65 protein-coding genes (1 of these 65 only partly in view) are annotated in these 55,682 nt (G+C 37.3%); 59 read left to right on the top strand and 6 right to left on the bottom strand.

Annotated features, from left to right (window positions below; translation table 11 throughout):
- The first annotated feature begins 478 nt into the window (after nucleotides 1-478).
- The gene (locus P9E47_RS05180; protein WP_003331229.1) at nucleotides 479-1,009 is read left to right on the top strand and encodes a hypothetical protein; all 531 of its coding nucleotides are present in this window, start codon (nucleotides 479-481) and stop codon (nucleotides 1,007-1,009) included.
- On the top strand, nucleotides 927-1,259 hold the full coding sequence (locus P9E47_RS22910; RefSeq protein WP_081585674.1) for an RHS repeat domain-containing protein: 333 nt from the start codon (nucleotides 927-929) through the stop codon (nucleotides 1,257-1,259). The genes P9E47_RS05180 and P9E47_RS22910 overlap by 83 nt, the downstream gene beginning before the upstream one ends.
- On the opposite strand, the gene P9E47_RS05175 is transcribed toward P9E47_RS22910, so the two are convergent.
- The gene (locus tag P9E47_RS05175) at nucleotides 1,254-1,817 is read right to left on the bottom strand and encodes a Uma2 family endonuclease (RefSeq protein WP_003331226.1); all 564 of its coding nucleotides are present in this window, start codon (nucleotides 1,815-1,817) and stop codon (nucleotides 1,254-1,256) included. The two genes, P9E47_RS22910 and P9E47_RS05175, sit on opposite strands and share 6 nt — an antisense overlap.
- A gap of 179 nt (nucleotides 1,818-1,996) precedes the next feature.
- Between P9E47_RS05175 and rluB the strand changes: the two genes are divergently transcribed.
- The 11 genes from rluB (at nucleotide 1,997) to P9E47_RS05120 (ending at nucleotide 14,082) form a co-directional block, all read left to right on the top strand.
- Nucleotides 1,997-2,725, top strand: coding sequence for a 23S rRNA pseudouridine(2605) synthase RluB (gene rluB / locus P9E47_RS05170; RefSeq protein ID WP_003331225.1), 729 nt, complete (start codon nucleotides 1,997-1,999; stop codon nucleotides 2,723-2,725).
- A gap of 56 nt (nucleotides 2,726-2,781) precedes the next feature.
- Nucleotides 2,782-3,312, top strand: coding sequence for a thiol-disulfide oxidoreductase ResA (gene resA / locus P9E47_RS05165; RefSeq protein WP_039957283.1), 531 nt, complete (start codon nucleotides 2,782-2,784; stop codon nucleotides 3,310-3,312).
- A gap of 17 nt (nucleotides 3,313-3,329) precedes the next feature.
- Nucleotides 3,330-4,922 carry a cytochrome c biogenesis protein ResB gene (locus P9E47_RS05160; RefSeq protein ID WP_003331223.1) on the top strand — a complete coding sequence of 531 codons (1,593 nt, stop codon included), beginning with the start codon at nucleotides 3,330-3,332 and terminating at the stop codon, nucleotides 4,920-4,922.
- 13 nt (nucleotides 4,923-4,935) lie between these two features.
- On the top strand, nucleotides 4,936-6,120 hold the full coding sequence (gene ccsB / locus P9E47_RS05155) for a c-type cytochrome biogenesis protein CcsB (RefSeq protein ID WP_003331222.1): 1,185 nt from the start codon (nucleotides 4,936-4,938) through the stop codon (nucleotides 6,118-6,120).
- Between the two features lie 62 nt (nucleotides 6,121-6,182).
- Entirely contained in the window at nucleotides 6,183-6,902 is a 720-nt protein-coding gene (locus tag P9E47_RS05150) for a response regulator transcription factor (RefSeq protein WP_003331221.1), read from the top strand.
- Nucleotides 6,902-8,686, top strand: coding sequence for an ATP-binding protein (locus tag P9E47_RS05145; RefSeq protein ID WP_003331220.1), 1,785 nt, complete (start codon nucleotides 6,902-6,904; stop codon nucleotides 8,684-8,686). Before P9E47_RS05150 ends, P9E47_RS05145 begins: the two co-directional genes overlap by 1 nt.
- Before the next feature lie 88 nt (nucleotides 8,687-8,774).
- Nucleotides 8,775-9,752 carry an ABC transporter substrate-binding protein gene (locus tag P9E47_RS05140; RefSeq protein ID WP_003331219.1) on the top strand — a complete coding sequence of 326 codons (978 nt, stop codon included), beginning with the start codon at nucleotides 8,775-8,777 and terminating at the stop codon, nucleotides 9,750-9,752.
- Nucleotides 9,715-10,770 (top strand): FecCD family ABC transporter permease, encoded by a 1,056-nt coding sequence (locus P9E47_RS05135; RefSeq protein WP_039957281.1) that lies wholly within the window; start codon nucleotides 9,715-9,717, stop codon nucleotides 10,768-10,770. The genes P9E47_RS05140 and P9E47_RS05135 overlap by 38 nt, the downstream gene beginning before the upstream one ends.
- 9 nt (nucleotides 10,771-10,779) lie before the next feature.
- Nucleotides 10,780-12,252 (top strand): adenosylcobinamide amidohydrolase, encoded by a 1,473-nt coding sequence (locus P9E47_RS05130; protein ID WP_003331216.1) that lies wholly within the window; start codon nucleotides 10,780-10,782, stop codon nucleotides 12,250-12,252.
- 83 nt (nucleotides 12,253-12,335) lie between these two features.
- Entirely contained in the window at nucleotides 12,336-12,869 is a 534-nt protein-coding gene (sigX, locus tag P9E47_RS05125) for an RNA polymerase sigma factor SigX (protein WP_003331215.1), read from the top strand.
- The gene (locus P9E47_RS05120) at nucleotides 12,862-14,082 is read left to right on the top strand and encodes a hypothetical protein (protein ID WP_003331214.1); all 1,221 of its coding nucleotides are present in this window, start codon (nucleotides 12,862-12,864) and stop codon (nucleotides 14,080-14,082) included. The genes sigX and P9E47_RS05120 overlap by 8 nt, the downstream gene beginning before the upstream one ends.
- 91 nt (nucleotides 14,083-14,173) lie before the next feature.
- On the opposite strand, the gene P9E47_RS05115 is transcribed toward P9E47_RS05120, so the two are convergent.
- The gene (locus P9E47_RS05115) at nucleotides 14,174-14,422 is read right to left on the bottom strand and encodes a ferredoxin (protein WP_003331213.1); all 249 of its coding nucleotides are present in this window, start codon (nucleotides 14,420-14,422) and stop codon (nucleotides 14,174-14,176) included.
- Between the two features lie 394 nt (nucleotides 14,423-14,816).
- Between P9E47_RS05115 and P9E47_RS05110 the strand changes: the two genes are divergently transcribed.
- From P9E47_RS05110 to P9E47_RS05090, 6 genes are all read left to right on the top strand, one after another.
- Nucleotides 14,817-15,614, top strand: a complete 798-nt coding sequence (locus P9E47_RS05110) for an Rrf2 family transcriptional regulator (protein WP_326162732.1) — start codon at nucleotides 14,817-14,819, stop codon at nucleotides 15,612-15,614.
- A 12-nt stretch (nucleotides 15,615-15,626) separates the two neighbouring features.
- A complete protein-coding gene (locus P9E47_RS22905) occupies nucleotides 15,627-15,869 on the top strand; it encodes a helix-turn-helix domain-containing protein (protein WP_407697167.1) in 243 nt (80 codons plus the stop codon).
- Nucleotides 15,870-17,402: a RecQ family ATP-dependent DNA helicase gene (locus tag P9E47_RS05105; RefSeq protein WP_003331211.1), complete on the top strand. Its 1,533-nt coding sequence runs from the start codon at nucleotides 15,870-15,872 to the stop codon at nucleotides 17,400-17,402.
- Nucleotides 17,395-17,991 (top strand): CPBP family intramembrane glutamic endopeptidase, encoded by a 597-nt coding sequence (locus P9E47_RS05100; protein ID WP_003331209.1) that lies wholly within the window; start codon nucleotides 17,395-17,397, stop codon nucleotides 17,989-17,991. Before P9E47_RS05105 ends, P9E47_RS05100 begins: the two co-directional genes overlap by 8 nt.
- 4 nt (nucleotides 17,992-17,995) lie before the next feature.
- Nucleotides 17,996-18,649 (top strand): LysM peptidoglycan-binding domain-containing protein, encoded by a 654-nt coding sequence (locus P9E47_RS05095; protein ID WP_003331208.1) that lies wholly within the window; start codon nucleotides 17,996-17,998, stop codon nucleotides 18,647-18,649.
- A gap of 63 nt (nucleotides 18,650-18,712) precedes the next feature.
- Nucleotides 18,713-19,183, top strand: coding sequence for a DUF2663 family protein (locus P9E47_RS05090; protein ID WP_003331207.1), 471 nt, complete (start codon nucleotides 18,713-18,715; stop codon nucleotides 19,181-19,183).
- A gap of 40 nt (nucleotides 19,184-19,223) precedes the next feature.
- Here P9E47_RS05090 and P9E47_RS05085 read toward each other — a convergent pair whose 3' ends face one another.
- The 3 genes from P9E47_RS05085 to P9E47_RS05075 all read right to left on the bottom strand — a co-directional run bounded on the left by P9E47_RS05085 (nucleotide 19,224) and on the right by P9E47_RS05075 (nucleotide 20,510).
- The gene (locus tag P9E47_RS05085; protein WP_326162731.1) at nucleotides 19,224-19,793 is read right to left on the bottom strand and encodes a manganese catalase family protein; all 570 of its coding nucleotides are present in this window, start codon (nucleotides 19,791-19,793) and stop codon (nucleotides 19,224-19,226) included.
- 224 nt (nucleotides 19,794-20,017) lie between these two features.
- The gene (locus P9E47_RS05080) at nucleotides 20,018-20,281 is read right to left on the bottom strand and encodes a spore coat protein CotJB (protein WP_003331191.1); all 264 of its coding nucleotides are present in this window, start codon (nucleotides 20,279-20,281) and stop codon (nucleotides 20,018-20,020) included.
- A complete protein-coding gene (locus P9E47_RS05075) occupies nucleotides 20,274-20,510 on the bottom strand; it encodes a spore coat associated protein CotJA (RefSeq protein ID WP_035193044.1) in 237 nt (78 codons plus the stop codon). Before P9E47_RS05075 ends, P9E47_RS05080 begins: the two co-directional genes overlap by 8 nt.
- 124 nt (nucleotides 20,511-20,634) lie before the next feature.
- Here P9E47_RS05075 and P9E47_RS05070 point away from each other — a divergent pair, with 124 nt between their 5' ends.
- The 16 genes from P9E47_RS05070 to fni all read left to right on the top strand — a co-directional run bounded on the left by P9E47_RS05070 (nucleotide 20,635) and on the right by fni (nucleotide 34,977).
- On the top strand, nucleotides 20,635-20,997 hold the full coding sequence (locus tag P9E47_RS05070) for a hypothetical protein (protein WP_157382105.1): 363 nt from the start codon (nucleotides 20,635-20,637) through the stop codon (nucleotides 20,995-20,997).
- A gap of 66 nt (nucleotides 20,998-21,063) precedes the next feature.
- Nucleotides 21,064-21,987, top strand: coding sequence for a MerR family transcriptional regulator (locus tag P9E47_RS05065; RefSeq protein ID WP_003331187.1), 924 nt, complete (start codon nucleotides 21,064-21,066; stop codon nucleotides 21,985-21,987).
- Between the two features lie 113 nt (nucleotides 21,988-22,100).
- Entirely contained in the window at nucleotides 22,101-22,703 is a 603-nt protein-coding gene (locus P9E47_RS05060; RefSeq protein WP_003331186.1) for a genetic competence negative regulator, read from the top strand.
- Nucleotides 22,704-22,897: 194 nt separating this feature from the next.
- Nucleotides 22,898-23,812, top strand: coding sequence for a D-alanine--D-alanine ligase family protein (locus tag P9E47_RS05055; protein ID WP_003331185.1), 915 nt, complete (start codon nucleotides 22,898-22,900; stop codon nucleotides 23,810-23,812).
- Between the two features lie 65 nt (nucleotides 23,813-23,877).
- Nucleotides 23,878-25,149 carry a Glu/Leu/Phe/Val family dehydrogenase gene (locus P9E47_RS05050; protein ID WP_003331184.1) on the top strand — a complete coding sequence of 424 codons (1,272 nt, stop codon included), beginning with the start codon at nucleotides 23,878-23,880 and terminating at the stop codon, nucleotides 25,147-25,149.
- Nucleotides 25,150-25,264: 115 nt separating this feature from the next.
- Nucleotides 25,265-26,251, top strand: coding sequence for a YpdA family putative bacillithiol disulfide reductase (locus P9E47_RS05045; protein ID WP_326162730.1), 987 nt, complete (start codon nucleotides 25,265-25,267; stop codon nucleotides 26,249-26,251).
- Between the two features lie 12 nt (nucleotides 26,252-26,263).
- Nucleotides 26,264-27,229: an asparaginase gene (locus tag P9E47_RS05040; RefSeq protein ID WP_003331182.1), complete on the top strand. Its 966-nt coding sequence runs from the start codon at nucleotides 26,264-26,266 to the stop codon at nucleotides 27,227-27,229.
- 97 nt (nucleotides 27,230-27,326) lie between these two features.
- Nucleotides 27,327-28,022: a glutamic-type intramembrane protease PrsW gene (gene prsW, locus P9E47_RS05035; protein ID WP_003331181.1), complete on the top strand. Its 696-nt coding sequence runs from the start codon at nucleotides 27,327-27,329 to the stop codon at nucleotides 28,020-28,022.
- Nucleotides 28,023-28,134: 112 nt separating this feature from the next.
- Nucleotides 28,135-28,968: a spore cortex-lytic enzyme gene (gene sleB / locus P9E47_RS05030; protein ID WP_003331179.1), complete on the top strand. Its 834-nt coding sequence runs from the start codon at nucleotides 28,135-28,137 to the stop codon at nucleotides 28,966-28,968.
- Nucleotides 28,969-28,986: 18 nt separating this feature from the next.
- Nucleotides 28,987-30,336 carry a germination protein YpeB gene (ypeB, locus tag P9E47_RS05025; RefSeq protein WP_326162728.1) on the top strand — a complete coding sequence of 450 codons (1,350 nt, stop codon included), beginning with the start codon at nucleotides 28,987-28,989 and terminating at the stop codon, nucleotides 30,334-30,336.
- 86 nt (nucleotides 30,337-30,422) lie between these two features.
- Nucleotides 30,423-31,079 carry a flagellar brake protein gene (locus tag P9E47_RS05020; protein WP_326162727.1) on the top strand — a complete coding sequence of 219 codons (657 nt, stop codon included), beginning with the start codon at nucleotides 30,423-30,425 and terminating at the stop codon, nucleotides 31,077-31,079.
- Between the two features lie 55 nt (nucleotides 31,080-31,134).
- On the top strand, nucleotides 31,135-31,311 hold the full coding sequence (locus P9E47_RS05015; RefSeq protein WP_003331176.1) for a YpfB family protein: 177 nt from the start codon (nucleotides 31,135-31,137) through the stop codon (nucleotides 31,309-31,311).
- A gap of 93 nt (nucleotides 31,312-31,404) precedes the next feature.
- Nucleotides 31,405-32,073 carry a (d)CMP kinase gene (gene cmk, locus P9E47_RS05010; protein ID WP_326162726.1) on the top strand — a complete coding sequence of 223 codons (669 nt, stop codon included), beginning with the start codon at nucleotides 31,405-31,407 and terminating at the stop codon, nucleotides 32,071-32,073.
- Nucleotides 32,074-32,077: 4 nt separating this feature from the next.
- Nucleotides 32,078-32,677, top strand: coding sequence for a lysophospholipid acyltransferase family protein (locus P9E47_RS05005; protein WP_326162724.1), 600 nt, complete (start codon nucleotides 32,078-32,080; stop codon nucleotides 32,675-32,677).
- A 90-nt stretch (nucleotides 32,678-32,767) separates the two neighbouring features.
- The gene (gene rpsA / locus P9E47_RS05000; protein WP_326162723.1) at nucleotides 32,768-33,901 is read left to right on the top strand and encodes a 30S ribosomal protein S1; all 1,134 of its coding nucleotides are present in this window, start codon (nucleotides 32,768-32,770) and stop codon (nucleotides 33,899-33,901) included.
- A gap of 17 nt (nucleotides 33,902-33,918) precedes the next feature.
- Nucleotides 33,919-34,977, top strand: coding sequence for a type 2 isopentenyl-diphosphate Delta-isomerase (gene fni, locus P9E47_RS04995; protein WP_326162722.1), 1,059 nt, complete (start codon nucleotides 33,919-33,921; stop codon nucleotides 34,975-34,977).
- Between the two features lie 45 nt (nucleotides 34,978-35,022).
- Here fni and P9E47_RS04990 read toward each other — a convergent pair whose 3' ends face one another.
- Nucleotides 35,023-35,154 carry a YpzI family protein gene (locus P9E47_RS04990; RefSeq protein ID WP_003331171.1) on the bottom strand — a complete coding sequence of 44 codons (132 nt, stop codon included), beginning with the start codon at nucleotides 35,152-35,154 and terminating at the stop codon, nucleotides 35,023-35,025.
- 138 nt (nucleotides 35,155-35,292) lie between these two features.
- Between P9E47_RS04990 and P9E47_RS04985 the strand changes: the two genes are divergently transcribed.
- From P9E47_RS04985 to P9E47_RS04870, 24 genes are all read left to right on the top strand, one after another.
- Nucleotides 35,293-35,895, top strand: a complete 603-nt coding sequence (locus P9E47_RS04985; protein ID WP_326162721.1) for a YphA family membrane protein — start codon at nucleotides 35,293-35,295, stop codon at nucleotides 35,893-35,895.
- On the top strand, nucleotides 35,892-36,788 hold the full coding sequence (locus tag P9E47_RS04980) for a YIEGIA family protein (RefSeq protein ID WP_003331168.1): 897 nt from the start codon (nucleotides 35,892-35,894) through the stop codon (nucleotides 36,786-36,788). Before P9E47_RS04985 ends, P9E47_RS04980 begins: the two co-directional genes overlap by 4 nt.
- Nucleotides 36,785-36,970 (top strand): capping complex subunit for YIEGIA, encoded by a 186-nt coding sequence (locus P9E47_RS04975; protein ID WP_003331167.1) that lies wholly within the window; start codon nucleotides 36,785-36,787, stop codon nucleotides 36,968-36,970. The genes P9E47_RS04980 and P9E47_RS04975 overlap by 4 nt, the downstream gene beginning before the upstream one ends.
- Before the next feature lie 165 nt (nucleotides 36,971-37,135).
- Nucleotides 37,136-38,446 (top strand): ribosome biogenesis GTPase Der, encoded by a 1,311-nt coding sequence (gene der / locus P9E47_RS04970; RefSeq protein ID WP_003331166.1) that lies wholly within the window; start codon nucleotides 37,136-37,138, stop codon nucleotides 38,444-38,446.
- 25 nt (nucleotides 38,447-38,471) lie between these two features.
- The gene (locus P9E47_RS04965) at nucleotides 38,472-39,503 is read left to right on the top strand and encodes an NAD(P)H-dependent glycerol-3-phosphate dehydrogenase (RefSeq protein ID WP_326162720.1); all 1,032 of its coding nucleotides are present in this window, start codon (nucleotides 38,472-38,474) and stop codon (nucleotides 39,501-39,503) included.
- A 67-nt stretch (nucleotides 39,504-39,570) separates the two neighbouring features.
- Nucleotides 39,571-39,837 (top strand): stage VI sporulation protein F, encoded by a 267-nt coding sequence (locus P9E47_RS04960; protein ID WP_003331164.1) that lies wholly within the window; start codon nucleotides 39,571-39,573, stop codon nucleotides 39,835-39,837.
- 245 nt (nucleotides 39,838-40,082) lie between these two features.
- The gene (locus P9E47_RS04955) at nucleotides 40,083-40,283 is read left to right on the top strand and encodes a DUF2768 domain-containing protein (protein WP_003331163.1); all 201 of its coding nucleotides are present in this window, start codon (nucleotides 40,083-40,085) and stop codon (nucleotides 40,281-40,283) included.
- Nucleotides 40,284-40,295: 12 nt separating this feature from the next.
- On the top strand, nucleotides 40,296-41,024 hold the full coding sequence (locus tag P9E47_RS04950; protein ID WP_003331162.1) for a hypothetical protein: 729 nt from the start codon (nucleotides 40,296-40,298) through the stop codon (nucleotides 41,022-41,024).
- Between the two features lie 203 nt (nucleotides 41,025-41,227).
- The gene (gene spoIVA / locus P9E47_RS04945; RefSeq protein WP_003331161.1) at nucleotides 41,228-42,706 is read left to right on the top strand and encodes a stage IV sporulation protein A; all 1,479 of its coding nucleotides are present in this window, start codon (nucleotides 41,228-41,230) and stop codon (nucleotides 42,704-42,706) included.
- Between the two features lie 362 nt (nucleotides 42,707-43,068).
- A complete protein-coding gene (locus tag P9E47_RS04940) occupies nucleotides 43,069-43,341 on the top strand; it encodes an HU family DNA-binding protein (RefSeq protein WP_003331160.1) in 273 nt (90 codons plus the stop codon).
- Nucleotides 43,342-43,610: 269 nt separating this feature from the next.
- A complete protein-coding gene (folE, locus tag P9E47_RS04935) occupies nucleotides 43,611-44,174 on the top strand; it encodes a GTP cyclohydrolase I FolE (protein WP_003331159.1) in 564 nt (187 codons plus the stop codon).
- 88 nt (nucleotides 44,175-44,262) lie between these two features.
- Nucleotides 44,263-44,493 carry a trp RNA-binding attenuation protein MtrB gene (gene mtrB / locus P9E47_RS04930; protein ID WP_003331158.1) on the top strand — a complete coding sequence of 77 codons (231 nt, stop codon included), beginning with the start codon at nucleotides 44,263-44,265 and terminating at the stop codon, nucleotides 44,491-44,493.
- A gap of 47 nt (nucleotides 44,494-44,540) precedes the next feature.
- Nucleotides 44,541-45,356 (top strand): heptaprenyl diphosphate synthase component 1, encoded by an 816-nt coding sequence (locus tag P9E47_RS04925; RefSeq protein ID WP_326162719.1) that lies wholly within the window; start codon nucleotides 44,541-44,543, stop codon nucleotides 45,354-45,356.
- Nucleotides 45,357-45,359: 3 nt separating this feature from the next.
- On the top strand, nucleotides 45,360-46,073 hold the full coding sequence (locus tag P9E47_RS04920) for a demethylmenaquinone methyltransferase (protein WP_003331155.1): 714 nt from the start codon (nucleotides 45,360-45,362) through the stop codon (nucleotides 46,071-46,073).
- A 22-nt stretch (nucleotides 46,074-46,095) separates the two neighbouring features.
- Nucleotides 46,096-47,058 carry a heptaprenyl diphosphate synthase component II gene (hepT, locus tag P9E47_RS04915; RefSeq protein ID WP_003331154.1) on the top strand — a complete coding sequence of 321 codons (963 nt, stop codon included), beginning with the start codon at nucleotides 46,096-46,098 and terminating at the stop codon, nucleotides 47,056-47,058.
- A gap of 212 nt (nucleotides 47,059-47,270) precedes the next feature.
- Entirely contained in the window at nucleotides 47,271-47,717 is a 447-nt protein-coding gene (gene ndk / locus P9E47_RS04910) for a nucleoside-diphosphate kinase (RefSeq protein WP_003331153.1), read from the top strand.
- Between the two features lie 209 nt (nucleotides 47,718-47,926).
- A complete protein-coding gene (locus P9E47_RS04905; RefSeq protein WP_326162735.1) occupies nucleotides 47,927-48,697 on the top strand; it encodes a CheR family methyltransferase in 771 nt (256 codons plus the stop codon).
- A 110-nt stretch (nucleotides 48,698-48,807) separates the two neighbouring features.
- A complete protein-coding gene (gene aroC / locus P9E47_RS04900) occupies nucleotides 48,808-49,983 on the top strand; it encodes a chorismate synthase (RefSeq protein WP_003331151.1) in 1,176 nt (391 codons plus the stop codon).
- Nucleotide 49,984: 1 nt separating this feature from the next.
- A complete protein-coding gene (gene aroB / locus P9E47_RS04895) occupies nucleotides 49,985-51,070 on the top strand; it encodes a 3-dehydroquinate synthase (RefSeq protein WP_003331150.1) in 1,086 nt (361 codons plus the stop codon).
- Between the two features lies 1 nt (nucleotide 51,071).
- Nucleotides 51,072-51,440: a chorismate mutase gene (gene aroH, locus P9E47_RS04890; protein ID WP_003331149.1), complete on the top strand. Its 369-nt coding sequence runs from the start codon at nucleotides 51,072-51,074 to the stop codon at nucleotides 51,438-51,440.
- A gap of 374 nt (nucleotides 51,441-51,814) precedes the next feature.
- Nucleotides 51,815-53,335, top strand: a complete 1,521-nt coding sequence (trpE, locus tag P9E47_RS04885) for an anthranilate synthase component I (protein WP_326162717.1) — start codon at nucleotides 51,815-51,817, stop codon at nucleotides 53,333-53,335.
- Nucleotides 53,328-54,365, top strand: coding sequence for an anthranilate phosphoribosyltransferase (gene trpD / locus P9E47_RS04880; RefSeq protein ID WP_326162716.1), 1,038 nt, complete (start codon nucleotides 53,328-53,330; stop codon nucleotides 54,363-54,365). Before trpE ends, trpD begins: the two co-directional genes overlap by 8 nt.
- On the top strand, nucleotides 54,358-55,122 hold the full coding sequence (gene trpC / locus P9E47_RS04875; RefSeq protein ID WP_326162715.1) for an indole-3-glycerol phosphate synthase TrpC: 765 nt from the start codon (nucleotides 54,358-54,360) through the stop codon (nucleotides 55,120-55,122). The genes trpD and trpC overlap by 8 nt, the downstream gene beginning before the upstream one ends.
- A protein-coding gene (locus P9E47_RS04870) for a phosphoribosylanthranilate isomerase (protein ID WP_326162714.1) crosses the window boundary here: on the top strand, nucleotides 55,119-55,682 show its 5' portion. 102 nt of this gene lie beyond the right edge of the window; 564 of the gene's 666 nt are visible here — the first part of the coding sequence; its start codon is at nucleotides 55,119-55,121; its stop codon lies beyond the right edge, outside the window. The genes trpC and P9E47_RS04870 overlap by 4 nt, the downstream gene beginning before the upstream one ends.

Below are 55,682 nucleotides of genomic sequence, written 5' to 3'. Positions count from 1 at the left end.
TGGTTAATCAACACTCGTGATTTCTCTTTTTTTATTATAAGGAGAAGTATAGGAAAAACATTTCTTTGAGTTTGATTTTTTGGTCTTTTGGAAATTCCATAGTATTCCTTCTCTTTCATTTTTTCCAATCGAATTATATAACGGTGCTTTTAATTTTAACGAATATTATTTCTGCTATTTGGATAGGATTTTCGATTGTATATGCGAGGAAAAATAAAAGCCAAACCTGAGTTAGTTTCAAAAGGATGCTTTTTCAAATCATGCACAACTAAATGAAGTGACCCCTAAAAGTCAGACACAGTTATTTCATTAGGAAGCTTGGGTAAAATGAGTTCGGTATTGTACCGGACTCGTTTTTAATTTTTGATCAATTTATGCTAAAAATAACTCCAAATATCCAATCCGATATCAGCAAAGTTAAGCACATTCAAGTAACTTTTTTCGGATAGATCAAAACAGTTCAATATGATCTAACAAGTTGCCTAAGAAACGAACAAAAAATTTCAAGTGCTGGGGCGGTGTAACCACCATCTCCTACCAGTATGACCGGAATGGGAACCAAATTAGAGATGATCGCCATAAATATTACTACGATTCATCTAATCGGTTATCGTACGTAGAACAAGTAAATGCAGCAGTAGCAATCGCATCCTATTATTATGATTATAAGGGAAAACGGACAAAGAAAGTAGTGTATGGTAAGAAAACCGAACATTACTATTATGATGCCGGGCATTTAGCCTATATTGCCGATGAAAACAACCAAATCTTTTACAGTTTTATCCGGACTTACACAGGCGATTTAGTAACAATGACTGATTATATAAGTGGAGCAGCTGTCAATTATTATTATGTCCACAACGGTCATGGGGACATTATCGGGTTGAAGGATAAAACCGGAACCACGGTGGTAACCTACGAATATAATGCATTCGGCAATATCTTCACATCAACAGGGACAGCTAAAACTGGAAATGGAAAGACAGTTACGAGAAGAAAATCCATTTAGATATGCAAGCTATTTTTATGATGAGGAAACAAAGCTTTATTATTTGAGTATGCGGTGGTATGAACCACTAATAGGCCGATATCTTTCAAGAGATATTGTTCCTTCTACAAATTTATACTTGTATAGCGAAAATAATCATATAAACAGATATTTAAGATTGGTTCCGGTGACATTTAATTTAGTATCGGATAAAATAAAAAAAAGCTACCAATCGGAGCTAATTGCGAAAAATCGTAAAAAGTTTTTATGAAAACAATTTTTCTGCATTTACTTCAAATCCTGAGATGACTTCGGATGAAATCCTTCCTTTTTCTCTTACAATGTCTTTTTGCTGATACTGTCCTTGTTCATTTAGCAAGTATACTTGAATGGTATTTAGTAAAGGATTGACGATCCAGTATTCTTTTACACCATATTGCATGTAAATGTTCAACTTTGTGACCAAATCATGTGATTGATTGGAAGGGCTAATAATTTCAATAATCATAGCAGGAACACCTATATACTTTTGTTGCGTTAATCCACTTTTGTCACAAATAACACTTAAATCAGGTATAACAATCTTATTTCCTTCCACCCCTTCTTTCTTCAACTCAATATCAAAAGGAGCATGAAAGACTTCACATTCTTTTTCTTCTAACAAATTAAATAATTGAGCATGTAAACGACTCGAGATTCGCTGATGAATCGTTGATGGAGAGGGAGATGTGAATACAACACCGTCTATATACTCCAATAAAACATCGCTTTGCTCTCTCAACTCATAATATTCTCGGATCGTAACGAAATTTTCTTTAGGCAAGCTCATATAGAAAATCTCCTTCCTCTCAAAATTCCTGTTATTATTTCAATTCGATACACAACACTTTATTTCCTTTAATCATTTTGCCCGTTTAAGACGGTTTTCTATATTTTCGACAAAATTTTGTGCTACCGCTTGAGAATTGGGAATGATACAAGTAAGATGGAATCTGAGGTGAAAATACTATGGAACGTTTGCAGAAAGTGATTGCGCATGCTGGGATTGCATCCAGAAGAAAAGCAGAACAATTAATTACCGAAGGGAAGGTAAAAGTTAACGGTAAGATTGTGAAAGAACTGGGTGTTAAGGTATCCGCAAATGATAAAATCGAAGTCGAAGAAATTCCTATTCAAAGAGAGGTACCTGTCTATTATTTATTATATAAACCTAGAGAAGTGATCTCAGCAGTTACAGATGATAAAAATAGAAAAGTGGTCACTGAGTTCTTCCCTTTCGAAAAGAGAAGAATTTTTCCAATTGGAAGATTGGATTATCATACGTCAGGTTTGCTCCTTCTTACGAATGATGGCGAATTTGCTAATGTGTTAATGCACCCGAAATATAACATCGAAAAGGAATATGTTGCAAAAGTAAATGGCATCCCAACCCGTGAGGACTTAAGAAAATTAGAAAAGGGTGTGCAATTAGAAGAAGGGAAAACCGCACCTGCGAAAGCAAAGATGCTATCACTTGACAAAAAAAAGGGAACATCGATTGTTCAACTTATTATCCATGAAGGTAAAAACCGCCAAGTTCGAAGAATGTTCGAAGCAATAGGCTATAAAGTTCAGAAGCTGAAAAGGGAAAGGTATGGTTTTCTTGATTTACGAGGATTAAATCCTGGAGATTATCGTGAACTTACCCCACATGAGGTTAAACAGCTCCGCAACTTGGCTGTCACACAACATTCATAATATTAACACTATGGATAGATTGTTTAATGCTATAATAGGAAAAAATAAAATGGGGGATGTTTGGTTTGAAAAAGCAGCGGTTGGTAGTACGAACTATTATCCTGATTGTTTTAGTTGGGGCACTAGCGTATACGCTTTATACAAACTTTTTTACTGATAAACAATTGGTAGGAATAGGTGATCAGGCACCGAATTTTGTGCTAACAGATCTAAATGGAAACCAAGTTGAATTTGATAATTATCGTGGAAAAGGTGTTTTTCTAAATTTCTGGGGTACATGGTGTAAGCCATGCGAGAAAGAAATGCCTTACATAGAAAACCAATACCAAGTATATAAAGATCTTGGTGTTGGGGTATTAGCTATTGATGTTGGAGAACCCGAACTTTCAGTTAAAAACTTTGTTGAACGAAAAGGAATGACCTTCCCAGTAGCCATTGATGAAAAATTAGAGGTACTTGAAGCATATGGAGTCAATCCGCTGCCAACTACTTTTCTAGTAGACAAAGATGGTAAAATCGTCGATATCATTACTGGACAATTAACTGAAGAGTTAATTAAAAGTCATATGGAAAGAATCAAGCCATAAGTTGTTGGGGGAGTAAGATGAATAAAGTAAAATGTGAATGTGGACATGTCAACCCGCATGGAACCATTTTCTGTGAGGCTTGTGGTAAGTCGTTTGAAGAGGCGGATACCCAGGGCCTTTTAGATATGCGTTATGAGGGAAGTGCAAGACGCTCACAAACATATAAAAAAACTTTTATAGATAGTATTTGGAATTTTTTCTCTTCTGTTAAGGTTGGAGTTTGGTTAATTGTTATCACATTGCTTGCTTCTGCGCTAGGGACATTATTTCCGCAGGAGATGTACATACCCCAGAATATGTCTCCAAGTGATTTTTATAAGCAGGAATATGGGGTTTTAGGACAAATATATTTCGAGCTCGGCTTCAATAATTTATATGGTTCATGGTGGTATATGATCCTTGTTGCATCGATTGCAATTTCACTTGTGATCTGTTCTTTGGACCGCGTTGTGCCTTTATATAAAGCCCTTAAAAAACAAGGGGTTAAAAGAAATGAAAACTTTCTTAGAAGACAACGTTTGTTTGGAGAAGGAAATGTGGATGCACCTGAGTCAATTGATACTTGGGTAGAAGCGCTAAAAAAGAAGCGTTATAATGTCCGTGTAGAAAATGGAAATATCCTTGCTGAAAAAGGTCGGTTCTCACGCTGGGGCCCCTATGTGAATCATATTGGTTTGATTATCTTTCTAATCGGAGCCATGCTTCGCTTTTTCCCGGGCATGTATATTGATGATGCACTATGGCTCCGTGACGGGGAAACAAAAGTTATTCCGGGTACGGAAGGGAAGTATTATTTAGAAAATAAGCAATTCATAAAGGAAGTCTATGATGAGGAAGATAACTTTACCGTTGGCATGGGAATGCCTAAAAACTTCCAAGCAGATGTTGTCCTTTATGAACGTGTAGATAAAGTTGTTCCAGGAACCAAGCCTGAACTTAAAATGATTAAAGAACAGGAAGTTCGTGTAAATGAGCCATTAAAATTCGAAGGGTTTGCACTCTATCAAACAGACTATAAACTTGGTGAATTTTATGAAATGACCTTTAAACTTGTAGAAAAAAATACTAAGAAAGGCTTCGGCAACGTCGTTATTAATTTGGAAAATCCAGAAAAATCATATGACCTAGGGAATGGCTATAAAGTTGAAATTATGAGTTATTTTCCTAATTTTTATTTCGATGATGAAGGCAATCCGAATACTAAAAATAGACTACCAGATAATCCTGCCTTTATTTTCAAAATGTTCTCACCTGCCGTTCCAGACGGTGAAGTAAGTTTTGTTGGAATTCAATCCAATGCAGAACCATTTGGTGAGAATAAATATAGAATGGCGTTTCAGGATTTGAAAACAAGAAATGCAACCGGATTAACAGTTCGTCTTGACCGGACAATAGGTATTATTATTGCTGGCGGTATTCTTTTCATGCTTGGTGTCATCCAGGGGATGTATTGGAACCATCGACGCATTTGGATTCAAAAGAATGAAAAAGGCATAATGGTAGCGGCGCATACGAATAAAAATTGGTATGGACTAAAAAGAGAGATCGAAACGATGTTTAAAGGGACCGTTTTACCGATCCCAAACGATCAGCAGGAAAACGTGAAATAAGGGGGCGAGTTATTTGGTGGAAATAAGCAGTAATTTATTATATGTTGCATTTATTTTATATTTGCTTGCAACGATATTTTTTGCAGCATCGATCCGTGATAAACATTCAAAAGCAAATACGAATAAGTGGGCGAAGTTGGGAATCATTGTTACAATTATCGGATTTATAGCGCAAATGGGCTATTTTATTACAAGGTGGATTGCTTCAGGACATGCGCCGGTTAGTAATTTATTCGAATACACAACATTCTTCGGAATGATGCTCGTATTCGCTTTTATAATCATTTATTTTATGTATAAAAATACGTTAATTGGGGCTTTTACAATGCCGGTCGCATTATTAGTAATAGCCTATGCAGCGATGTTTTCAAGAGAGGTTTCACCGTTAATTCCGGCCTTACAAAGTCATTGGCTATACATCCACGTTACAACGGCAGCTTTAGGTGAGGCGATACTCGCGATAAGCTTTGCGGCGGGATTAATTTATTTGATTCATGTTGTTGACCAAACAAAGTCAAGTAAGAGAACATTTTGGCTGGAGTTTATTTTATATGGGATTATCAGTGTTATTGGTTTTGTTATCGTATCCTCTACTTTTAAAGCAATGGATTATGAAACAACTTTCAAATGGGTTAATGAAACACAGAAAGAGGCAGAAATTGTTTATAATATGCCAGCAATTGCGGGTCCGATGGATGGAGAAAAGCTGACAGAGGGGTTTGGCCCAGTATTTGAGACTCCATCTTGGATGAATGGTGCCAATGCGCCAAAGAAGTTTAATACGTTAATTTGGTCATTATTTTCAGGTTTAATTTTATATGGGTTGATTCGCTTACTATTGCGAAAGCGGATTGCAGCAGCCATTCAACCAGTATTAAAAAATGTAAATCTTGATTTAGTAGATGAGATCAGTTATCGCTCCGTTACAATCGGTTTCCCTGTTTTCTCGTTGGGGGCGCTGATATTTGCCATGATTTGGGCTCAGGTTGCCTGGACAAGATTCTGGGGCTGGGATCCAAAGGAAGTATGGGCTCTCATAACATGGTTGTTTTATGCAGCATTTTTACATTTGCGTCTATCAAAAGGTTGGCATGGTGAAAAATCGGCTTGGTTAGCTGTAGTTGGCTTTGCGATCATCATGTTTAACCTAGTTGCGGTGAATCTAGTTATTGCTGGTTTACATTCTTATGCAGGTTAGACAAAAAGTGGTAGAAAAATCCTGAATTATGTCATAATAAAATAATTAGGGGGAAGATTCGAATGGAAAACAGTCAAGCAAAGATATTAGTAGTGGATGACGAAGAAAGAATTCGCCGATTACTCAGGATGTATTTAGAGAGAGAAGATTACATGATTGAGGAAGCTGAAAATGGAGAAGAAGCCCTTAAAAAAGCTACTTCAGAAGACTTTGATCTGATTTTGCTTGATCTTATGATGCCTGGGATTGATGGTATTGAGGTCTGTAAACAATTACGTGAAAAAAAGGCTACCCCGATTATTATGTTAACAGCAAAAGGAGAAGAAGCCAATCGTGTCCAAGGATTTGAGGTTGGCACAGATGATTATATTGTTAAGCCGTTTAGCCCGCGCGAAGTGGTATTGCGTGTTAAAGCATTGTTAAGAAGATCGTCAACGACAGTATTTTTACAAACTGAACCGACAACAAAGGATGTTATTGTGTATCCATTCTTAACGATTGATAATGATGCACACCGAGTCACGGCAGAAGGCAAGGATGTAAGTTTAACTCCTAAGGAGTATGAGTTATTGTATTTCCTGGCAAAAGCCCCAGATAAAGTTTTTGACCGTGAGCAATTGTTAAAAGAAGTATGGCATTATGAATTTTTTGGTGATTTACGAACAGTTGACACCCATGTGAAGCGGTTAAGAGAAAAGCTTAATAAGGTTTCTAGTAACGCTGCTAGAATGATTGTCACAGTTTGGGGTGTAGGTTATAAATTCGAGGTTGTGTCTGAGTAATGCTATGGTTCTGGAGAAGTGTAGTTGGTAAACTTTGGTTTACGATCCTTTTACTTGTATCAGCGGTATTATTACTTTTAACAATTCTATTATTACAATTCTTTGAAACTTTCCATGTAACTGAAGCTGAGAAGGAGCTTACTCAATTAGCTGCAAAGGTATCGAAAATAATGGAAACCTATGGTGATGATGAATTAGCCTTTTCCATCGCCTGGGAAGTCATTGATCCGGCATCAAAAGTGATGATTATTGACTGGAAAGGGGATCATTGGTATTCCCCAAATGATGATAAGCTGGCTGATTTACCAATCGAATTTATTTATAATGATAAAGAGTTGTCAGAGGTGCTGACAAAGAGAAAGACAGTAAGTAAATTAGCCTATCCGCCTAAAATCATTAATAAAGAAGATGAAATTTATAACGAAATTTTAATAGTAGGTGTTCCAATGAGCCGTGTGGAAGGTAAACACGGCGGTGTTTTTATCTATCAATCCTTAGACGTTGTCAGTCAAACATCTAAAGAGACAACTAAGATTATTATTGTCAGTGCCGGCATCGCGATTATTTTAACGACCATTTTTGCCTTCTTTCTTTCATCAAGGGTTACAGCTCCACTAAGAATTATGAGAGAAGCTGCTTTTGAAATGGCCAAAGGAAAATTTAATGCGAAAGTCCCAATCTTGACCCATGATGAGATTGGAGAGCTGGCGCTAGCCTTTAATCGAATGGGCAGACAACTAGAGTACCATATTGAGGCGCTTAATCAAGAAAAGGAACAATTAACTAGTATTATAAGCAGTATGGCTGATGGTGTGATAACGATGAACCGGAAAGGTAATATTATCATATCAAATCCACCGGCCAAAAAATTACTGCAGGCCTTCTACTTTGAAAATAATATGCAAAATGAGGCTGAGCAGCCTTTGCCTAGTCAAATGAAAGGTATTTTGGAAAAAGTTATTTTAACTGAAAAACAACAAATTGCTGAAATTTCGATACAAGGCAGAAGTTGGGTTGTGCTCATGACACCTTTATATGACCAAGAGGCTATTCGTGGGACAGTGGCCGTTCTCCGTGATATGACAGAAGAGCGAAAGCTTGATAAATCGCGAAAAGATTTCATTGCCAATGTATCACATGAACTGCGTACCCCGATTTCAATGCTTCAAGGGTACAGTGAGGCTATCATTGATGATATTGCAGGAACGGAAGAAGAAAAAAGAGAAATGGCACAGATTATTTATGATGAATCATTAAGGATGGGTCGATTAGTTAATGAACTTCTTGACCTTGCCCGAATGGAATCTGGGCATCTTGACCTCAACCTAGAGCATATTCCGGTTTCGGCTTATTTTAATAGAATTATTAGGAAATTTTCTGGTGTTTCAATTGAGCATGGGGTAAAACTGGATTTACAGTTAAGTGACACGGATGACACGATGTTAATTGATGCTGACCGCATGGAACAAGTTTTAACAAACTTAATCGATAATGCGATCCGCCATACGGTTGAAGGTGGTTCAGTGACAATTAGTGTTGAGTCCCTACAGGAGGGCTTCCAAATTTCTGTAAAAGATACCGGCTCCGGAATTCCAGAAGAAGACTTACCATTTGTCTTTGAAAGATTTTATAAGGCCGATAAAGCAAGGACAAGAGGCCGTGCTGGAACCGGCCTAGGGCTAGGAATTGCCAAAAACATTGTTGAAGCCCACCGCGGATATATTTCAGTTCAAAGTAAGCTTGGCGAAGGGACGACATTTTCATTTTTTATCCCTCGTGCATAAACTGTAAATAATATATATCGTCAAGCCCATCCTAATGAATGGATGGGCTTTATTTTTAGAATAAAGAGGAAAAAGAAGAGGTGCTAGTATGAGAAAGTTGAATAGATCTCTGATTGCGATGTCTTTCGTTCTATTGTTTTTAGTTAGTTTAATTGGTTGTTCAGGAGCGAACACAAAAGAGCAAGCAGCCCCCGAATCTAAAGCTGGAATCGAGCAGGGGAATGGATTCCCAGTAACATTAACGGATGCAACAGGAACTAAGATCACAATTGAAAACAAGCCAACAAGAATTGTTTCGTTGATGCCAAGTAATACTGAAATTGCTTTCGCCTTAGGAGCAGGGGATGAGGTAGTTGGAGTAACGGATTGGGATAACTATCCTAAAGAAGTTTTAGAAATTGAGAAAGTTGGTGGTTTAGACTTTAATGTTGAAAAGGTTTTGGCTTTAGAGCCTGACCTAGTGTTGGCAAATGCTTCAGGAATGTCAAATGAGGAGGGGTATAAGCAACTGCAAAGTGTAGGAGTTCCTGTAGTGGTTGTACCTGATGCAACTTCTTTTGACGGAGTATATGATTCCATTGCTTTAATTGGAAAGGCTGTTGGAGCTGATCAAAAAGCAACTGAAATCATTTCAACAATGAAAGAAAAATTAGAGAAAATCAAAGAAAAAGCCAGCACTATCTCTGACGAGGAAAAGAAAACGGTTTGGGTTGAGGTACAGCCGCAACCAGACCTTTATACTACGGGTAAAGATACATTTATGGATGATATGCTAACACTTATCAATGCTAAAAATGCAGCAGGCGATTATGAAGGCTGGGTTCAGTTTACAGAAGAAGATGCTATTTCTTTAAACCCCGATGTCATTGTTGTGACCTATGGTTTTTATGTTGAAAATCCAGCTGAGATGGTGTACAGTCGACCGGCTTGGAAAGATGTACCCGCTGTGAAAAAAAACCGTGTTTTTGAAGTAGACGCTGATAAAACGAATCGTTCGGGTCCACGATTGATAGAAGGAGTAGAAGAGCTTGCGTCTGTCATCTATCCAGAAGTATTTAATAAATAGTAAGGTTATTCCTTATGCTTTATCGATATTATTTTTAGTGATAACCATTTTCTTGGGGATTTCAGTTGGTTCTCTTTCAATCCCCTTTTCCACAATTTTACATATTATGACTAATGGTTGGATTTCATCGCCAATAGCGGATGAAATAAGTCCAATGGTGTATAACATTGTCGTTTCGATCAGAATGCCTAGAGTACTATTAGCAATGCTTGTTGGATTTTCATTAGCCATTGCTGGTGCCTCCTTCCAAGGACTATTAAAAAATCCACTCGCTGATCCATATACACTTGGTGTTTCATCTGGAGCATCAGTTGGGGCGGTCATTGTTCTTTTTTTAGGGTTGACTCTCCCTGTTATCGGTTCGTTTACTTTGCCAATTATGAGTATCATTTTTGCTTTATTAACTTTATTCCTTGTCTTGACATTTTCGCGAATTGTCGATCGAAAAATATCAGTTGAAACGATCATTCTAACAGGAATCATCTTCAGCTCCTTTTTAGGGGCAGTTATTTCTTTAATGATTGCTTTATCGGGAGAGGAGCTCAGGCAAATTGTTGTTTGGCTAATGGGTAGCGTTTCAATGCGGGGTTGGGCTTATGTTTATATGATACTACCCTTTACATTCATAGGTGCTTTGATTCTAATCCTCAATAGCAAGGAGTTAAATGCACTCTCTTTTGGAGAGGAAACCGCCTATCAGCTTGGCGTGGATGTTGCAAAAAGAAAGCTATTTATTTTAATCGGTGCGTCGCTCCTAACGGGTTCAGCAGTTGCCATTTCGGGAATAATTGGGTTCGTGGGTCTTGTCATTCCACATATAACTAGGATGCTTTGGGGACCTAATCATTTTAGATTATTGCCTTTAGCGATGTTAAATGGGGGCTCGTTTTTAATCTTAGCAGACCTTGTAAGCCGGACTATTATTGCTCCACAGGAACTTCCTATAGGTGTTATTACATCGATTATTGGAGCACCAGTATTTGCATTCATTTTCTTTAATAGAAATCGTAAAAGGTAGTGGATTATAGTGATAAAAGTTGAGAATGTTTCCGGTGGTTATCACCAGAAAAAGGTTATTGATAATGTTAGCTTTGAAGTGAAGAAAGGAGAGATTTTTGGGATTTTGGGTCCAAATGGCAGCGGAAAAACGACAGTTTTAAAAATGCTCTCTGGTCAATTTCCTGTCTCAAAAGGAAGTATTTGTATAAATGGCAGATCTATTCAAGATTATAAGATTAAAGACCTGGCCAAAAAAGTAGCAGTTCTCCCTCAAATAAATGAAATTTCGTTCTCTTACACTGTCAAAGAAACAGTAAAGTTAGGCCGCTACGCCTATCAAAAAGGGATTTTCCCGTCTTGGAAAATTGAAGATGAAAATGCGGTACAAAACGCGATCCAACTAACGAATATTTCACATCTTGCCGATTGTCCTCTTGATTTATTGAGCGGTGGTGAAAAGCAGAGGGTCTTTTTGGCAAGAGCCCTTGCTCAAGAGCCGGAAATATTGCTCTTGGATGAGCCGACAAATCATCTTGATATACAACACCAAATAAGTTTATTTGACTCGCTTAATCACTGGGTGAAGGAAAAACAATTAACGGTTGTAGCTATTTTTCACGATTTGAATATGGCAAGCCTGTATTGCAGTCGGTTATTATTATTGAATGAAGGTAAGGTAATCAGCCTCGACGAACCACAAAATGTGCTGCAAGAAGAGCAGCTCTATAATGTGTACCATACAAAATTAATTAAAAGGCAGCATCCAAATGTGCCAACACCTTTAATTACCCTTTCACCAAGTAAAGGTGTAGAGCGGGATGATATTTTTTCAATGCTAAAGACGAAGCAATCACGTGAAACGATTATTGTCGAATCATCGAAGCCCTTAAAGACGCTATCATCTGCTGTAATTAATTCGGGTTTTAGCTGGAGCAAGTTTTTTACTAATAGACATGTGGATATGAATTACAATATCGATGATCCGGAAAGTGAATTGAAAGATTACCTTACAACGATTGGAATTGATCCTACTTACACCGTTGCGATGATGACAGCAGCTAGATTGGAAGATGCCGTATTTAAAATAATAGAGTTGGCCCAATTTTCACTATATGTTGTTGTTACGGCTGGAGTAAGTAATGCCGTGGATGTATCAAAGGCCTATTTGCGAACAGATTTTGTCTATACACCAGGGACTATTAATACGTGGATATTTATCGATGGGAATCTACCCGATTCCGCTTTCGTTCAGGCGATGATGACGGCTACAGAAGCAAAGGTCAGGGCTATTCATGAAAATAATATACTTGACCCTGAAACGAAAACGATGGCTACAGGAACTTCAACTGATAGTTTACTTATTGCTTCCACTCAAACTGGCTATTTCCTTGAATATGCGGGTACGATCACACCTCTAGGAAGGGCTATCGGACAAGCGGTATTTAGTGCAACGAATGAAGCGATTCAAAAATATCTGCGGAGAATGGGCTCCCTTTCTTAATTTCAAAAATATACATATTACATTGAATGAAACTTTTGGCCCAAAGTTAACGACTATATGAGAGAACGGGAGGTTTTTGCAGCATGAAGGACATATTTCAAAGGTTCTATGACCTTTATCATTATGACCTTTTTCAGTTTTTGTTTTACATGGTAAAAAATAGAGAACAGGCAGAGGATCTCGTTCAAGAGGTATATATAAAAGTACTTCAATCGTACGATCGGTTCGAAGGAAGAAGTAGTGAGAAAACATGGCTGTTTTCTATTGCTAGGCACGTTGCCATTGATTGGTTTCGCAAACAAAAGAGAACGGCAGATGGAAATGCAATTGATGATGATACAGTAAAGTTCCTATTGAAAGATCTTGCACCGCTTCCAGAAGAAGTGGCGATCCAAAATGAGCAAATTCAGCTTATGTATCAATGTATGGAAAACTGTACTGTTGACCAAAAATTAGTACTAGTTTTAAGATATATTCAGTCTTTTTCAATTGTAGAAACAGCTGACATCTTAGGATGGACAGAAAGCAAAGTAAAGACAACGCAGCATCGCGGCTTAAAGGTTTTAAAATCCTTGATGGAGGAAGTCTATAATAAGGAGGGGATGACAAATGCATAAATCAACATTTAATGACGACCAGCTAGAGAAATTGCTACGAAATATGCCAAAAGTGAAGGACACTCAAGATCCTGAACAGCTTTTTGCAAATATATCCTCTCGATTAGAAGAAAAGAAGATTGATGTGAACGGAAACGATCTTATAAAGACACCCAAGAGGAAGAGGACCTGGATTTTGCCGACACTGGCATCCATTGCTGCTATTATTATTGTTTCGTTAGTCATACCGTCATTCCTCTACGAACAAGACAGTGCAACTGAAGAAGTTAATAAAAAAGCGAATGTTCAAAAGTCAATCATAGGTGAAAAACAAGAAGAACCAGAAAATTTTACAATGATGGCAGAAGAAGGAATGATGACTCGAATGGCATTTGATGGCGGGTCACATCTTATTACAGAGTTACCAGAAGATCAAGAAATTATTACTGTGGCCGTTCCTGATGTGTTTGCCCAATTTATTGTACCTATTAGTTTTATTGTGCCAAAGGACGGGGAAATGACGAATCTGGAACGAATTGAGACGATTCAGGAGCATCTTCACGAAGAAGATTGGGGTTTATCAAGCTACATTCTAGAGAATGTCAAATTTAGTGAAGAACAAATGGACAATGGAGTTAAAAAGCTAATCATCGACGTTCCGGAAAACCATCCATATGGCAATGGCTCAGCAATGGAAATCATGTTTTTATCAACTGTAAAAGAGATGGCAAAGCAACTCGGGGTTTCTACCGTTGAATTTCGTACAGATAGTAAGCCGGGAATTATGCTTGGTAATTATGGTGAACTTAAAGTACTTGATCTAGAAAAGGAGAAAGCAAAGCGCTTATATTATATTTTTCAGCCTAATGGACAAATTCAGAAATTCCTAGTACCCTTTCCCAAAGAAGTCGAGTTTACCAAGGCTTTAGAAGAGATGAAATTGCCAATGGAAATCGATCTTCAGCAAATTAAGCCGGCAATACCTGAATCTATTCAATTTAAAAGTGTCGGCATTGATCCAAGTACGCATCATGCTGTTATTGAATTTGCTGAAGGTACGACATTAACTAATGATGAAACGAATTTATTAATGGTGGAAGCCATTTTGATGACGGCGAAAGAACATGGTGCACAAACAGTTGAATTTAAGAATGCCACAGTAGACTTTATTGGGCCATTTAATATGCTGGAGTCTATTCAAGTACCATTAGCAGTCAATCCAATGCCTTACTAGGAAAGCGTAAGCGCCTGTTTAGCGACGTATAAACTGGAGCTAGATATAAAAAAACCTCTCAACTTTAACAGTTGAGAGGTTTATGTATTAATTATTCAAATTTAGTTGGGTTACCATCAAATGCTTCGTCAGCAACTTTGATTGAGTCAGTCGGACAACCTTCAAATGCATCCATCATGTCATCGATTAACACATCAGGAATTTCAACAATACCTTGGTTATCGTCTAATGTTACGTATGCAATACCTTCATCATCGTAATCATAGATATCAGGCGCAGATGCTCCACATGCACCACATGCAATACAAGTTTCTTTGTCTACAATCGTATATTTTGCCATGAAAAAAACCTCCCACAAAATTGTAAAATAATATATAACTCCGAAGAGTCATATTTAAGACTCATAAACATTGTAAACGCCTTTGTGCAACTTTTCAATAGAAAAGTACAATGAGAATGCTTATCACCACAAGCTTTGCCCATTTTCCAGCAATACGATAAGTTTATTCATCCTTTTTTCGTCATAATTTGCTAAAATATTATTAACTTTATTCAGCAGAAGTCCCCCACTTCCATAAGTGGTGAACTGAATTCAAATTAATATTCTAATTTAGAGGAGTACAAACCCCCTGCTGAACAAAGTTAAAGCCTCCGGCGGATGCCTCAGATTTTCAAAGGTAATTTTTCGAGCAAGGCGCATTTGATAAATTAAATGGCAGAAAGGATTCGAAGCTGTGGAACGATTTCGTTTTTTTGTCGTATTGCATTGCCTTTCAAAATATAATGGTGAAAGGTCGATTTATGCGATCTATCATTTACTGCAAGGGAAAAAATCCTCCCAAACGATTCAAGATGCAAAATTATTTAAGCTAGAGTCCTTTTTTCAATTGATGCAACAGCTATCCAAAAAAGATATTAATGATATTATTTTTGAACTTCAGACTAGTGATGTTATTTCTTTGACGAGAAAGGATACATATATTTTAACTGAAAAGGGCTTATTTTATTTAGAAAATTATAAGAAAAAGTATCCAATACCACCATATTTGAATGGGTGGAAAAATCATAAAAAAGCTCTCTTGCTATGGCAGCGCTTTTCGCTTGCGGTTCAAACCTTGTCTTTTTTATTGTACGAAAATTCATCGTTCACACCTGTTATTAATGACGATGAAACACAACGCTTTGTAAAAAGCTATCTTAAGAAAATAAGGAATCGCTACGATACAGCGGGTGAAATTTTTAATGAAGTTTTTAGTTTGCTTCAACCTTTACCACAGATGCAGGCTGAAATATTTGTATTGCACCTGAGCGGATACCACCGGGTTGGATACACGATTGAACAGATAGGTAGTATCCTACAACTTGATACGGAATATACTTTCCTACTCTTTCAAGCGGTTCTACATTACATGATAGATACAATCGAAACGAATCCAATTCGGTATCGCCATCTTATGTCATTGGTTGAACAAGATGATCAGTCAATAGTACCGTTAACCCAGTCAGCGCAAAAAACTTATGAATTATTATGATTAAATAAATCTATTACTGAAATTGCCATTATCCGAAATTTAAAAGAAAGTACGATTGAAGATCATATTGTTGAGATCGCTTCGGAATTGAAAAGTTTTAATATTGAGCCATTTGTTTCCAATGATCTGCAAGGAAAAATTATCGAATCCTTTCAAACGCTTAGAACAAAACGGCTTAAACCAATCAGAAGTTCACTAAACGATACGGTAAGTTATTTTCAGATCCGCCTCGTACTTGGAAGGATGGAATGTTGAGTGAGATTAGAAAAAATATTAAAAGAGAAATTTCATTTCTCTTCCTTTCGGAAGGGGCAGAAGGAAATTATCGAAGATTTAGTTAAAGGTAAAAATGTAATGGTCATGCTTCCAACCGGTGCAGGCAAGTCTATCTGTTATCAACTTCCCGGCTATATTTTGGACGGCACTGTCCTAATTGTTTCACCATTATTATCGTTAATGGAAGATCAGGTGCAACAATTGAAGTCTAGAGGAGAAAAAAATGTTATTGGTTTAAATAGCTTTTTATCTTATCAAAAAAGGAAATCTGCCTTACAATCAATCCATCGATACCGATTTATATATGTTTCTCCTGAAATTTTACAATCGGCTGAGGTTATTCATGCCCTCGAAAAGATCAAGATTAGTTTATTTGTTATTGATGAAGCCCATTGTATTTCTCAGTGGGGACATGAATTTAGAACGGATTATTTGAAACTTGATGATGTGAAAAAGAAATTGGGCAATCCACCTTGTTTGGCCTTAACGGCTACTGCAACCAGCATGGTGATTGAAGACATTATTCACCAATTGGACCTACCGGATGTTGCCAAACACATTTATTCTATCGATCGCCCGAATATTGCAATTAATGTTAAAAAAATAGATTCACTTGATGATAAAATAAAGACAACGATCGAATTTGTAAAAAGTCTTGAAGGGCCCGGTATTGTTTATTTTTCAAGTAGAATATGGACCGAAAAAATGGCTATGATTTTACGAGAAAACGGCATTAATCGGGTTGCCTACTATCATGGTGGATTGGAAAATGATGATCGTTTATTAATCCAGCAGCAATTTATCCAAGATCAATTGGATGTCATATGCTGCACAAATGCCTTTGGGATGGGCGTGGATAAAGCGAATGTAAGATTTATCGTTCACTTCCACTATCCATCCCAAATTGAATCCTATTTGCAGGAAATCGGGCGTGCCGGGAGGGATGGGAATCCAAGCCTTGCAATTCTCCTGTATTGCAATGATGACCATGATTTGGCAAAGAGTATTGTCCTTCATGATTTACCTAATGATGAGGAATGGAGTTTGGTTTTTACACTAGTATCAAACTCAAAACAAAAGCCATCACTCCATGAACTTGAGTTATTGATGTATGAAAGATACGGTATTTCCGAAATAAAATGGCGGTTTATGAAATATCAGCTTGAAATGGAAAAAGTATATGTGAATGGGAGCGTCAACCCCAATCTATATGTAGATGATGCAAAAATAAATATTTTGAATACTGTCCATGAAAGAGCCCGTTTAAAACAAAGAGATTTAGCTGATTTTAAGAGATGGATCGAAGACGAAGATTGTTGTAGACGGGAATCATTATTATGGAAGTTTGACCAATCGCTGGAAGTCCATCCAGAAAGCTGTTGTGATTATTGTAAATTTGATATTCAAAAATTTAAAAAGACAAAAAACACTTCAAAAACCTATGAATTTACCGATTGGAAGGAAGAATTAAAATTGATTTTTAAACAAAGTGGAGAAGGACAGAATGGCTAAACGTCAGGCTGAACTCATAAACCAAATGGAAGATAAAGAAGTACTTTTTCACCTTTACTTAACACAAATCATGATCATAATCCTGACTGGTATTATTGGATTCTTTTTATTTGAGGATTTAGAATCATTTTTTGAACTATGGGAGTGGAATCCGAAAGAAATACTCCTTTTTGGCGGAGGAAGTGCTATTATTGTTATAATTATTGACACTATTCTTATGAAGGTTTTGCCGAAGCATATGTATGATGATGGTGGTATAAACGAAAAGGTTTTTAAAAACCGACCAGTTTGGCATATGTTTATCATTTGCTTAGTAGTAGCATTGTCTGAGGAACTTTTCTTTCGTGGTGTTCTTCAAACACATTTCGGATACTTTATTGCGAGTATTGTATTTGCAATTCTCCATTTCAGATATCTTTTTAAATGGGCGTTATTACTAGTCGTAATTTCATTAAGCTTTTATATTGGCTGGATTTATATCATTACCGAAAATCTTTTTGTAACAATATTTATGCATTTTCTAATCGACTTTGTGTTTGCATTAATGATCCGCATCAATTATTTAGGTACAGTTCTAAACGAGAGGTGAGCTTATGAGGGCGAATCAAGATTCTATTGACCAAGCAGAAATTCTCAGAAAAAGAATGGAAGAAAATCAATTAGAGAGCTCCGGGCTGCCGCCAAGGAGTGAGGTTCATCGTAATAAAGATAAAAAAGTTAAATTTCGATTTCGTTTTCCGCTCATTCGCTTGCTTGCCTTGTCATTTATTATAATCGTTTGTATTGTTGCCAGTTATAACTTATGGAAAGACCATGTCCAATTAACAAATGCCAGTGAAACTGAAAACGAAGCAATAAACGATTCTAATATAGATGTGATTGAAATGAAGGGCGTAGGAGAAGAAGGCGCAGAATCAGTTGAAAAAGTTGATAAAGACGTGGGAAAAGTAGACGAAAAGGTAGACGAAAAAGTAGAAGAAGTGCAGGATCAAATTGAAGTTGCACAGCCTACGGAAACGCAAGTAAAAGAAGCAGCTCCAGTCCAGGATACAGCGACAGAACAAGCTAATACTAACCAAACGGGGAAAGTGTTACATCATAAAGTAAAGGCTGGAGAAACTTTATACCGAATCTCGATGAAATACTATAAAAGTAGAGCCGGAGAAGAGATCATTAAGAGAACAAACGGTTTAGATGCGAATGGAACCGTCATGACAGGTCAAATTCTAAAAATCCCATTGAAATAAATAGAAAGATTTTACCGTTCTAGATTATTGTCCATGCGAATACATGTAAAGTAGATGGGTAGAATGCACGGGCAATGGGGTGTAAAAGTGGAATATCATCACTTTTTATTAGATGAAGTTGGACAGGTTATTATTAACGATTTGAAAAAGTTAAAGAAAAAGCATCAAAAAAAAGAGGCAGAGGTTAAATTTTATAAAGGTGCATTGGTATTAATTGCAGCACTTTTTTTAGCATATGTCTTATTCTTCACAGTTTTACCGTATCGATTTTACTATGGTTCCATGATTTCTGTGCTGATCAATAATGTATACCATTATGTTTTTGTAGGAGTGTTGGCAACGATTCATTACCGTTTGAAGTTTCTTGATAAAAAGGCGGAAAAAGCAGAAAAAGAATATAACGCACTACGCTCTGAGGTTATTCAAAGAACAGAAGAACTTTGGCCTGAGGGGGAAAAACGGGATAACCGTCACCGTTTTTTTAGGGAAATGAAGGAAAAATACGATATTAATCTTTATTATGAAAATGATTAAAAGGGAGCTGGTTTTGATTCAGCTCCTTCACCGGATATTGTTAAAAATAGACTTTTTTGTCTCTTTCCTCTTTTAATATTTCAACAGCCTCTTGAAAGCGAAGTGAATGAATAATTTCCCGCTCTCTAAGGAAACGAAGGGCATCATTAATATCTGGGTCATCAGATAAATTGATTAACCATTGGTAAGTGGCTCTTGCTTTTTCTTCAGCAGCAATATCTTCATATAGATCTGTGATCGGATCACCTTTAGCTGTAACATAGGTAATGGTAAATGGTGCCCCAGCTGCATTATGATAATATAAGGCCTTATCATGATCGGCATAATGTGCCCCTAAGCCGCATGCTTTCATTTGGTCAGGTGTCGCATCCTTGGTCAGCTTATACACCATTGTAGCGATCATTTCAAGATGTGCAAGCTCCTCAGTACCAATATCGGTTAATAATCCGGCAACTTTATCAGGAATTGTGTACCTTTGATTTAAATAACGAAGTGCGGCTGCTAATTCTCCGTCAGCCCCGCCATATTGCTCAATTAAAAATTTTGCAAGCATTGGATTGCATTTACTTACTTTAACAGGATACTGCAGCTTTTTTTCATAAATCCACATGGACTTATTCTCCTCCCCTGTTTTGAATTTTCTCCAGTCCTAGTCGTGCGCTAACCGGGTGGCTTCCGCATTCTATCAGTCCAGCTTCAGCCACCCAGCGACTAGTGGACTTCACTCACCTCCCTACGATAAGTCAACATCGATTCGCTTTCGCTCATCGTGTTTCCTATATCTCAGTCGGTGCGTTCCAGTCCATACGTCGCTAACCGGGTGGCTTCCGCATTCTATACTTGCCATGGCCATGGAGCTTCTTTCCAATCCCATGGATATCTTGAGTAGCTATGTCCAAATTGGAGGAGTGGACCAAATTGGACTTCGAATCGTTTCGCACATTGTTTTCTTAATTTTGCATATTGGTTAAATTGTTCTATAGCCTGAAGGTCTTGGGGGTGGGTATCCAAATATAATGTAAGCTCGACTAAAACAAAATCAATGGCTTGCAGTTCTTCTAGCAATGTGTAATATTCCTGAGGCAATTGTTTATTCATCTGTTTTTGCCTCCCTCATTTGCATTTCGTGCGCATTGTAATATGGGTCATATAAGGCACACCATAGTGTCCCAGCGTATAACGCTTCCTTTGGGGAAAATTGTTGCATGCCTGGGGGTTGAAATTTTATATAAAGGTTTGGAGCGGTTACATACTGTTTCGTAGTCATTGGTGGACAAGGATCAAATGGACTGACGTATGGGTGCCAATATTTCCTAGTTGTAAACATTGCATTTCCTCCTTTTTATTTTGACATACAAGTTCAATTCATTTTATGGGATCGAAGGAATGTCCTATACCATTTGATACATCATTTTCCTTTCCGTTACATATTTGATAATGGAGGGATTTTTATGTTCATTAAACTTTTCATTTTCTTATTCGCGTTTATTAGCGGTTTTTTTACCATTTCAATATTTCCAAGTTTGACTTTTGATGATGTGTCGTTCTTCATTTCAGCACTAATTTTAAACCCGATCCGCTTCTTTATAGGGATGATTGCCTTTATAATGACAGGCCTTGCTTTCTCATATATTGTTCGATCACTTATTAAATCACGTAAGACACTTGTCATTGATTTATTTTTGTTTTTTGCATTTTTTTTGTTAATGAGATTTTCAGTCTTGCTTACACTTTTAATGGTTGTTTTTTCAATTGTTTTCGGCATTCTTACGGTTGATGGAAGAACTTCCCGTTCAGATGAAGGGAATTCCTAAATCATTTACTTGGCAACGTTAATAAATTATACTTGAGAGTAAAAGGCGGTGCCGGAGGAAGTTTTTATGACTCGTGAGCAAGGGAAATATAATATGAAGGCTGTTTCGAAGTTGCTCGGGATTCAGCCGGGGACACTACGGGCATGGGAACGGAGATATAAAATTATTGCACCGGAACGGAATGAATCCGGGCACAGATTATACACCGAAAAGCATATTACTATATTAAGATGGTTAATAAAAAAAGCAGATGAAGGATTTACAATCAGTCAGGCCGTTTCCCTTTTGGAAGAAAGTGAAGCTAATAAAAACGTCAACGATGATGCACAAACCGAGAAACTTGATTTTACATTTCATGAAATCAAATATAACCTCTTGCAGGCATTAATTAAATTTGAGGAAGACCGTGCCCTCAAGGTTTTGGACTATGCGTTCAGTTTATTTTCTGTCGAATTTATACTTATAAATGTAGTAAAAGTACTCTTGGATGAAATGAAACGTCTACTTGAAGAGAACAAGATATCAAGTGTTCATGAACAATATATTGTAAGTTTCATCCGTTCCAAAGCTGGTGCAGTGTTACAAACGATGCCCATTGATCCCAACCAGCCGAAGGCGGTCGTTGTCTGCGGTCCAAATGAGATTCAGGAACTAGACTTATTGATGTTTTCTATTTTTTTGAAATGTAATGGTTATAAAGTTATTTATTTAGGGACAGGCGTTAAGGAAGAAGATTTATGTACTGTCCTCGACGAACTTCAGCCTAAATTACTGTTTATTTCATTTACAAACAATAAAACTGAGGCGGCCATCCATTTTATTAAAACAATAACTGATCAATATCATGACCTGCAAATTGGAATAGGCGGCGAGGCTGTCCCTTTTCTTAAGGAGGAACTAGACGAGAACTATCAAACTTATTTAGTAGGTGAAAATAAAACTGATTGGGATAAGTGGATCAAACAAAATGCTTGTCTACACCCTCATTAAAAGTGTAAGATAAAATTTAAAATATTACACATACACAATATGAACCATCTATAAATACAAACATATAGTAAGGTAAGGGATGTTTGGGAGTTGATGGTAAGGGAGGGTAGCTCATGAGGCTAGAGCGTTTAAATTATAATAAAATCAAAATCTTTCTAACTTTTGATGACTTAACAGAACGTGGTTTAACAAAGGAAGACTTATGGCATGACAGCCAAAAGGTTCATCAACTTTTTCGAGACATGATGAGTGAAGCCAGCGACGAATTAGGGTTTGAAGCAGATGGACCAATAGCGATTGAAGTATACTCTCTTCAGGCTCAAGGGATGGTCATCATTGTGACAAAGGACATGGTAGCTCAAGACGAAGATGAGGAATTTAATGATGAATATATTGAAATGCAGGTTACTGTAGACGAAAGTGATGATATTTTTTATGAATTCGGGTCACTTGAGGATATCATTTCATTAAGTTCTAGATTACATGTTTTAGGGATAAAGGGTGGCAAACTTTATTCTTTTCAAGATCATTTTTATTTAGAATTACAGGAATATGAGCTGAATGAGCAGCTGACAGAAAATATTATAGCCATACTTTCTGAATTTGGAACCCCTGCAACTATAACAATATATAGAGTTATTGAATATGGTAAAGAGCTGATGAATGAAAAAGCAATTGAGCAAATCTATAACTATTTTATTAATAAAAACGCGTAAATAAATGAGTAGGCTGATCATTTTTTAGACAGCCTCTTTTTTGTGAAAAAAATTAATGATTTGTCTTGGTTATCTCTAGTGGTATGATAAATAAATAGGCACTCATCTATTTTGAAAGAATACGATACGATAGTGTCTTTAATATATGAAATTGATAATAGTCTTTGACATAGGCAAGGAGTGGAATGTTGGTTATGAAAGTAGCTGTTTTATATGGGGGAACATCTGGGGAGCGGGAAGTTTCTTTATCATCAGGAAAAGGGATCATCAATGCTTTAGAAAAGAAAGGCCATGAGGTCATCGGGATTGATTTTAACCCAAGTAAAATCAATGAGTTATTAACATTAGATGTGGATGTTGTTTTTATCGGATTGCATGGACGTTTTGGAGAAGATGGAAGAATACAAGGCCTTTTAGATATGCTGAATATTCCCTATGTTGGCTCCGGTGTTTTGGGATCAGCGCTAGCGATGAATAAAGTTAAAGCCAAAAGAATAATGGAAAGTGTTGGCATTCGTGTTGCTAAGGACCAAGCAATAAACGCTGAAACGTTTAGTCGTGAAAGTTTTGTTTTGGAAATCGATTATCCTGTTGTTGTCAAACCTGCTAGTGAAGGCTCAACAATCGGCATCACGATTGCAAATAATGAACAAGAATTACTAGCTGGAATTGAAGAAGCCTTCAAACATGATGAGGATGTATTAATTGAAGAGTTTATTGCCGGAATGGAAGTTACTGTATCTGTTTTAGGAAAAAAAGGTGTAGAACAGGCGCTACCAGTCATTGAAATTGTGCCAAAAAATAAATTTTACGACTATGAGGCTAAATATGCTCCAGGTGGTAGTGATCATATTATTCCTGCAAGAGTCAGCGATGAAATAACGGTATACCTTCAGAAAAATGCTGTTTTGGCACATCAATCATTAAACTGTAAAACATATTCACGGACCGACTTTATTGTCCCATTTGATGGCAGTTTACCAGTAGTATTAGAGGTCAATACCTTACCGGGAATGACTCCAACCAGTCTGTTTCCTGATGCAGCCAAGGAAATTGGCTTATCCTACGAGGATATGATTGAAAGGCTTATAGAATTATCGCTAAAATAAAAGAACACCCATTGCTTCATAGTAGGGTATGAATACTATAGTGAATCTTTAGGAGGTAAAATTCCATGGCAGCCGATAAACCAGGAATCGAAAATAATGATAAACTAGATATCCTGAAATCAACGCAAATTATTATAAAAAATGCATTGGATAAACTTGGTTATTCTGATGAAGTATATGAGTTGCTAAAAGAACCGTTACGAATCATGACCGTTCGTATCCCCGTACGGATGGATAACGGATCAATCAAAATATTTACAGGGTACCGTGCACAACATAATGATGCAGTAGGGCCTACTAAAGGCGGTGTTCGTTTCCACCCAAGTGTCACTGAAAAAGAAGTTAAAGCTCTTTCAATATGGATGAGTTTAAAGTGCGGAATTGTCGACTTGCCATATGGTGGCGGAAAAGGTGGGATCATTTGCGATCCACGTGATATGTCGTTTAGGGAACTGGAGAACTTAAGCCGTGGCTATGTTCGTGCAGTCAGTCAAATTGTCGGTCCTACAAAAGATATTCCGGCCCCGGATGTATTTACTAATTCACAAATTATGGCCTGGATGATGGATGAATACAGTCGTATGGATGAATTTAATAATCCGGGCTTTATTACGGGAAAACCGCTCGTGCTTGGAGGTTCCCATGGCCGTGAATCCGCAACTGCGAAAGGTGTAACCATTTGTATTTATGAGGCTTTAAAGAAACGGAATATTGATATTAAAGATGCAAAAGTCGTTGTTCAAGGGTTTGGCAACGCTGGCAGTTTTTTAGCTAAATTTATGCACGATGCTGGTGCAAAGGTGATTGGAATTTCTGATGCATACGGAGCATTGTTTGACCCGAACGGACTTGATATTGATTATCTACTAGATCGACGTGATAGCTTCGGTACAGTAACGAAGCTATTTAAAAACAAAATTACTAATAAAGATCTTCTTGAACTGGATTGCGATATTTTAGTCCCAGCAGCAATTGAAAATCAAATTACAGAAGAAAATGCAAATAAGATTAAAGCGAAGGTTATTGTGGAAGCAGCTAATGGCCCAACTACATTGGAAGCCACGAAAATATTAACGGACCGCGGAATATTACTTGTGCCTGATGTCCTTGCTAGTGCTGGTGGAGTCACTGTATCCTACTTTGAATGGGTTCAAAATAACCAAGGTTATTACTGGTCAGAAGAAGAAGTTGAAGAAAAGCTCCAAAAAGTAATGGTTAAGGCCTTTAATAATGTATATGAAACAGCACAAACCCGAAAAGTTGATATGAGATTAGCAGCTTACATGGTAGGTGTGCGTAAAATGGCAGAAGCATCAAGATTTAGAGGCTGGATATAACGAAAAGCGGAAGCGCCCGTTTAGCGAAGTTTACGAGTCGCTGGAGCTAGACATATAAAACACATGAGTCCTCGTAAAATCTACGGGGACTTCTGTATTTAAGGAGGAATATCAAATGAACAAAGAAGATGTCATCATTGTTGGTGGTGGACCTTGCGGTTTAGCGGCGGCAATTGCACTCGAAAACCAAGGATTTCAACCACTTGTTATAGAAAAAGGAAATATCGTTAATGCTGTTTATAGATATCCCACCCACCAAACATTTTTTAGTACAAGTGAAAAATTGGAAATTGGAGATGTTCCATTCGTATCTGAAAGTAGAAAGCCAACTAGAAATCAAGCATTATGTTATTACCGCGAGGTTGTGAAACGGAAACAGTTGCGCATTCATACATTTGAGCGTGTTCTTCGTGTCGAAAAGAAAAGTGAGCAACAATTTATTGTTTATACCCAATTGAAAAATGGGGAGAAAACTACATATGAAAGTAAACACATCGTTATTGCCACAGGATATTATGATAATCCGAACTATATGAATATTCCCGGCGAGAATTTGCATAAGGTAATGCATTATTTTAAGGAAGCACATCCATACTTTAATACAGAGGTTGCCATCATCGGTGGAAAAAATTCTGCAGTTGATGCGGCACTCGAACTACATAAAGCGGGAGCAAAAAACATTACCGTATTATATCGCGGCAGTGAATTTTCTGGAAGCATCAAACCGTGGATTTTACCTGAGTTTGAGTCATTGATTCGCCATGGCCAGATCAATATGGAGTTTAATGCGATTGTAAACGAAATTACTGATGCCACGATTATCTATACTGTTAATGGACAGGAAAAAGTACTGCCAAATGATTTTGTCTTTGCAATGACTGGATATAAACCAGACCATGCTTTTTTAAGAGAAATGGGCGTGGGTGTCGATGTGGAAACAGGCCGTCCCTCATTTAATCCAGATACGATGGAAACGAATATCACCGGGATCTTTATTGCTGGAGTAATTGCAGCAGGAAACAATGCAAATGAAATTTTTATTGAAAACGGCCGTTTTCATGGCGGCCTTATAGCAAACTATCTTAGTGGACAACAGCAGTAAAGGGTGAAGATTTTGAAAAAAAAAGTTGCCTTAATCACAACTGGTGGAACGATTGCAAGTAAGGAAATTTCAAAAGGCCTATTAAATTCAGGAGCGATGTCCGGCGAAGAATTAGCAGAACTATGCCAACTGCCTGAAGATATAGAAGTGAAAATTATTGATGTTATGCAAAAACCAAGCATGCATATCGATTTTGGCCAAATGTTAAAAGTTCGTCGTGCAATTTTAACTGAATTAAACGATCCAACAGTTTGTGGTATTGTTGTAACACACGGAACCGATTCAATGGAAGAGACTGCCTACTTTCTTGATTTAACTATTAACGATTCGAGACCTATCGTTGTTACAGGGTCACAAAGGGCGCCACAGGATATAGGTACAGATGTATATTCCAATCTTCGAAATTCTATCTATGTTGCCGTTAATGAAGAACTAAAAAATGTTGGGGTTGTTGTCGTCTTTAATGAGCGGATCTATTCAGCAAAATATGTTAAAAAAGTTCATGCCTCCAACGTTCAAGGCTTTGAATCATTCGGATATGGCTATCTTGGCATCATTGACAATAATATCGTCAGTATTTATCAAAAACCAATAACAAAAGATAACTATCAAATTAAAAAACAAATACCAAGAGTGGATATAATTAAGTGCTATTCGGGGGCGGACGGGGTATTCATCGAAGCTGCCATTAAAGCAGGTGCCAAAGGAATTGTATTGGAAGGGGTTGGCAGAGGCCAGGTTTCACCCTATATGATGGATGCGATTAAAAAAGCAATTGCGGCAAAAATTACTGTAATGGTTACGACAAGTGCGGAAGAAGGCAAAGTCTACCCAGCCTATGGATATGTAGGAAGTGCCTATGATCTAAAGCAAAATGGGGTCCTGTTAGGAGAAGATTACGACAGTAAAAAAGCGAGAATAAAATTAGCGGTTCTATTAGCCTCAGTTGACAAAATTGTGCAAGCAAATTTCAAGTGAAAATTCCAAAATTTTTTAGTTCTTCCTCTATACCATGTCTCATGTTACCATTAAAGATGTAAAAATAATGGTATAAAGAAAGGATTATTTTATCCCAATGTTAGCTATTATATCAAGTGGAGTGGCACCTGGGCTTGCACTTTTAGCTTATTTTTATTTAAAAGATAAATTTGATGCGGAACCTATTAGTATGGTTTTTCGGACCTTTATATTTGGCGCTTTACTCGTTTTTCCAATTATGTTTATTCAATATGCCTTTTCGACTGAAGGGGTTTTACAAAGCAATTGGAATAATGCCTTTTTATTATCAGGATTTTTAGAAGAATTTTTTAAATGGTTTATTCTTTATTTCGCCGTGTTTCAACATACAGAATTTAATGAACGCTATGATGGAATTGTCTATGGGGTATCTGTATCCCTTGGTTTTGCAACGGTTGAAAATATTCTTTATTTATTTGCTAATGGAATCGAATTTGCTTTTGGCAGAGCCCTTTTGCCGGTTTCAAGTCACGCTTTATTCGGTGTTGTAATGGGTTTTTATTTAGGAAAAGGGAAATTTACCACGATCGAAAAAAAGAAACTGTGGATTGCCTTGTCTTTATTTCTACCCGTTTTTCTTCACGGAGCGTACGATTTTATTTTATTAACGGTTAAAGAATATTGGGGATACATTATCGGTCCATTTATGATCTTACTTTGGATCAATGCTTTAAGAAAGGTTAAGGAAGCAAATCAGCTTGATGAATCAAATGTGATCCAGTTATTCGAAGAAACAAATAATATTTCCAAATAAAAACACGACATCTGCCATAATTGGTAATTGTCGTGTTTTTTCATGCATAAAATGTCAATCTCTACAGAAAATACTTATAGGTAACATTCCTATAAGGAGGTTTCTTGGAAACATGTATTATAAACATTTAGTAAAATATTTGCTTATGCTTACACTGCTTGTCGGAATTGCTGCCTCTACTTCAAATGAAGAAAAGGCCAGCGCTTTTTCAAATCAGGTCATTCAAATAGGGGCGGTTGGTGATGATGTTATTGAATTGCAGGCTAGGCTTCAATACTTGGGATTTTACCATGGGAAAATAGATGGTGTATTTGGATGGGGGACTTACTGGGCATTGCGAAATTTTCAATCTGAATTTGGAATGCCAATCGATGGCTTGGCCGGAGCTGCTACAAAACAAAAACTAGTTAACGCTTCAAAATATGATAAAGCACTTGTTAAAAAAAATGTAGATCAAGGTAAAAGTTTTACATACTATGGTGGAACACCAAAGGAACAACAAGTAAAAAATGATCAACCTAAACAACAACAAACTGCACAAAAACAAGCATCTCCGTCAAAGCCATCAGCTGTTAATATGCCAAATGGATATTCCCAAAATGATATTCAGTTAATGGCAAACGCAGTATATGGTGAGGCAAGAGGCGAGCCGTATGTCGGGCAGGTTGCTGTTGCTGCGGTCATTTTGAATCGTGTCAATAGCCCCTCCTTTCCTAATACCATTTCGGGAGTTATTTTTGAACCAAGGGCTTTTACCGCTGTGGCGGATGGGCAAATCTGGTTGACACCAAATGAAACAGCCAAAAAGGCTGTTATTGACGCCATCAATGGATGGGATCCTACGGGAAATGCAATTTATTATTTTAATCCTAATACTGCCACTTCTGCGTGGATTTGGAGTAGGCCGCAAGTTAAACAAATTGGAAAACATATATTCTGTATGTGAAAATTGAGGTGATTGTCTTTGCTTCGAGTCATATTAATCATATTTTTCGCAATTATAGTCGTTGGTACAGGATTCTGGGGTTATCAAGAACACCAGGAAAAAAATGCGATTCTAATTCATGCGGAGAACAATTATCAACGGGCATTCCATGATTTAACTTATCAAATTGATTTATTACAAGATAAAATTGGGACAACTTTAGCGATGAACTCAAGGTCACAGCTATCACCGGCATTGGCTGATGTTTGGAGAATTACATCTGAAGCACATTCGGATGTGGGGCAATTGCCGCTAACGTTAATGCCATTTAATAAAACTGAGGAATTTTTATCTAATATTGGTGATTTCTCTTATAGAACTGCTGTTCGTGATTTGGAAAAGGAGCCGTTAACAGATGGTGAATATAAAACATTACAGCAATTATATTCTCATGCAACTGAAATTCAACAGGAGTTAAGAAAAGTACAGCATCAGGTTATTGAAAATAATTTAAGATGGATGGACGTTGAGCTTGCTCTAGCATCGGAAAAGGAAAATCTTGATAATACAATTATCGATGGTTTTAAAACTGTAGAAAAAAATGTTGAAGAATATTCAGAGAGTAATTTTGGTCCTGAATTTACCCAAATGAATGCAAAAAACGATAATAGCTTCAAATATTTAAGTGGAAAAGAAATAACAAAAGAAGAGGCAATGAATGAAGCAAGGAAGTTTTTGCAAATTGAAGAACCTGTAAATATGAATGTTACAGAAAATGGGGAAGGTTCGGATATCGGCTTTTACAGTATTACGATCAATAGTCCAAAACAAAATTCTGAAATATATATGGATATTACCAAAAAGGGCGGTTATCCCATTTGGGTATTAAACCATCGAGAGATAGGTCAATCGAATATTAGTTTAAATGAGGCTGCTGAAAAAGCTAAAAAATATTTAAATGATCAAAACTTTAAAGATTTACAGCTTTTTGAAAGTGCTCAATATGATCATGTCGGTGTCTTTACCTTTGTAGCAGTGCAGGATGGCGTGAGAGTCTATCCAGATTCGATTAGAGTAAAGGTTGCACTTGATGAAGGAGATATTATCGGATTTTCGGCCAATGATTATTTAATCGCTCATCATAAGCGTAAGATTCCAAAGCCAGAAATATCATTGGAACAAGCCCGCGGGAAAGTGAATCCGTCTGTAAAAGTGATGGAACACCGATTAGCGATCATCAATGATGACTTAGGGAAAGAAGCATTATGCTATGAAATACTAGGGATCATCAATAATGATACGTATCGCATTTACGTTAATGCTATTGATGGTTCAGAGGAAAAGGTCGAAAAATTAAAGAATGCTGAACCAATATATGAACAGGTTTAAGGAAAAGTCACGATTAGACTTTTCCTTTTTTTTGTTCCATGAGATAATAATGGAATGAGTAGTGTTGGATATACGGAGGGACGAACATGCTGAATATTGGGGATACGTTAAATATAGAAATTAAATATTCAGATAGTCGTGAAAAATTCAAATGCAAGATTGTTGATAAAAGGGGGCATCAACTTCTAATCGATTACCCAGTCAGTGAAAAAACAGGAAGAACAGCCTTTTTTTTAGATGGTACACAAATTAAAGTTTCTTTTTTTGCAAAAGATAATGCTGCCTATATGTTTGAATCCGAGATTATCGGCCGAATAAAGGAAAATATTCCGATGATCATCATTAGTTATCCAGGTCAAGATAAATTGATCCGTATACAAAGAAGAGAGTTTGTTCGAATTGATGCAACCGTTGATATTGCTGTCCATCCGATAAACGATGAATTTAAGCCTTTTACAACCGTTACAGTTGATCTAAGTGCGGGGGGAGCTGCTATCATCCTACCTCCAAATCATAATTTTAAACCGCAAACGCAAATATTTTGCTATTTGGTGCTACCTTTGTCTAATGGTGAATACAATTATATAAAAGCCCATAGTAAGATAATTAGAATTATTTATGGAACTAAGGGCACGAGAGATAAAGCACCAATTCAATTTATCGATTTAAAAGAAGCCCAAATTCAACAAATTATACGCTATTGTTTTGAGCGACAATTAAGTGAAAGAAAAAGAGGAATGTAACGCATAGTTCCCGTAAACTGTGAAATACTAACCAAAAAATGGTTGGTGTTGGGAAATGAAAACAGTTGAAAAATACATATATAAGTTCGTGATCCTGCATCTAATATTTTTAATTATTGGTCAATATTTGATTTCTAAAGAAACTCTGGCACCTTATTTAAACAAAATTGTTTATTATGAGGGTGTTATGAAAGATCAGTACTCAGAGATAATTGAAACGATGAATAGATAATAGCAGGGCTTACCTGCTTTTTTTGTTTTAGATTACAAAGTAATAAACTTAACTTATACTTAATTACGACTACATCAACTTGGGGTGATTTTTTTGAAAAAGATTAATGTTGCAATTGACGGTCCCGCTGCGGCAGGAAAGAGTACTGTGGCCAAGCGTGTAGCTGAGAAGTGTTCTTTCATATACATAGATACTGGTGCAATGTACCGAGCCCTTACATATAAAGCTCTCGAACAAAAGATTGATTTAGAGGACGGTCCGAAACTTGTTGACCTATTGTTGCAGACGAAGATTGAGCTGGAACCGGCAGATAAAGGCGGAAAAGTATTGGTTAACGGTGAAGATGTTACAAAGGAAATACGCGAAAATGATGTAACTAATCATGTATCGATTGTTTCTAAGCATAGCGGGGTCAGAAAATTACTCGTTGAAAGGCAGCAACAGTTGAGCCGTCAAGGCGGCGTTGTGATGGATGGCCGTGATATTGGAACACATGTCCTCCCGAATGCCGAAGTCAAGATTTTTATGGTTGCCTCTGTGGAAGAAAGGGCTAAAAGAAGGTTTGAAGAGAATTTACAAAAAGGAATTCAAACAGATTTAGAGAAATTAAAAGAAGAGATTTCTCTTAGAGATAAATTAGATTCAGAGAGAGAAGTGGCTCCTTTACAAAAAGCAATCGACGCTGTAGAGATTGATACGACTTCCTTATCAATTGATGAAGTCATTGCAAAGATTATTGAGTTAATAGAAGAGAGGAGTTGAGACCATGTGGCTATATAAGTTTGGGAAAGCTCTTTGCAGCATTTACTTTAAATCGCAATACAAAATAGAGGTAGTAGGTACAGAGAATATTCCTAAAGATGGGGGCGTTTTGCTCTGCAGCAATCATATATCTAATAATGATCCACCCCTTGTCGGCGTTACATGTCCGAGGGATATAAGCTTTATGGCTAAGGAAGAGCTTTTTAGAATGCCTGTCATAAAAACAATCATGCATGGAATCCGAGCTTTTCCAGTAAAGCGGGGGATGAGCGATCGAAATGCCCTGAAAGCGGGACTATCCTTATTGAAGGAAGGAAACGTTCTGGGGTTATTTCCGGAAGGAACAAGAAGCAAGACAGGTGAATTGGGGACAGGTCTTGCCGGGGCTGGTTTTTTCGCACTTAGATCAAATGCTGCCGTCGTCCCTTGTGCTGTTATTGGTCCTTATAAACGTTTTAACAAGATGAAGGTTGTATATGGAAAACCGATTGATTTTGAACCAATTCGCGCAGGTAAATTATCTGCACAGGATGCGACAGATATCATCATGAAAGAGATCGGACTATTGATTGAAAATAACGCTCTCGATAGGCATTCTACTTGACAAATTGGTCCGTTTATTAGAAGTTAGAAAAAAGCACAAAAAATACATTGAAAAGCAGACTGTTGTTTGTGGATTGAGGAGGGTATTTTTATGTCAGAAGAAATGAATAAAAATTTGGAAGTTAAATCATTTGCCATAGGGGATACTGTTGGTGGCAAGGTAACAAAAGTTGAAGATAAGCATGTCTTAGTTGATATTGGTTTTAAAGTAGAGGGAATTGTTCCAATTAGTGAGCTATCTTCTTTACATATCGAGAAAGCTGGCGATGTTGTAAAGGTTAACGATGAGTTAACATTAAAAGTAATAAAAGTGGAAGAAGAAGAAATCATCCTTTCTAAAAAAGCAGTAGATGCAGAAAAGGCATGGGATGAGCTTGTGAATAAGTTTGAAACTGGGGAAGTTTTTGAAGCTGAAGTAAAGGATGTCGTTAAAGGCGGCTTAGTCGTTGATATTGGTGTACGCGGCTTTATTCCAGCTTCCTTAGTTGAAAGACATTTTGTAGAGGATTTTTCCGAATATAAAGGAAGAAATATAAGCTTAAAGGTCGTTGAGATTGACCGCGAAAAAAATCGTGTTATTCTTTCACATCGTGCTGTTCTTGATGATGAGATTGCGTCTCAAAAACAACAGACTATTGATGCTTTAAAAGTTGGCCAGGTTTTAGAGGGTACCGTTCAAAGATTAGCTGATTTTGGGGTTTTTGTTGATATCGGGGGAATTGATGGATTAGTACATATATCTCAACTTGCACACCAACATGTAGATAAGCCTGCTGATGTTGTAGCAGAAGGACAGAAAGTAAAAGTTAAAGTACTTTCCATTGATAAAGATAATGAAAGAATTTCATTGTCTATTAAGGAAACATTACCCGGACCATGGGATCTTATTGAATACAAACAAGGTGATGAAGTCTCGGGAACAGTGAAACGTTTAGTTAACTTTGGTGCATTCGTTGAGGTAGCTCCAAATGTTGAAGGGCTTGTTCATATTTCACAAATTTCTAATCGCCACATTGCAACTCCACACGAAGTATTAAAAGAAGGCGAAAAGGTAAAAGTAAAAATTCTTGATATTAATAAAGAAAATCAAAGAATCTCGCTTAGTATCAAAGAATTACTCGAAGAAGATCCAAAGGAAGATTATAAAGCCTATCAACCAACAGAAGAATCCTCTGGTTTCTCTTTAGGTGATAGACTAGGCGACCAATTAAAAAAATTAAAATAGTAAAGTAGTGATGTTACATGAAGAGATCAGAACGAAAAATACAGCACCTTAATTCCGCCTTATCTCTTAATAGAGAATTCGATAATGGGTTAGACGACGTTCGATTTGTTCACCATAGCATTCCAGACCTTTCTATTGATGAAGTGTCGATAAACACTAAAATAGGCGAACTTAATTTAAGTTCGCCTATTTTTATCAATGCGATGACTGGAGGCGGTGGTGAGAGAACGGCTCAGATTAACCGGCGGCTTGCAATGGTAGCCAAAGAATGTCATATTGCAATGGCAGTTGGCTCACAGATGGCCGCATTAAAGGACTGGGATGAAGAACATTCATATCGCGTTGTTCGCGAAGAAAACCCAGACGGAATTGTAATTGCCAATCTTGGTAGTGAGGCAAGCGTTGATCAGGCCAAAAAGGCGATTGAAATGATTAGAGCTGATGCGATTCAAATTCATTTGAACGTCATTCAAGAATTAACAATGCCAGAAGGAGATCGGAATTTTCGCGGTGCATTAACAAGAATCGAGAGAATCGTGACAGAGTTGAATGTACCGATCATCATTAAAGAAGTGGGATTTGGCATCAGCCGTGAAACGGCAAGGCAACTATCTGATATCGGTGTTTCGATCATAGATGTTGGTGGCGTTGGTGGAACAAATTTCGCTGAAATAGAAAATGACAGACGTGACCCAAAATTGCTCTTCTTTAATGATTGGGGGATCACTACGGCAGCTTCAATTATAGAAACCTCACAGGCACCAACAGTTTCTATTATTTCCTCTGGTGGATTAAGAGATTCTATTGATATCGCTAAATCAATTACATTAGGTGCATCTGCCACTGCATTTGCTGGTAGGTTTTTACAGATTTTAGTATCCGAAGGCGAAGAAGCTTTGATTAAAGAAATAGAGCAGCTCGAACGTCATTTGAAATTCATTATGACGGCGCTTGGTGCTAAAACAATCAAGGACCTGCAAAAAGCCCCGGTTGTTATAAGTGGAAATACTCATCATTGGTTACATCAACGAGGGATTGAAACAAAGGCATTTAGTAACCGTACAATTAATAGTTGAAAAAAGAAGGATCGTGCTGATCCTTCTTTTTTATTTTCGCTTTTCTTATTTATTCAATTCTCTTGATGCATCAGGGCTTTCAAGAATTGTAGCACCTTTATTGTGGATTTCTTGGTCTCTGTCTGAACTAACTTTACCAGATTCCCTTAGTTTCTTTTCCTGGCGATCTCGTCCCATTCTAATTGCTCCTTTCTATGTATAATTCTTTATTAATATTTTCCTTTTCACAAACTTTATACTGAGGTAACTTGAAAAATTGGCAAAAGAATGAAATTCCCCCATTTGAGTCATAATGGTTAGTGGTGGTGATTTTTTGTGGAAGGAATATATTTTTATTGGTTTAGTTGGATTGGCTGGGTCATTACAACTTTTTTTATGAAAAAGGGCAAGGTTAGAACAACATTAAGCTTCTTTATATTATTCATGATTATTGGTGGCGATATTACCTATCATCTAACCGGGTATTCCATTCATGCCCCGTTTATCCTACTATTCTTTTTTTCTTTAGTTTTTATAGCGAAAACAAAAGGTTTTATGCAATTATACTATCTTATTTGCTCGCTTATTATTTCGATTGGCTATGTTTGTTTCCACTTATTTGAGTTATTCGACCCTGTTTGGCTTATATTTGACCGAAAGTGGATGCTCTCTTTTGTTATTCTTTATTTGATTTTGATGTTGGTAAAAGATCCTAACCATCGTCTTGCCGTAGCTTTGATGGGTATTTGCAACGGAGAATTATTGTATTCAATGATACTGACAAAATTTTTCGGCGGAATTGAAATTGGCAATTTTGTCTTTTTGGATACGCTTGCCTTTAATATTCTTTTTATTTTAATTTGGAATTCATTTGAAAAAATTGTGCATGTATTTGAAGCAAACATTTATAAAGGAAAAGCAGGGAGGGTTCAGCGATGAGCGAGTATACATATCCAATTCTTTTTGGTGTTATTATTGGAACTTTTACAAGGCTTTATATGTTACGAACAGACTACCGCCAATATCCAACATATCTGCATGGAAAGGTGATCCATATTGCGTTAGGCTTTATTGCTGCCGCTTTAGGGACTGTAGCTATTCCGTCAATTATGGAGGAGGAGTTTACGGCGATTACATTTTTAACGCTTGCCGCTTCGCAATTCCGTGAAGTACGCAACATGGAGCGGAATACCTTAACTGAGCTTGATGAATTTGAACTTGTACCAAGGGGGAAGACGTATATTGAGGGGATTGCTGTTGCGTTTGAAGGTCGAAATTATCTTGTAATTTTTACATCCTTTATTACAACACTTGCTTATATCGTAGTCGGATGGTGGGCCGGTATTATAGCGGGGGTCATTTGCTTATTCATTTCGAAAAAATTAATGTCTGGGAACAAACTAAATGAGATTGTTGACATTGAACACCATGAACTTCATTTTGATGGTGCCGGTCTTTATATTGATAATATCTATATTATGAATATTGGTTTGCCTGCACGTCAGGAAGAAGTATTGAAATATGGGATGGGTTTTATCTTAAAACCAAAAAATTTTAATGTAAGATCAACGATTGCAAATCTTGGGCAACGTCAAGCCATATTGCACGATGTATCTGTTGCGTTGGGGGTGTTTCGCGACTCCGGAACACCTGCGTTAGTTCCACTTGCCAAAAGAGACCTCGATGATGGCCGGGTCGGTGTGTTTATATTGCCGCAGGAAAAAGATATTGAGAAAGCAATAACTGTAATTGGACAAGTTCCTGTATTGGAGAATGCGATCAGAATGCCAACTGAATCAAAAGCCCATAAGAAGGGACGGGAACTATCATGAATTTAGAAAAATATATATTGGCAATTATTACAACAAATCCCAAAAAGGCGACCGGTTCAACAGCTATATTTCCTTGCGAAACCAATGAGGAAATGGAGTTTGTTGCAGCTAACTTGGAAGCAATATTGGATGGAATTGCCCATCGGTTAACAGATGAGCTATATATAATTGTAAAACATTAACTGTACTGAACAGAAACTTGGTGGAATATTCCGCCTTTTGAAAAGGTTGTTTGAAATGTGTTTATTTGGTAGTATTATTTAGTTAATACGGTAAAATTATTTTCCCTTCTTAACATAGAAGGGTTTTTATACGTAATCAGTGATTTATTGGAAAGGAAGATAGATATGGCAAAACCGGTAGTAGCAATCGTCGGTCGTCCTAATGTTGGCAAGTCAACGATCTTTAATCGTATTGTTGGGGAAAGAATTTCAATTGTAGAGGATGTTCCAGGAGTAACGAGAGACCGTATTTATAGTTCAGGAGAATGGCTGAATGTAACATTTAATATTATTGATACAGGCGGTATTGAAGTGGGGGACGAGCCTTTATTAGTCCAAATGAGACAGCAGGCTGAAATCGCCATTGAGGAAGCGGATGTTATTGTTTTTATGGTTAATGGTCGGGAAGGGATTACGGCGGCCGATGAAGAGGTTGCCAAGCTTTTGTTCCGATCTCAAAAACCAATCGTTCTAGCTGTTAACAAAATTGATAATCATGAAATGAAAGATCAAATTTATGAGTTTTATTCATTAGGCTTTGGTGAACCATTTCCGATTTCTGGATCCCATGGCTTGGGATTGGGTGATTTATTGGATGAAGTGGTAAAAAATTTTCCGAAAAGCAGTGACGAAGAGTATGACGATTCCGTCATTCAATTTTGTTTAATTGGACGGCCGAATGTAGGGAAATCCTCATTAGTTAATGCTATTTTGGGCGAGGATCGAGTAATTGTAAGCGATATTGAAGGAACAACAAGAGATGCTATCGATACAAAACTGACACGCGAAGGTCAGGAATATGTCATCATCGATACGGCAGGAATGAGAAAAAGGGGGAAGGTCTACGAAAATTTAGAAAAGTACAGTGTATTACGTGCATTAAAAGCAATTGAGCGATCAGATGTTGTTTTAGTAGTTATAGATGGTGAAAAAGGAATTATCGAGCAGGATAAGAAAATTGCCGGATATGCCCATGAGGCCGGTCGTGCCGTTGTTATTGTCGTTAACAAATGGGATGCAGTAGAAAAAGATGAGAAAACGATGAAAGAATTTGAACAGAATATTCGTGACCATTTCCTATTTTTGGATTATGCTCCGATTGTATTCTTATCAGCTAAAACAAAAAAGCGAATCCATACGCTGTTGCCAATGATCAATTTAGCTTCGGATAGCCATAATATGCGTGTTCAAACGAATATTTTGAATGATGTGATTATGGATGCCGTAGCGATGAATCCTACACCGACTGATCGTGGAACAAGATTAAAAATTTATTATGCTACCCAAGTAGCGGTAAAACCACCGACATTTGTAATCTTTGTTAATGATCCTGAATTATTGCACTTTTCCTATGCACGTTTCTTAGAAAATAGAATTCGTGAGGCGTTTGAGTTTACGGGAACACCGATAAAAATTATTGCAAGAGCAAGAAATTAACTTTTGCATAAAGGAGTTGATTAATATGGGGAGATGTACTGTTATCGGTGCTGGAAGCTGGGGGACAGCATTGGCAATTGTTCTTGCTGATAACGGGCACGAAGTAAGGCTTTGGGGGCATCGGGAGGATCAGATCAATGAAATAAATTCTAGGCATACGAACGAAAAATATCTGCCTGATGTAGAACTACCAACTTCCATTGCCGGCTATTTTGATTTAGAAGCAGCAATCAAAGATATTGATACAGTTATATTAGCTGTTCCAACAAAAGCAATTCGTGAGGTATTAGGAAACCTAGTTTCATTCCTAACAGGTAAGGTTTTAATTTGCCATGTTAGCAAAGGAATTGAACCTGATACATTAAAGCGTATTTCAGAAATGATCTTGGAAGAAGTCCCTGGTCATTTAGTAGAGGATGTAGTCGTTTTATCTGGACCTTCCCATGCGGAGGAAGTAAGCAGAAGACAGCCCACAACAGTAACCGCATCCTCAACTAATATCGAGGCAGCGGAAAAAATTCAAGATTTATTTATTAATCAACATTTTAGAGTTTACACAAACCCTGATATTATTGGCGTTGAAATTGGTGGGGCTTTAAAGAATATTATTGCTCTTGGTGCAGGAATTTCCGATGGATTAGGGTTCGGTGATAATGCTAAAGCAGCGTTAATTACGCGAGGTCTAGCAGAGATTTCCCGCCTCGGAATGAAAATGGGAGCAAACCCATTGACATTTGCTGGTTTAGCAGGAATTGGTGATCTTATAGTTACATGTACAAGCGTTCATAGTCGTAATTGGCGCGCTGGAAATTTGCTTGGAAAAGGACATAATCTTGATGAGGTTTTAAATAATATGGGAATGGTCGTTGAGGGCGTTAGGACGACAAAGGCTGCCTATCAACTCGCAAAGAAGGAAAATATTGAGATGCCGATCACAAATGCGATTTACGATATTCTTTTTAATAACTGTCCACCTAAGGATGCGGTCGAAGGATTAATGGGGAGAGGTAAAACCCACGAAATGGAAGACTTTTACCTAACTTATAAAAAAGATTAGGGCAAACACCCATTTTGTACGCCTTGCATAGAGTATATTGAGTGCTATCGACAAGGAGGATTCTATAGTGGACGAATTCATTCATAAAGAGTTATTCGAAAAAATAGAAAATAAAACGAAAATAAAATCAGAAGATATTTTAGCTGTTGCAGATTCTGTAAAGGATGCAAATTTCAAAGATGAGGAAACCATTCGGTATCTTGTAAGACAGCTGTCATCTCTTGCGAATGTACCTGTGTCCGAGGGTATTGAAGATTCGATTGTAGATTCAATTATTAATCATAATGGAATATTAGATTTTCGCCATCTTGGTGAAATAACGGATAAAAAATAAAATAAAGCAGGATAGGCACTTTTAGGAGGCGTCCTGTCAATATTTTGCATAGTATAAAGTGTATCACATTTGTTGAGCTGTGATTTAAAGGAATATTTTAGTCATAAATTGCTAAAGCATTACCCCGTGCTTTAGCTTTTTTTAATTTTTGTCTAGTTCCAGCACCCAGCGCTTTCACTTTTCTACTAGGACCTGTGGGACAAGGTATGATATAATATCTCCGATTTGAAAAGGAGCGATTGACAATGACCCCAGGGATGTTAAAGATGTACATATCATTTTTCGGAATTGGTTTTATGTTTTTATCTGTTGTATTAATTTATTTAAGTCGATACAAGTTAAAAGGGATTTTTAAGATGATTACGGCAGTCATTGCTTATATATTAATGATTCTAGCTGGCCTCATCATCTTTTTTGTTGTATTTAGCGGCCCGGTTGCCGATTAAGGAGGACTTTCGTTGTTTAAGAAATTTTTATTGTTTTCAAGTTTATTCGTGATGATATCGTTCCTTTCCGGTTGTCTCTATCCGGAAGATAGATTGGCCCAGAATCGAGTACCGTATAAAGACCAAATCGCAATGGTCCAAAGTGCGGTTGATCAGTTTCAAGAAGCAGAGGGTGGTATCCTTCCCCTTAAAACAAAAGAAAATGAAACACCTATTTTTCAAAAATATTTAATTGATTTTAAAAAACTGAGCCCCCGCTTTATCGCTGAACCTCCCGGCAGTGCCTTTGAAAGCGGCGGAATTTTCCAATATGTATTAGTTGATGTCGAAACAGATCCAACTGTTAAATTAATAGATTTAACGATGGTGGATGCCATTCGTGATCTGAAACTCCGTATTAAATTTTTTGCTGAAAGGAATGGGTATCCTCCTTACAAAGAACCATTAGATCAGGAAAAAGGTTATTTTTCACTAGATTATGACAAATTAGGTTACAATAATACATCGCCATTTGTCGTAAGTCCTTATAGCGGAAAAAATTTATCTTTATTCATAGATACGAAAGGGGAAATATTGGTTGATTACAGCCCGGATTTGTATGATGCCTTGAAAAAATTCAAACATAATTATAAAACCGGCGATGATATCCGCTATTTATTGGTCGAAAATTATGATTTTGTTCCTGCTTTTTCCGTGCCCTACACAGTTAAAGATAATGACCCAATTTTTTTAAAAGAATAACAGAAAATTAGTCATGAACCCTGCTCTTATTTAATACTTTTTTATAGAGCAGGGTTTTTTTTGATGATCCAGTTCTTCTTTCTTTAATAAAAATAAAAATTCATAAAAATTTATTTTTGGTCATAATTAATTGGGACAACATCATACATTAATACTGTCTAACATAGTATGGTACCCAGAACCAAAGAGCGGGAGGGGTTCAAATGGAAAAAGTAGATATTTTTAAGGATATTGCAGAACGCACAGGCGGCGATATTTACCTAGGAGTCGTAGGTGCAGTTAGAACTGGGAAGTCTACCTTTATTAAGAAATTCATGGAATTAGTAGTTTTACCAAGTATCAAAAATGAAGCAGATAAGGTTCGTGCACAGGATGAACTGCCGCAAAGTGCTGCAGGCCGTACAATAATGACAACTGAACCAAAATTCGTCCCGAATCAAGCTGTGGCAGTGGCAGTTGATGAAGGATTAGAAGTTAATATTAGATTAGTTGATTGCGTGGGTTACACTGTACCTGGTGCAAAGGGTTATGAGGATGAGAACGGCCCAAGGATGATTAATACACCTTGGTATGAAGAACCAATTCCATTCCATGAAGCAGCTGAAATTGGAACAAGAAAGGTCATTCAGGAACACTCAACACTTGGTGTTGTAATCACTACAGATGGATCAATTGGTGAAATTCCGCGCTCAGATTATATTAACTCGGAAGAACGCGTTATTGAAGAACTTAAAGAGGTTGGTAAACCGTTTATTATGATTATTAATACGGTTCACCCGCATCATCCGGAAACAGAGCGTTTACGGCTGGAATTAAATGAAAAGTATGATATTCCAGTATTGGCGATGAGTGTTGAGAGCATGCGAGAACAGGATGTAATCAATGTTCTGCGTGAAACATTATATGAATTCCCAGTCTTGGAAGTGAACGTTAATTTGCCTAGCTGGGTGATGGTTTTGAAAGAGGATCATTGGCTGCGCCAAAGCTATCAAGAGGCTGTAAAAGAAACGGTGAAGGATATTAAGCGGTTAAGAGACGTTGATCGTGTTGTCGGTCATTTCGGGGAATATGATTTTATCGACCAGGCAAGTTTGGCGGGAATTGAAATGGGCCAAGGGATTGCGGAAATTGATTTATATGCTCCGGATGATCTGTATGATCAAATCTTAAAAGAGGTTGTAGGTGTTGAAATCAGAGGTAAAGACCATCTTTTACAGCTTATGCAGGAATTTGCGCATGCTAAATCTGAATATGATCAGGTTGCTGATGCATTAAAGATGGTTAAGCAAACGGGGTACGGTATCGCAGCTCCTTCCTTGCAAGATATGAGCCTGGATGAACCTGAAATCATACGTCAAGGTTCTCGATTTGGTGTCCGTTTAAAGGCAGTTGCTCCATCCATTCATATGGTGAAGGTAGATGTTGAGTCCGAGTTTGCTCCAATCATCGGTACGGAAAAGCAAAGTGAGGAACTTGTTCGATACTTAATGCAAGATTTTGAAGATGATCCGCTTTCTATTTGGAATTCTGATATTTTTGGTCGCTCATTAAGTTCAATCGTTAGAGAAGGGATCCAGGCAAAATTATCATTAATGCCAGAAAATGCACGCTATAAGCTTAAAGAAACATTGGAAAGAATTATCAATGAGGGTTCCGGTGGGCTAATAGCAATAATACTATAAAAAAAAGCCAATTTACTTGGCTTTTTTTATTGCCAATAAATAATCATTATGATATTATTTTCCCACTATAAGTATTGTGAATTTCGTAAATTTACCATAATTATATGAAAAACTACTGAAAAATATTGAATTATCTTCAATTGTCGGTTAATATTAGCATGTTAATAAATAGTTGTTAATATGTATAGAATCTGGCAATACTGTAAACATTGGTAATAACAGCTATTTATTTCTATCAAAAACTATTTATAATAGTAGTCATGATAGTTTTCTTTTCTTTATTGAAATGGAATTTACAACTCAGGTAATCTATTTTTAAGAAAGTATTACCTAAACCTTTAATTTGGGAGGAGGTGAATAGCATGAACAAAACAGATTTAATTAATGCAGTAGCTGAAGGTACTGAATTATCAAAGAAAGATGCTACTAAAGCTGTTGATGCTGTTTTCGACGCTATTATGGGCGCACTACAACAAGGTGACAAGGTTCAATTAATCGGATTTGGTAACTTTGAAGTACGTGAGCGTGCAGCACGTAAAGGACGCAATCCACAAACAGGCGATGAAATTGAAATCCCAGCAAGTAAAGTACCTGCTTTCAAACCAGGTAAAGCCCTTAAAGACGCTGTTAAGTAATTATACATAGGAAAGCGTAAGCCGATTGGTCAGCCCCGACAAGCAAATGTTCTTCCGACGAAGAAGTCGTAGACTTCCCGAGGAGGAAGGTTATTTGACCTCGAGGGGCTATCGGCTGAAGCTGGACATATGGGCTTTTGGAGGGTCGCACAATTGTTGTGCGACCCTTCTTTTTCGCTGAAATTTTTATCTACGAATTACAATTAAAGTTCGGGATAAACTATCTTCATGAACCCCTATGAGGTGTTTTGTCATTAGGAGGAAAAATTGTGAACATAAACCATGAACAGATCGAACATGCGGTTCGTTTAATACTAGAGGCTGTTGGAGAAGACCCGAATAGGGAAGGGCTTTTAGATACGCCGAAAAGAGTTGCTAAAATGTATGCGGAAGTATTCGCCGGACTTAGAAAAGACCCGAAGGAGTACTTTGATACAATTTTCAGTGAGAATCATGAAGAATTAGTGCTTGTAAAGGATATTCCATTTTATTCGATGTGCGAGCACCATCTAGTTCCTTTCTTTGGTAAAGCTCATGTTGCCTACATACCTAAAGGCGGGAAAGTGGTAGGTTTAAGTAAATTAGCTCGTTCGGTCGAAGCGGTAGCTGGCAGGCCACAACTGCAAGAACGGATTACTACTACTGTCGCGGAGACAATAGTCGATAAGCTTACGCCATACGGTGTAATGGTGGTTGTTGAAGCTGAACATATGTGTATGACAATGCGAGGGGTTAAAAAACCAGGCTCGAAAACTGTTACATCTGCTGTAAGAGGGATTTTTGAAAAGGATGCAGCAGCAAGGGCAGAGGTTTTATCTTTAATAAAAGAATAACGGCTGTTTCTAATTTTGGATTGACAATACAAGGTAGTGAATGAGATATTATTATGAGATATGGATTGGAGTTTAGGAGGATTTGCAGGTGAAAAGTCAATCTTCTACAAATAATGATTTTATAGTAATCAAAGCAAAAAGTGATGGAGTCACAGTAATTGGTCTTACACGTGGAACGGACACAAAATTCCACCATACAGAGAAATTGGATAAAGGTGAGGTCATGATTGCTCAGTTTACAGAGCATACATCTGCGATCAAAATTCGCGGAAAAGCCGTTATTCAAACAGCGCATGGTGAAATGGATACTGAGGTTTAACAGAGAGAAGGCTAACCTCTCATTATAGAAAGACAAGGGTGATGAGCGTGAAAGGCATCTATGATGAAATTAAACAGATTAAAGCGGACATAGACGAGCGGGCCAAACATCCTTACCTAATGAAGTTTATTGATGTCCCTGTTATAGATGAACAGAAATTATTATTATTGTACAGTATTTTAAGTGAATCAAAAATTTCATCCGACAAAATAAAGCAATCTATTATTGCCACGATGCTCATTCAAATCGCATTGGATACACATGAACTTGTAGGAATCAATCCAATTGAAGAAGATCATCCATATATGAAAAAACGACAATTAACGGTGTTGGGCGGAGATTATTATAGCGGTCTTTATTATTATTTATTAGCACAGATTGATAATATACCAATGCTAGAAGTATTATCAATTGCTATTAAAGAGATTAATGAATACAAAGTTGCTATCTATCAGAGGGACCAAAATAATATCGGAGATTTTATAGAAAGTGTTGCTATGATTGAATCTCTTCTAGTACAAAAGATTGCACAATACGTTGGAAAAAGTGACATGCTAGATCTGTCAAAACAATTATTGCTACTAAACAAGTTGAATAACGAAAAAAAAAGCTACTTATCAAGTGGGTATTCAGCTTTTTTTGATGGAATCTATACGATTCAAGAAAAAACTCGTGGATTGTCAAAAAATATTGATCGAAAACAAGCACTCATTTTAGTTGATAATCAAATCATAACATCAATTCACTATATAGAAGCGTTCCTGCAAAAGCATTCCGGAACTTATCGGTTTCTTTGTGAAAAAATAAGAGGTTTTATTAACAATATCGATATTGCGATGGAAAAAGCTGTGAAAGAAGGGTGAAGAGTGGGGTATTCAAAAGAAGAACGTGTCCACAACGTATTTGAAAAAATCTCAGACAAGTATGATGTTATGAACTCTATTATTAGTTTTCAACGTCATAAAGCTTGGCGTAAAGACACAATGAAAAGGATGAACGTTCAGCCCGGTTCAGCAGCCCTTGATGTTTGTTGCGGAACAGCTGATTGGACGGTTGCGTTATCTCATGCTGTTGGCTCAAAAGGCAAAGTAGTCGGACTTGATTTTAGTAGAAATATGCTGAAAATCGGCGAACAAAAGGTTGCCAATCTACAGCTTAAAAATATAGAGCTTGTCCATGGGAATGCCATGGAATTACCATTTGCGGATAACACATTTGATTATGTTACGATCGGATTTGGATTACGAAATGTACCGGACTATTTGCAAGTATTGCGCGAAATGTGTCGAGTTGTGAAGCCTGGAGGAAAGGTTGTCTGCCTTGAAACCTCGCAACCAACGATGTTTGGATTCAGGCAAATTTATTACTTGTATTTCCAATATATAATGCCTTTCTTAGGTAAACTATTTGCTAAAAGCTATAAGGAATATTCTTGGTTACAAGAGTCTGCGAAAGATTTTCCGGGTCGAAAAGAATTGGTGCAAATGTTTGAACAAGCAGGGCTCGAAAATATCAAAGTGAAGGCCTATACTGGCGGCGTAGCTGCAATGCATCTAGGCTATAAACCCATTTCTAAATAAGCTGTTAATTAAGGTGAAATAAATGAAACTTAAAAGGCTCTACACATTTATCAACTCTGATTTAGATATAATTGAAAAAGCATTGGAAGAGACAATTCAGGCTGAGCATCCAGTGCTGAAAGAAGCCTCTATGCATTTATTACAGGCTGGTGGGAAACGAATTCGACCAGTCTTTGTTTTATTGTCTGGAAAATTTGGGAATTATAATATAGACGAAATAAAAAATGTAGCTGTAGCCCTGGAATTAATACATACTGCTTCCTTAGTACATGATGATGTCATTGACAATGCTGAACTGCGTAGGGGAGGACTCACGGTTAAGGCGAAATGGGATAATCGAATTGCTATGTATACAGGCGATTATATCTTTGCAAGAGCCGTTGAATTAATGACTAATATAAACAAGATAGAGGCTCATCAGGTCTTATCGAAAACAATGGTAGAGCTTGTCATTGGTGAAATTGAACAAATTAAAGATAAGTATGACTGGGACCAAAATCTTCGTACATATTTTAGAAGAATTAAGCGGAAAACTGCTATTCTCATAGCCGTCAGTTGTGGGCTTGGTGCAATCGTATCCGAAGCACCTATTCAGGTTCAGAGGCAATTGTATCGATTTGGATATAATGTCGGAATGGCCTTTCAAATAACAGATGACATTTTGGATTTCACGGGGACTGAAAAAGAATTAGGGAAACCTGCTGGAAGTGATTTGCAGCAAGGAAACATAACCTTACCAGCCCTTTATGCTTTACGAAATGAAAATTTGAGAAAAGAAATAGTGACTACTTTTGATCCGAATAACGAGGAAAAAATGCGTTATATTATCTCATTGGTGAAAACATCAGGTGGAATTGAGTATTCTAAGGAAATCAGCGAACGCTACTTGAAAAAAGCGCATGGGATCATTAAAGAGTTGCCGAACTGCAAAGAAAAAACGGCTCTTCTAAATATTGCGAAATATATTGGAAAACGGAAATTCTAACTTTATACAGCATCCTGCTGAATAAAGTTAAAGCCTCCGGCGGATGCCTCAGATTTTCAATGGTAGTTTTTCGAGCAAACTCGAAAAAATCTGGGCACAAATACGCCAAGGCGTATTTGATTATGATTGCCATTGATTACATATTTTGATAAAATTTGAAATGATTTTAACTTTAAAAGTGATACTATACATAATGACTGGAGAGATGAAACATGGAAAGATCTTTTATCATGGTTAAGCCTGACGGCGTACAACGAAATTTAGTAGGGGAGATCGTATCTCGCTTTGAAAACAAAGGCTTCAAATTAGTTGGTGCAAAGTTAATGACTGTATCAAAGGAATTAGCTGAAGAGCATTACGGCGAGCATAAAGAACGCCCATTTTTCGGTGAACTAGTTGACTTCATTACATCAAGCCCTGTATTTGCAATGGTTTGGGAAGGCGAAAATGTAATCGCAACTGCACGTCAAATGATGGGTAAAACCAATCCTGCTGACGCTCTTCCTGGAACTATCCGTGGCGATTTCGGTGTAACAATGGGTAAAAACGTTATTCACGGATCAGATTCACCAGAAAGCGCTGGGCGTGAAATCAGCCTATGGTTTAAAGAAGATGAAGTTAGTGAATACAATAAGCAAGTTGACGAGTGGGTATACTAATTGTAAATCTACGAAAACAACCAGCCATATCTGGCTGGTTGTTTTTTTCTAATAGAAATACATGGGACCATTTGTTATACTTTAAGAAGTTTAAACTTTATAGGATTAAAGTATAAGAAAAGACATCGTAATTTGCCATTATGGGCAAATTACGTGTTTTTCTAATGATAAAAATCAAGGGAGTCTAGTAGAAGAGGAGAAAGATAATGATGAATGACTACCAGGATTTTATAACAAAAGTACATAGAAAAACCGGTATCGATTTGTCTTGCTACAAAGAAGCGCAAATGAAGCGGAGATTAACCTCTCTTTATGAAAAAAAAGGATTCAAGAGCTTTCAGGAATTTTTTAATGCCATGTCTACGGATAAAGATCTATTAGATGAATTTTTAGACCGAATGACAATTAACGTCTCTGAATTTTATCGGAATGCAAAACGATGGGAGGTTTTGCAAAAAAAAATAATTCCTAAATTGCTAGAGAAGAACAAAAAGTTAAAAGTATGGAGTGCGGCTTGTTCTACAGGGGAGGAGCCGTACACGATCGCTATGATTTTGTCTCACTTTATGCCACTTTCTCAAATTCAGATTCTAGCAACTGATTTAGATGAAACAGTCATTGCACGTGCTGAAAATGGTATTTACCCGGATCGCTCTTTAGTTGAGGTACCAGACGATATCAAAAGGAAGTTCTTTACGAAAGATGGTATTTTCTATAAAGTGAATGATGATATTAAAAGGACAGTTACTTTCAAAAAACATAATTTATTAGCAGATCCATTCGACAATAATTTTGATTTAATTGTATGTCGGAATGTGTTGATTTACTTTACAGAAGATGCAAAGGAAGTTCTGTATCGGAAGTTTAGTGCAGCTTTAAAAAACGGTGGTATTCTTTTTGTAGGCAGTACTGAACAAATATTTAATCCGCAAAGCTTTGGATTTGAAACAGAAGATACATTTTTTTATCGAAAAGTCTAACTTTATTACGCCAAGGCGCATTTGATAAATAAGAATTCAAAATATACTGACGACAAATAGTCACTATTATGATATATTAATACATAAAAGCTTTAAAGAGGTGAAGAGTGATGAGATATATAACTGCTGGAGAATCACATGGACCACAATTAACAACAATTTTAGAAGGAATACCTGCACAATTATCATTAGTCGCTGAGGATATAAATGAGGAACTTGCCCGTCGTCAAAAAGGACACGGTAGAGGCCGTCGGATGCAAATTGAAAAGGACCAGGTTCAAATTTTAAGCGGGGTCCGTCATGGGAAAACATTAGGTTCTCCTGTAACACTTGTAGTAAAGAATGATGATTGGACACATTGGACGAAAGTAATGGGAATTGAGCCGCTTGAAAGTGAACAAGATGAGGAAGATATCAAGCGCAAAATCACACGCCCACGTCCAGGCCATGCTGATCTTGTAGGGGCTATTAAATATGGACATCGCGATATGAGAAACGTACTTGAACGCTCTTCCGCAAGGGAGACAACTGTACGTGTAGCAGCAGGGGCTGTAGCGAAAAAGCTATTGTCTGAATTGGGAATTACTGTTGCAGGTCATGTATTGGAAATAGGCGGAGTAAAAGCCGAGAATATTTCTTATAATAGCTTAGAAGAACTAAAAGAACGCAGCGAAAACTCACCTGTTCGTTGTCTGGATGAAGCTGCAGCACAAAAAATGATGGCAGCGATTGATCAAGCAAAAGAAGACGGAGATTCCATCGGTGGTGTTGTTGAGGTTATTGTTGATGGACTTCCTGCCGGTATAGGTAGCTATACCCATTACGATCTAAAACTGGATGCCAAAATTGCGGCAGCGATTGTAAGCATCAACGCTTTCAAGGGTGTGGAATTTGGGATTGGTTTTGAAGCCGCAAGAAGACCGGGCAGCCAGGTTCACGATGAAATCATTTGGAACGAAGAAGATGGATATTCAAGAAAAACAAATAATTTAGGTGGTTTTGAAGGCGGTATGACCACAGGTATGCCAATTGTCGTCCGCGGTGTGATGAAGCCAATTCCTACTTTATATAAACCATTACAAAGTGTTGATATTGATACGAAAGAAGTATTTGAGGCGAGCATCGAGCGTTCTGATAGCTGTGCTGTTCCGGCAGCAAGTGTTGTTGCGGAGGCTGTTGTTGCATGGGAAATTGCGCAGGCGATTGTTGACCAGTTTGGAAAGGATCGCATTGATCAAATTAAAGAGAATATCGCTAGCTGGAACGAAAGAGCGAGGAATTATTAAGATGGAGACGTTAACGATATCAACTGCATCGAAGACGTACCCTCTATACATTGGTGACCGTATCCGTTTTGAAATTCAATCGTTTCTTAATAATCTTAATGGTAATTTTTCAAGCATTTTGATTATTACGGATTCAAATGTTGAACCGCTCTTTTTAAATGATATTAAAACTTCATTGACTGACTTTGAAAATATTTATTCTTATGTAGTTCCCGGTGGAGAAGGAGCAAAGTCATTCTCTGTATTTTACGATCTCTTAACCTATGCTCTCGAGAATGAACTTGATCGTAAATCCCTTGTGATTGCTTTAGGCGGAGGGGTGATTGGCGATTTAGCAGGATTTGTTGCGGCGACCTATATGAGAGGAATTCCTTTTATTCAAATGCCAACAACCTTGCTTGCCCATGATAGTTCTGTTGGCGGCAAGGTAGCCATTAACCATCCACTTGGGAAAAATATGATCGGTGCTTTTTATCAGCCTGAAGCCGTTATTTACGATACAGATATGCTACTAACCCTTCCGGAGGAACAGTGGCGTTCAGGTTTTGCAGAAGTTATTAAGCATGCTTTAATTTGGGATGCAGATTTTTACAATTGGCTACATTCTGAAATTCATACATTGGCAGATTTACGTGCTGAAAAACTCCAATATGCCTTGGCAAAAGGGATCTCTGTAAAAGCGCAGGTTGTTGCACAGGATGAAAAGGAAAGCGGTATTCGTGCCTATTTGAATTTTGGCCACACACTTGCACACGCGATTGAAGCAGGCTTGGGCTATGGCAAAATGAGCCATGGTGATGCTGTTGCTATTGGAATGCTATTTGCCATTAGAGTAAGTGAAGAATATTACGGAATAAATTTAAATCTATCTAAATTTAAAGAGTGGTTTAAGCAATACAATTTTCCTCAAATACCAAAGGAATTAGGAGCAGATCTTCTACTTCAATTAATGAAAAAAGATAAAAAAGCACAAAACGGCTCACTGCGAATGGTATTAATGAAAACTATCGGTGAGGTTGAAACCGTAAAGGTAAACGATGAATTTATCTTAAATACTTTAATAAAGGAATTAGAGGAGGTGCAATAGGTTGATTCGTGGGATTAGAGGAGCAATAACAGTAAAAGAAAATAATGCAAATGAAATGGTTGCCAATACAAAAATTCTTCTTGATGAGATGATTGAGAAAAATGAAATCGTTCCAGAAAATGTGGTGCAAGTGCTAATAACTACAACAGAAGATTTGGATGCTGTTTTTCCGGCGAGGGCGATGCGTATGTTAGATGGCTGGACTTACGTTCCTGTCATGTGTATGCGTGAAATTCCGGTTGTGAATTCACTTGAAAAATGTATCCGCATTATGATGACTGTTGAAACGGATATTCCGCAGGATCAAATCGACCATATTTATTTAGAAGGTGCCATTGTACTTAGACCTGATTTATCAATGAATAAATAATTTTTGTACTGATATGAAGTATATCTTTTGTCGGATATCAGTATAAGAAAGGACATCGACTTCCGCCATTGCGGGCGGAAATCGTGTCTTTCTAAAAATTTATTGACAAAAAAAGCTGGTTTGTAATAAAATGACATATAAGTTTAGTTTAACTTTTAGAGTTGAGTTTTTAGAGCAGAGTTGAGAATGACAAATTAATTTGTCAAGGGTAGAATGAGTAGAGCAGAGTTGAGACGAGATCTTTTAAATTTAAATTTTAAACCACTACCCTAAGAAAAGTGTGCCTATTTTTTTATCAGGCCTCTTCTTAGGGTTGTTTTTTTCTCATCAATTTACTCCTCATTCTCCATTACTAAAAGAATGGAGAGATGTTTATGAATAATTATAATTTTTCCTCGTTTTGTGAAGATACAAAAGAGTATCTGACTATTCCGATCGTCAAACGATATTTCGTTGATACGATTACTCCCATCCAAATTTTTCGAAATTTAAAAGAAGAAGCGAGCTTTCTCTTAGAAAGTAAGGATGATGCATCACCATGGTCTCGTTATTCATTTATTGGTTTAAATCCATTTTTATATGTTGAGGAATGTGAAGGGTCTTTTTATTTAAAAAATGAAAATAAGGAAACTATTATGTCGGCCCGACATTTTCGCGAAGCGTTCCGTCTTTGTATGGAAATGCTAAAGGTAAAAAACCCGGATGTGTCACTCCCTTTTTGGGGTGGTGCTGTTGGAGTTATGGGTTATGATTCAATTACGGCTTTTGAGAAGGTTCCTGAACATACAACGAATGATTTAAATCTTAAACGGTTTTCATTCATGTTTTGTGAAACGATGATCGCGTTTGACCATGAGCAAAAGGAATTAGATATCATTCAGCTTGTTCGTCTCGAGGGGAATGAATCGAGAAATATACTGGAGTTATTATATAAAGAGGTTCATAAAAAAATAGATTTAATTTTTGACCAAATCTTTAATTCGAAAATAAAGAATGAAGGATTACAAGCGATGGAGCAAATGTCTGAAGTTGATTTTAGTGATGTTGCCTCCAACTATAAAAAGCATGAATTCATAAGAGACGTTAACAAAATAAAAGATTATATAAAGGCTGGGGACATTTTCCAAGCGGTATTATCGCAACGATTTGAAATCCCAATAACCATAAAAGGATTCGATTTATATAGAGTACTCAGGATGGTCAATCCTTCACCATATTTATTTTATTTAAAGCTTGATGACTATGAATTAATCGGGAGCTCTCCAGAGCGGTTAATTCAGATCGAAAATGGTCATCTTGAAATTCACCCGATTGCTGGAACGAGAAGAAGAGGTCGATCGAAGGAAGAGGATCAGACTCTAGCTGAAGAATTATTGGCGGATGAAAAGGAGCGCGCCGAGCATTATATGCTTGTAGATCTGGCGCGAAATGATATCGGCAGGGTTGCTGAATTTGGTTCTGTCCAAACACCGGTGTTGATGGAATTAGGTAAGTTCTCGCATGTCATGCATTTAATCTCTAAAGTTACCGGACAACTAAAAAATGACGTTGATCCGATTGATGCGTTAATATCTGCCTTTCCGGCCGGGACAGTATCCGGTGCACCGAAAATCCGTGCTATGCAAATCTTGCAGGAAATGGAGCCGACAGCACGTAATGTATATGCCGGGACAGTGGCCTATCTTGGGTTTGACGGAAATATTGATTCCTGTATTGCGATTCGAACTATTTTAGTAAAAGACAACAAAGCGTATGTTCAAGCTGGTGCTGGAATTGTGGCAGATTCAGTTCCTGAACTTGAATATAAAGAAACGATAAATAAAGCGAGTGCGCTAATCAAGAGTATCAAGCTTGCTGAAAAGATGTTCCAAAGGGAGGAAATTTCATATGTTTAAAGAAATTTTAAATAAATGTGTACTAGGAGAAACATTAACGGAGCAGGAAGCAGAAATGATTATGGATGATATTATGTCCGGGATTGCCTCGCAAAGCCAAATTGCCAGTCTTATATCCATTTTGCGTTTTAGAGGAGAAACAGCTGATGAATTGGTAGGTTTTACAAGAGCGATGCGTTCTCATATGACGCAGCTAGATTACGAGGATGAGGCAGTGATTGATACATGCGGTACTGGCGGTGATGGTGCGTCAACTTTTAATATATCAACAACAGCTTCTATTATTCTCTCGGGACTTGGTGTAAAAGTTGCAAAACATGGAAATCGTGCCTTTACGTCTAAAAGCGGGAGCGCAGATGTGCTTGAGCAGTTAGGAATTAATATTCAAAGTACACCTGAGGAGGCTAAGAACTCGCTTAATAAATATAATATGAGTTTTTTATTTGCGCCTGCGTACCATTCATCCATGAAACACGCGGCTGTACCGCGTAAAGATGTAGGATTTCGGACGATTTTTAATTTGTTAGGTCCGATTTCAAATCCTGCCAATTGTAAATATCAATTGATCGGTGTGTACGATACTAGACTGGCTGAAAAAATGGCGGAAACTTTAAAGCGCCTTGGCTCTAAAAAAGTTTTGCTTGTGACAGGCAGGGATGGATTGGATGAATGTTCAATTACAACTGAAACAGATGTTGTGGAATTAAATAATGGTACCATTACAAGAAAGACAATTTCTCCTGAAGAATTTGGACTGGAACGGGGAACGCTAGATGAAATTCGTGTTTCCTCGGTTGAAGAAAGCGCCGCTGTCCTTGAAAATGTTCTAGCAGGAAGCGGCAACCGCTCTCAAACGAACATTGTTTTATTAAATGCGGGGGCAGGCCTTTATGCTGCTGAAAAATGCACGTCAATTAAAGAAGGAATAGAAATGGCTAAAGCGGCAATAGAAGAAGGTGTCGCAATAGCCCAACTAAACAAGCTACGAACTAAGAATTTTGTAATAAAGGAGAAACAGCAGTATGCTTAATAAAATTATCGAAACAAAAAAGGAAGAGGTAGCACAGTTAGTGTTGCCTCCTAAAGAATCTGTAAAGCCAGTATCTTTTTTTAATGCATTACAAAATACAAAAAATGAAGTGGCCTTAATAGCCGAAGTAAAAAAAGCGTCACCTTCAAAAGGAATTATAAAAGGAAACTTTGATCCAATTCAGATCGCAAAAGAATACGAAAGAGGCGGTGCCGATGCGATTTCCGTTTTAACAGACAGCCGCTATTTTCAAGGAAAGCGGGAGTATATCCCGGCCATAAAAAAGGCGGTCTCGTTACCTATCCTTCGTAAAGATTTTATTATCGATGAAAACCAGGTATTAGAAAGTAAACTAATTGGTGCTGATGCCATTTTATTAATAGCGGAGGTATTAGAAGCTAGTAAACTATATGAATTCTATCAATTTGCAACTGAATTAGGGTTGGATTGTTTAGTAGAGATTCATTCCAGCGAAGCATTAGAAGGGATTCTATCCATTTTTACTCCGAAAATTATTGGTGTGAACAATCGTAATCTAAAAACCTTCGAAGTTACTCTCGAACAAACGGAGACTATCACATCGTATATACCGGAAGAAAGCTTGTTTATAAGTGAGAGCGGTATTTTTACCCATGATGATATTCTAAGAGTAAAAAAAGCAGGTGCAAAGGCCGTACTAGTCGGAGAGTCACTTATGAGGGCTGAAACACCTGCACAAGGAATTTTAACGTTATTCGGAGCGGGAGCGGCGCAATGAAAGCAACAGTCTTAAAACTATGTGGAAATCATTCTTTACAAGATTTACAACTATCGGTTAATAGTGGTGCACCTTATATCGGCATTGTGTTCGCTGAAAGCAAGCGTAAGGTAGCCCCCGCCCTGTGCGGAGAGTGGCTTAAACAAATCGAAAAAGGCGAAGAACAAAAATATGTCGGAGTTTTTGTAAATCCAACTTTACAAGAAATTTCACATGTACTCTCCCATGTGCCGCTTGATATTATCCAGTTTCATGGAAACGAGTCGCCTGAAGAAATAATTGAAATTAAACTCTCAACAGGCCTGACCGTTTGGAAAGCGATCCATCATAATCAAAATGGGTTAAAGAAAATGAAAAGCTATAACCGCGTAGCAGATGGCTATGTGATCGATTCCACAGTGAAAGGTGCATGGGGAGGAACTGGCACAAGCTTTGACTGGGAGTCTATACCAGCCTACAATAAAGAAGCGGAAGCTCAGGGGGTGCAGTGTCTCATTGCTGGGGGGATTACTCCTCTTAATATAGACGAAATTTTGGTCTATTCACCAGAAGGGATTGAT

This window comes from Schinkia azotoformans, assembly GCF_035811335.1.
In the GTDB taxonomy this organism is placed as follows: domain Bacteria; phylum Bacillota; class Bacilli; order Bacillales; family Bacillaceae_J; genus Schinkia; species Schinkia azotoformans.
The sequence above is the reverse complement of the archived record's forward strand: the minus strand, read 5'-3'. Positions and strand labels throughout refer to the sequence as shown.

Excerpts from the sequence above, each read along its gene's own strand:
- P9E47_RS22910 (WP_081585674.1), top strand. The coding sequence starts at position 927 with ATGCATTCGGCAATATCTTCACATCAACAGGGACAGCTAAAACTGGAA.
- P9E47_RS05175 (WP_003331226.1), bottom strand. The coding sequence starts at position 1,817 with ATGAGCTTGCCTAAAGAAAATTTCGTTACGATCCGAGAATATTATGAG.
- rluB (WP_003331225.1), top strand. The coding sequence starts at position 1,997 with ATGGAACGTTTGCAGAAAGTGATTGCGCATGCTGGGATTGCATCCAGA.
- resA (WP_039957283.1), top strand. The coding sequence starts at position 2,782 with ATGTTTGGTTTGAAAAAGCAGCGGTTGGTAGTACGAACTATTATCCTG.
- P9E47_RS05160 (WP_003331223.1), top strand. The coding sequence starts at position 3,330 with ATGAATAAAGTAAAATGTGAATGTGGACATGTCAACCCGCATGGAACC.
- P9E47_RS05150 (WP_003331221.1), top strand. The coding sequence starts at position 6,183 with ATGGAAAACAGTCAAGCAAAGATATTAGTAGTGGATGACGAAGAAAGA.
- P9E47_RS05145 (WP_003331220.1), top strand. The coding sequence starts at position 6,902 with ATGCTATGGTTCTGGAGAAGTGTAGTTGGTAAACTTTGGTTTACGATC.
- P9E47_RS05140 (WP_003331219.1), top strand. The coding sequence starts at position 8,775 with ATGAGAAAGTTGAATAGATCTCTGATTGCGATGTCTTTCGTTCTATTG.
- sigX (WP_003331215.1), top strand. The coding sequence starts at position 12,336 with ATGAAGGACATATTTCAAAGGTTCTATGACCTTTATCATTATGACCTT.
- P9E47_RS05120 (WP_003331214.1), top strand. The coding sequence starts at position 12,862 with ATGCATAAATCAACATTTAATGACGACCAGCTAGAGAAATTGCTACGA.
- P9E47_RS05115 (WP_003331213.1), bottom strand. The coding sequence starts at position 14,422 with ATGGCAAAATATACGATTGTAGACAAAGAAACTTGTATTGCATGTGGT.
- P9E47_RS05100 (WP_003331209.1), top strand. The coding sequence starts at position 17,395 with ATGGCTAAACGTCAGGCTGAACTCATAAACCAAATGGAAGATAAAGAA.
- P9E47_RS05095 (WP_003331208.1), top strand. The coding sequence starts at position 17,996 with ATGAGGGCGAATCAAGATTCTATTGACCAAGCAGAAATTCTCAGAAAA.
- P9E47_RS05090 (WP_003331207.1), top strand. The coding sequence starts at position 18,713 with ATGCACGGGCAATGGGGTGTAAAAGTGGAATATCATCACTTTTTATTA.
- P9E47_RS05085 (WP_326162731.1), bottom strand. The coding sequence starts at position 19,793 with ATGTGGATTTATGAAAAAAAGCTGCAGTATCCTGTTAAAGTAAGTAAA.
- P9E47_RS05080 (WP_003331191.1), bottom strand. The coding sequence starts at position 20,281 with ATGAATAAACAATTGCCTCAGGAATATTACACATTGCTAGAAGAACTG.
- P9E47_RS05075 (WP_035193044.1), bottom strand. The coding sequence starts at position 20,510 with ATGTTTACAACTAGGAAATATTGGCACCCATACGTCAGTCCATTTGAT.
- P9E47_RS05070 (WP_157382105.1), top strand. The coding sequence starts at position 20,635 with ATGTTCATTAAACTTTTCATTTTCTTATTCGCGTTTATTAGCGGTTTT.
- P9E47_RS05065 (WP_003331187.1), top strand. The coding sequence starts at position 21,064 with ATGACTCGTGAGCAAGGGAAATATAATATGAAGGCTGTTTCGAAGTTG.
- P9E47_RS05060 (WP_003331186.1), top strand. The coding sequence starts at position 22,101 with ATGAGGCTAGAGCGTTTAAATTATAATAAAATCAAAATCTTTCTAACT.
- P9E47_RS05055 (WP_003331185.1), top strand. The coding sequence starts at position 22,898 with ATGAAAGTAGCTGTTTTATATGGGGGAACATCTGGGGAGCGGGAAGTT.
- P9E47_RS05050 (WP_003331184.1), top strand. The coding sequence starts at position 23,878 with ATGGCAGCCGATAAACCAGGAATCGAAAATAATGATAAACTAGATATC.
- P9E47_RS05045 (WP_326162730.1), top strand. The coding sequence starts at position 25,265 with ATGAACAAAGAAGATGTCATCATTGTTGGTGGTGGACCTTGCGGTTTA.
- prsW (WP_003331181.1), top strand. The coding sequence starts at position 27,327 with ATGTTAGCTATTATATCAAGTGGAGTGGCACCTGGGCTTGCACTTTTA.
- sleB (WP_003331179.1), top strand. The coding sequence starts at position 28,135 with ATGTATTATAAACATTTAGTAAAATATTTGCTTATGCTTACACTGCTT.
- P9E47_RS05020 (WP_326162727.1), top strand. The coding sequence starts at position 30,423 with ATGCTGAATATTGGGGATACGTTAAATATAGAAATTAAATATTCAGAT.
- P9E47_RS05015 (WP_003331176.1), top strand. The coding sequence starts at position 31,135 with ATGAAAACAGTTGAAAAATACATATATAAGTTCGTGATCCTGCATCTA.
- P9E47_RS05005 (WP_326162724.1), top strand. The coding sequence starts at position 32,078 with ATGTGGCTATATAAGTTTGGGAAAGCTCTTTGCAGCATTTACTTTAAA.
- rpsA (WP_326162723.1), top strand. The coding sequence starts at position 32,768 with ATGTCAGAAGAAATGAATAAAAATTTGGAAGTTAAATCATTTGCCATA.
- fni (WP_326162722.1), top strand. The coding sequence starts at position 33,919 with ATGAAGAGATCAGAACGAAAAATACAGCACCTTAATTCCGCCTTATCT.
- P9E47_RS04990 (WP_003331171.1), bottom strand. The coding sequence starts at position 35,154 with ATGGGACGAGATCGCCAGGAAAAGAAACTAAGGGAATCTGGTAAAGTT.
- P9E47_RS04980 (WP_003331168.1), top strand. The coding sequence starts at position 35,892 with ATGAGCGAGTATACATATCCAATTCTTTTTGGTGTTATTATTGGAACT.
- P9E47_RS04975 (WP_003331167.1), top strand. The coding sequence starts at position 36,785 with ATGAATTTAGAAAAATATATATTGGCAATTATTACAACAAATCCCAAA.
- der (WP_003331166.1), top strand. The coding sequence starts at position 37,136 with ATGGCAAAACCGGTAGTAGCAATCGTCGGTCGTCCTAATGTTGGCAAG.
- P9E47_RS04965 (WP_326162720.1), top strand. The coding sequence starts at position 38,472 with ATGGGGAGATGTACTGTTATCGGTGCTGGAAGCTGGGGGACAGCATTG.
- P9E47_RS04955 (WP_003331163.1), top strand. The coding sequence starts at position 40,083 with ATGACCCCAGGGATGTTAAAGATGTACATATCATTTTTCGGAATTGGT.
- spoIVA (WP_003331161.1), top strand. The coding sequence starts at position 41,228 with ATGGAAAAAGTAGATATTTTTAAGGATATTGCAGAACGCACAGGCGGC.
- P9E47_RS04940 (WP_003331160.1), top strand. The coding sequence starts at position 43,069 with ATGAACAAAACAGATTTAATTAATGCAGTAGCTGAAGGTACTGAATTA.
- hepT (WP_003331154.1), top strand. The coding sequence starts at position 46,096 with ATGAAACTTAAAAGGCTCTACACATTTATCAACTCTGATTTAGATATA.
- ndk (WP_003331153.1), top strand. The coding sequence starts at position 47,271 with ATGGAAAGATCTTTTATCATGGTTAAGCCTGACGGCGTACAACGAAAT.
- P9E47_RS04905 (WP_326162735.1), top strand. The coding sequence starts at position 47,927 with ATGAATGACTACCAGGATTTTATAACAAAAGTACATAGAAAAACCGGT.
- aroC (WP_003331151.1), top strand. The coding sequence starts at position 48,808 with ATGAGATATATAACTGCTGGAGAATCACATGGACCACAATTAACAACA.
- aroB (WP_003331150.1), top strand. The coding sequence starts at position 49,985 with ATGGAGACGTTAACGATATCAACTGCATCGAAGACGTACCCTCTATAC.
- trpE (WP_326162717.1), top strand. The coding sequence starts at position 51,815 with ATGAATAATTATAATTTTTCCTCGTTTTGTGAAGATACAAAAGAGTAT.
- trpD (WP_326162716.1), top strand. The coding sequence starts at position 53,328 with ATGTTTAAAGAAATTTTAAATAAATGTGTACTAGGAGAAACATTAACG.
- trpC (WP_326162715.1), top strand. The coding sequence starts at position 54,358 with ATGCTTAATAAAATTATCGAAACAAAAAAGGAAGAGGTAGCACAGTTA.